The following is a 46204-nucleotide window of genomic DNA, read 5'->3' on the forward strand; positions in this document are numbered from 1 at the left end:
CCCCGGGGCCCGCGGGGGATTTTGGGATGGGGGCGCCCCTGCGCCCGCCGCGGCTTTTCTGGAGTGGGGCGGCCCTCGGGCCGCCGCGACCTCTTTCCCGAGTGGGCGGCGCCCGGCCGCCCGCAGTCAGCCCTTCAGGCCCAGCCCAAGCCGCGCCACGGCAGCCTCCGCGTCCGGCAGCAGGTCGGCCAGGCGCACCACCCCGCCCCATTCCTGCACCAGGAGCCCGCCCGGGATCTCGTCCGCCCGGTGGTCCGCGCCCTTCACCAGAACATCCGGCCGCAGCGCCTCGATGAGGGCGAGGGGCGTGTCCTCCTCGAAGAAGGTCACGAGGTCCACGGCGGGGAGGGAGGCGAGAATGGCGGCCCGCGCCGCCTCGGCCTGCACAGGGCGGGTTGGACCCTTCAGGCGGCGCACCGCGTCGTCCACGTGTACCCCGACGATCAGCCGGTCGCACCAGCGCCGGGCCTGCTCCAGCAGGTGCAGGTGGCCGGGATGCAGCAGGTCGAAATGCCCGTCCGTGAAGCCCACGCGCCAGCCGCGGCGGCGCCAGCGCTCCGCCTGCTCCGCGGCCCGCCCGCGGGAGACGATCTTCCGCAACGCGCCGTGCTGGCCGCCCAGCGCCTCCAGCAGCTCCGTGTCCTGCGCCACCGCCGTGCCGAGCTTGCCGACGACGAGGCCGGCGGCGATGTTGGAGAGCCGCGCCGCGACCGGCACCGGCAGGCCGGCGGCCATGGCCGCCGCGACCACCGCCACCACCGTGTCCCCGGCGCCGGAGATGTCCGCCACCTCCGCCGCCTCGGCCGGGAAGTGGTGCAGCCCGTCCCCGTCCAGCAGCGTCATGCCGTGCTGGCCGCGCGTGACGAGGACGGCGCCGAAGCCGTGACGCTCCCGCAGGCTGCGGGCGGCGGCGACCACCGCGGCCTCTCCGTCCACCTCCATGCCGGTGGCCCGGTGCAGCTCCGCCCGGTTGGGCACGATGAGGTCGGCACCGGCGTAGAGGGAGAAGTCCTCCCCCTTCGGATCCACCACCACGCGCCGGCCAGCGGCGTGGGCGGCGACGATCAGCCGGGGCGTGACATCCCCCGCCAGCACGCCCTTCCGGTAGTCTGAGAGGACCATGACCTTCGTGGCGGCCACCGTGTCCTGCGCGATCCGGATCAGCCGGTCCGCCAGGCGCGGGTGGACCGGCTGCGCCACCTCGTGGTCCGTGCGGAGGAGCTGCTGGCCGGAAGCCATGAACCGGGTCTTGGTGGTGGTGGCGCGGCCGCCCTGCACCAGCAGCCAGGGCTCCACCCCCGGCTGCCCGCCGATGAGGCCGGTGAGGTCGGACCCCGCCTGGTCGTCCCCCACCACGGAGAGGAAGGCGACGGAGGTGCCGAGTGCGGTGAGGTTCCGCACCACGTTCCCGGCGCCGCCGGGCATGGCCACCTCCCGCTCCACCGCCAGCACGGGCACGGGGGCCTCCGGCGAGATGCGGGTGACGCGGCCGTAGACGGTGCGGTCCAGCATGGCGTCGCCGACCACGAGCACGGAGGCGCGCCGCAGGGACCGCACGGCCTCCGCAAGGTCGGCGGGGCCCATCGGGGGAGAGGGTGTTTCGGGCACGGGGCCAGTCATCCCTCCCGGCGTAGCCCCTGAACGGTACGGGTGGCAACCGGGCGTGCCCCACGGTGACGGAGGGTTAACCCCCTGCCGGCAGATTCGGGGGCGCGATGATCGCTCTCACGCATCCGGCCCAGGACGGGCCCGCCCTTCCGCTCCCCGGCCTCGTGCCGGGGGCCCTGCTCTTCCGCCCCGGCCCCGGCCTGGCGCCGGAGGCGCACCGGGTGGCCCGCGCGCTGCTGGAGGATGCGGCGCGCAACCGCGGCGGCCGCGTCTCCTCCGCCGAGGACGGGACCTGGCGCCTGGTGGCGGCCCCGCCCGCGCTGGAGATGGCGCGGCGGGCGCTCTCGGCGGTGCTGAACGGGCGGGATGCCGTGCTGGTGACAGAAGCCCTGGCCGCGCCGCCGCCCGCCATGCCCGCGCCGGCCGCGACGGGGCCGGAGGCGATCCTTTCCGCCCTGCCGCTGGAAGGCCTGCTGGAACGGCGGGCGATCCTGGGCTTCGGCCCCGGTGGGGTGCCGCGCCCGGCGGGGATGCGGGTTCTGCCCTCCGCTTCCGCCATCGCGGCGGCGCTCGGGCCACGCTGGGAGGGAGCGCCGTGGCTCGCGCACGGGTGGGCGGTGGTGGCGCGCCGCGCCCTTTCCCTGCCGGCCCCCACGGAAGGGGTTCTGCACATCGATGTCCCGCCGGAGGTCCTGCCGGGCGAGGCCGCGCTCTGGCGCCTGCCGGTCCTGCCCGCTTCCGCCCTGGCCGCCCCACCTCCCTGTTGCTTCGGGGTTGGCGGGCTTACCCACGCGGCGCTGGCGCTGGTAGAACCGGCCGCGGTGCCGGGCAGCGCGCTGCACATCGCCCACGACCCGGCGCTGGACGAGCTGTCGCGCGGCTTCTGGGATGGGCTCGGGCCCGGCCGCGTGGTGCTGGAAGGGGTGGCGGACTCCGCCGGGCTGGAATGGGGCCTGGCGCGCGGGATCGCGCGCTTCTCCGGCCCCCAGGCGGACCGGCTGCTGACCGCGCTGCGCCGAAGGGCGGGCGGATGAGAGCCTTGCCCGATCCTGGCGGCGGGGTGCGGACGTTCCTGCGCGCCGGCCGGCCCGAAGGGGCGCGCGACGCGGCCGGTCTGGTCGATCCGCCGCCGCTGACCGGGCCGGATGGGAACGTGGCGGAACTGGCGGCGCTGGTCCGGCTCTGCCTGGCCTCCGGCTCCGTGCGGGACATCCTGTGGTTGCGCCTCTCCCGCCTGCCGAAAGGGCTGGACCGACCCCACCACCGGCGCCTGCTGCGGGAGGCGCTGGCCCTGCCGCAGCACGCCCGCCGCGCGCGGGTGTTCAATCTGCCCGATGGCGACATGGCCGTGGTCACCGCCCCGCCCGACACGCTGCGCCCCGCCGTGCTGCGCGTGCTGGATGGCGCGGTGGAGGAGGCCGCGATCGCGGAGGTGGTGCGCGGCCTGCGCCTGCCGGAGGAGGCGGGCGCGCTGCTGGCCGGGCTGGAGGAGAGCCTCGGCCTCGCCCCGCCCAGCCCCACCGCCGCCCCTGCTCTGCCACCGCTGGAGGCGGAGGCGCTCGCCGCCGTGCTGCCCGCCCTGAAGCGGGCTGATCCAGCCCCCTACCTGCGCCGCCAGCCCGTGCTGCGCCTGGCGCCGGAGGGGGAATCCTGGGTGGCAGCGGAGTCGATCTCCCCCATGCCCGGCGCCCTGCGGGACCGGCTTCTGCCCGGCCAGGGGCTGGAGAGCGTGCCGGCCCTGGCGGCGCAGCTGCGGGTCTCTCTGGAATTGCGGATGCTGGCGGGCATCGCCCGGCCGGAATGGCTGGCCTCGCCCTGGCCGCTGCACCTTTCCCTCTCCGTCGCCTCGCTCACCTCAGACGCCTTCCTGGCGCTGGACGGGCGGCTACCGGGGGCGGTGCGGCCGATGCTGACGCTCGGGGTGCCGGCGGCGGAGATCCTGGCGGATCCCGTGGGCTTCGCGCTGGGGCGGGACCTGGCGGCCAGCCGCGGCTACACCCTGGCGCTCGAGGCGTCGTGCGGCCCGGCGCTCGCGCTGCTGCCGCCGGCGCGGGTCGGGGCGGGGATGGTGCGCCTCCTCTGGTCCGACTCCCTGCCGGCAGAATCGGGACCGGTGCCATCGCTGGTCCGCGCCGGGGTGGAGGTGGTGCTGACGGGGGCGGATCGCAGCGCCGCCATCGCCTGGGGGTGGGAGAACGGCATCACGCTCTTCCAGGGCCGTGCGACGGACCGGCACCTCCGGCATTAACCCGTGCCCTGGCGGCGCGGCGCCGGGGCCTATATCCCCCTGGCATGCGCTCCACCCCGGATCCCGACGCCCCCGCCATCGCGGCCGAGGGCCTGACCAAGCGCTACGGGGAGGTGGTGGCGGTGGATTCCCTCAGCTTCACCCTGCCGCGCGGGGCCACCTTTGGGCTGCTGGGCGGCAACGGCGCGGGGAAGAGCACGACCATCGCCATGCTGCTGGGCCTGCTGATCCCCAGCGCGGGCCGGGCGCGCGTGCTGGGGCACGACATGGCGCGGGACCGCTTCGCGGCGCTGGCGCGGGCCAATTTCTCCTCCCCCTACATCGCCCTGCCGCACCGGCTCAGCGTGGGGGAGAACCTGCGGGTCTACGCCCATTTGTACGACGTGCCGGACGGGGAGGCGCGGATCGCGGAACTGGCGGCGCAGCTGAACCTCGGGGACCTGCTGGACCGGCCGGCGGGCGATCTCTCGGCCGGGCAGAAGACGCGGGTGGCGCTTGCCAAGTCCCTGATCAACCGCCCGGACGTGCTGCTGCTGGACGAGCCGACGGCGAGCCTGGACCCGGACACGGCGGATTTCGTGCGGGGCTGGTTGGAGCGATACCGGGAGGACAGCGGCTGCGCCATCCTCCTCGCCTCTCACAACATGGCGGAGGTGGAGCGCCTCTGCGGCCACGTGCTGATGCTGAAGAAGGGGCGGCTCGTCGATAGCGGCTCGCCGGCCGAGTTGCTGGAGCGCTACGGTCGGGACGACCTGGAGGAGGTGTTCCTGGACATCGCGCGCGACCGATCCAATCCGGGGCGGGCCCCGTGAGCGAGGGGGTGCGGCCCGGGCGGTCCTCCGGCGCCGGAGCCTATGAGCTGCTGCTGGAGGCCATGGAGGCCGGCACCCTCCCGGCCGGCACGCGGCTGCGCGAGGCGGAGTTGGCGGAGCGGTTCGGCATCAGCCGGACCCCGGTGCGGGAGGCGCTGAAGCGGCTGGAGGCCCAGGGGCTGGTGCTGCACGAGCCCCACCACGGCGCCGTGGTGGCGAGCCTGGACTACGGGCAGATGACGGAACTCTACCACATGCGGGAGGTGCTGGAGGGCACCGCCGCCGGTCTGGCCGCGACCCACGCCACGACGACCGAGATTGAGATCCTGCGGGAGATGGTGGAGCGGGACCGGGGCCTGTTGAAGGACCCGGCGGCGCTGGCGGCGACCAACCGCTCCTTCCACCGGCAGATCCGGCTTTCCGCCCGCAACCGTTTCCTGAACACCTCGCTCGAGAACATGCGGATCTCGCTCGCGCTGCTGGCGCGGACGACCCTGGCGACGCCGGAGCGGGGGGCGGAATCCGTCGAGGAGCACGCGGCGATCGTGGCCGCGATCGAGGCGCGGGACGCCGCGCGGGCCGAGGAGGCCGCGCGGCGCCATATGCGGAACGCCTTCAAGGCGCGCATCCGGCTGGAACATGCCGACGGCCAGGGCTAGGCCTGGCCGGGCCGGTCAGGCCTCCAGGAAGGTCTGGAATCCGCCGAAGATCATGCGCTTTCCGTCGAAGGGTGCGTTCGTCATCGCGCCCTTCATGCGGGGATCGGCCATGACCTTCGCCATGACGGCGTCCCGGGCCTCGCGGCTCTCATAGGTGATCCAGGAGAAGACCACCGTCTCCTCATCCGTCGCCATCACGGCGCGGGGGAAGGAGGTGAGGGTTCCATAGGGAACGTCGTCCGCCACGCACTCCACGTAGGAGAGCGCGCCGTGATCCTTCCAGACCTCAGCGCCGAGGCGCGCCATGGCCTTGTAGTCGTCCATCCCTGCCTTCGGCACGGCAAGCACGAAGCCGTCCACATAGGGCATGAGCCGTTCCTCCGCTGACCAACCCTCGATGATGAAAGCCCCGTCATCTTTCAACGGAAACTTCGGCATCGCTTCCCTTGTGTGGAACGGCGGAAGATCGTATCCCGCCGTATACAGTTCTGGAGGGTAGCAGGGGCGATGCCGGACTTCTCGCGGGTATGGGACGTGCTGGTGATAGGGGGCGGCAATGCAGCCCTCTGCGCCGCCGTGACCGCGCGGCAGGCCGGCTGCTCCGTGCTGCTGATCGAGAGCGCGCCCAAGGCCTTCCGCGGCGGCAATTCCCGCCACACCCGCAACATGCGGACCATGCACACGGAGCCGACCTCCGTGCTGACCGAGGCGTACCTCGAGGACGAGTACTGGGACGACCTGCTGCGCGTGACGGGCGGGCAGACGGACGAGCACCTGGCGCGGATGACCATCCGGCTGACGACGGACGCGCTGCGCTTCATGGAGGCGAGCGGGGTGCGGTTCCAGCCCTCGCTCTCCGGCACGCTCAGCCTTTCCCGCACCAACGCCTTCTTCCTCGGCGGAGGCAAGGCGCTGGTGAATGCCTACTACGCGCTGGCGGAGCGGCTGGGGATCGACATCCTCTATGACACCGAGGCCGTGGACCTGAAGATGGACGACGGCTTCGTCCGCGAGGTGGCGATCACCCATCGCGGCTTCCCCGAAACGGTGCGCGCCAAGGCGGTGGTGGCCTCCTCCGGCGGCTTCCAGGCGGATCTGGAGTGGCTGGAGAAGGGCTGGGGCCCGGCCGCGCGCAACTTCCTCATCCGCGGCACGCCCTATGCCAAGGGCGTGGTGCTGCGGAACCTGCTGGACCAGGGCGTGGCGTCCGTGGGCGATCCCACCCAGTGCCACGCGGTGGCGATCGACGGGCGCGCGCCGAAGTATGACGGCGGCATCGCGACCCGGCTGGACTGCGTGCCCTTTTCCATCGTGGTGAACAAGGACGGCGAGCGCTTCTACGACGAGGGCGAGGATGTCTGGCCCAAGCGCTACGCCATCTGGGGCCGGCTGGTGGCGCAGCAGCCGGACCAGGTGGGCTACGCTATCATCGATGCAAAATCCGAGAAGCTGTTCATGCCGAGCGTCTTCCCCGCCATCAAGGCGGACACGGTGGGCGAGCTGGCGGTGAAGCTGGGGCTGGACCCCGCGAAGGTCGAGGCGACGGTGGCCGAGTTCAACAAGGCCTGCGTGCCCGGCGAGTTTAATTCCAACCGGCTGGACGGCTGCCGCACGGAAGGGCTGGTTCCACCGAAGACCCATTGGGCGCGCCCGATCACGGAGGCGCCCTTCATCGGGTACCCGCTGCGGCCGGGGATCACCTTCACCTATCTCGGCGTGAAGGTGGACGAGAATGCCCGCGTCCGCATGGACGATGGGCGGCCGAGCGCGAACCTTTTCGCCTCGGGCGAGATCATGGCCGGCTCCATCCTCGGCAAGGGCTATCTTGCCGGCTTCGGGATGGCGATCGGCTCCGTCTTCGGGCGGATCGCGGGCAGGGAGGCCGCGAAGAATGCGCGAAACTGAGGCCACCGCCGACGCCCGTCGCGCGCTCGAGGTCTGCAACGCCTGCCGCTACTGCGAGGGCTTCTGCGCCGTGTTTCCGGCGATGACGCTGCGGCGTGAGTTCACCTCCGGCGACCTGAGCTACATCGCCAACCTCTGCCACAACTGCCGGGGCTGTTACTACGCTTGCCAGTACGCGCCGCCGCACCCCTGGAACATCAACGTGCCGCAGGTGCTGGCCCAGGTACGGGCCGAGACCTACGAGGAATATGCCTGGCCGGGCCCGCTGGCCGGGCTGTTCAAGCGCAACGGCACCATCGTCTCGCTCGCCATGATCGCGGGGATCGCGCTGGCGCTGATCCTGACCATGGCCCTGGTGGATCCCTCCATCCTCTACACGCCGCAGCAGGGGCCGGGCGCCTTCTACCGCGTCATCCCCTGGTGGCTGATGGTGACGCTGGCGGGCGGCACCTCGCTCTTCGCCGTGCTGGCGCTGATCATGGGGTTCCGCAACTTCTGGAAGGACACGGGCGGGCGATCCGACGAGCTGCGGCCCGGGCGGCCGCTGGCGGTGGCGCTGCATGACATCCTGACGCTGAAGAACCTTGGCGGCGGGGGCGGCGGCTGCAACGACGTGGACGAGGGCTTCTCCCAGGTCCGGCGGCGCTTCCACCACTTCATGTTCTACGGCTTCATGCTCTGCTTCGCCTCCACCACCACGGCGACCTTCTACGACCACTTCCTCGGCCACGAGGCGCCCTATCCCTTCTGGAGCCTGCCGGTTCAGCTCGGCACCTGGGGCGGGGTGGGGATGGTGATCGGCACGGCCGGGCTGATCTGGACCAAGATCGTCTCCGATCCCGCGCCCGCCGCGCGGAACCTGCTGGGCTCCGACTACGCCCTGCTGGTCCTGCTCTTCCTGGCGGCAGCCACGGGGCTGCTGCTGCTGGCGCTGCGGGACACGGGCGCTATGGGCGTGCTGCTGGCGGTTCACCTGGGCGTGATCTTCACCTTCTTTGCGGTGATCCCCTACTCGAAGATGGTGCACGCCGTTTACCGCTCGGCCGCACTGTTCCGGCACGCGCTGGAGCGGCGGCCCTCGCCTCCGCCGCCGGGGAACAAGCCTTCCGACCGGGCGCTGGGCTCGGCCGCGTAAAAGCGCTGGCCCGGCGGGGCAGACGGGCCGAACATGCCGGAGGCGGCGCATAAGCCGCCCCGGCGAGAGGAGGATCGGTGATGCTGGAAAAGTCGGGAAAAACGCTGCGGATCAGTTCCATGCGGGACAAGGTCTCGCCGGCCGAGTGGCAGGCGCGGATCGACTGCGCGGCCTGCTACCGGCTGGTCGCGCGTTACGAGATGGCCGACATGATGGCCAACCACATCTCCGTCCGCGTGCCGGGTGAGGAGAGCTTCCTCATCAACCCCTACGGCATGATGTACGAGGAGATGACGGCCTCCGCCCTCATCAAGGTGGATATCGAGGGCAACATTCTGGGCAAGCCGGATTACGGCGACTTCGATTTCGGCATCAACCGCGCGGGCTACGTGATCCACTCCGCGGTGCATCACGCCAAGCCCGAGATCGAGTGCGTGATCCACACCCATACCTGGCCGGGCATGGCGGTCTCCTCGCTGGAGTGCGGGCTGCTGCCGATGACGCAGACCTCCATGCGCTTCACCCGGATCAGCTACCACGAGTACGAGGGCGTGGTGCTGAAGATGGACGAGCAGGAGCGGCTCGTCGCCAATCTCGGCGACAACAACGCGATGATCCTGCGCAACCACGGGCTGCTGACGGTGGGCCGCACGGTGGGCGAGGCCTTCAACGCGATGCACCGGCTGGAACTCTCCTGCAAGGCGCAGATCGCGGCCATGTCCTGCAACACGCCGCTGCACCCCGTGCCGCAGACGGTGCTGGACGAGACCTTCCAGAACTATCAGCCGAACGTGCGCCGCCCCTATGGCGTGATGGAGTGGCCGGCCCTGCTGCGGATGCTGGACCGGCTGGACCCCACCTACGCCGAGTAGGCGCGTGCTATTCCGGCACCGCGCCGGAGCGGCGGACGACCTCCGACCAGCGGTCGATCTCCGCGCTGATGAAGGCGGCGAACTCGGCGGGGCTGTTGCCCACCGGGTCCGCTCCCTGGTCAACCATTTGCTTCTCGATATCCGGCCGCTTCAGGATGGAGGCGGCATCGGAGGAGATCTTCCGCACCAGCTCCGGCGGCGTGCCGGCCGGGGCCACCATGCCGAACCAGGAGGAGGCGTCGAAGCCGGGGAAGCCCAGCTCCGCCATGGCCGGCACGTCGGGCGCCGAGCGGGAGCGGTGCAGGCTGGAAACCGCCATGGCCCGCAGCTTGCCCGCGCGGATCTGCTCGATGACGCTGGGGATGGTGGCGAACATGAAGTCCACGCGCCGCGAGAGCAGGTCGTTCAGTGCCACGGCGCCGCGATAGGGCACGTGCGTGGTCTGCACCCCCGCCATCTGGTCCATCAGCGCGCCCGAGAGGTGGGACGACGTGCCGACGCCGGTGGAGCCGTAGGAGAGGCCGCCGGGCTTCGCCTTTGCCAGCGCGACGAGCTCCGCCACGCTGCGGGCCGGGAAGTCCGGCGCGACGACGAGGATATTGGGCACGCCCGCCAGCAGCGTGATGGCCGCCAGGTCCTTGCGCGAGTCATAGGGCATGGACTTGTAGAGCGACATGTTGACCGCGAGCGGGCCCACGGAGGCGACGAGCAGCGTGTAGCCATCGGGCGCGGAGCGCGCGACGTATTCCGTGCCGATGTTGCCGCCCGCGCCCGGCCGGTTCTCGATCACCACGGGCTGGCCCCAGAGATCGGAGAGATGCGCGCCGACGAGGCGCGCGATGATGTCCGTGGTGCCGCCCGCCGTGAAGGAGACGACGATGCGGACGGGGCGGTCCGGCCATCCCGCCGCGCGGGCCGGGCGCAGCGCGGGAACGGCAAGCATGGGCGCGGCCAGAAGGCTGCGGCGTGTCGCTTTCATGGTGTCCTCCGTCCGGCCGCTTCGTGGCGGCGTCTTGCGGGCATCGTGGCAAGTACGGAACGGGCGGCGCAAGCCCGGATCGTCTGGCGGGAACAGGCGGATCGAAGAAGATGCTGTGGAGAGAAGGGATGAGAGAGATCACGCGCCGCGGCCTGATGGCCGGATCGGCCGCCGCGCTGGCACGGCCTGCGCTCGCGCAGCGCGGCTGGCCGGACCGGCCGGTGACGCTGCTGGTGCCCTATGCCGCAGGCGGTTCCAACGACGTGGTGGCGCGTCTGCTGGCGCCGAGGCTGCAGGCGGTGCTCGGGCAGTCCTTCGTGGTGGAGAACCGCACGGGGGCGGGCGGCTCCATCGGCATGGCGGCGGTGGCGCGCGGGGCCTCGGACGGCACGCTGTTCCTCGTCTCCTCGGCCAGCAATCACGTCATGTACCCGATCGTCGCGCCGGGCACGGTGCAGGACCCGCGCGAGGCCTTCTCCGGCGTCTCCATGCTCGTGGACGTGCCGCTGGCGCTGACGGTGGCGAACCGGCTGGGCGTGAGCGACCTGCAGGGTCTGCTGGCGCTGCTGAAGCGGGAGCCGGGCAAGCACTCCTTCGCCTCCTCCGGCGTCGGCGGCTCGCAGCACCTGGCGGGGGAGCTGTTCAAGATGAAGGCGGGCGTGGACATCGACCACGTGCCCTATCGCGGCGGCGGCCCGGCTCTGAACGATCTTGTGGCCGGGCAGGTCTCCATGGCCTTCCTGAACCTGCCCACGGCGCTGCCGCAGGGCGAGGCGGGAACGGTGAAGATCCTGGCCGTGGCGGGAGAGAAGCGGTCTGCCCTGAAGCCGGACATTCCCACCGTGGCGGAATCCGGCGTGCCGGGTTTCGGCGTGCGGTCCTGGACCGCAGCCTTTGCCCCGCGCGCGACGGCGCCCGAGATCGTGGCGCGCTTCAACGCGGCGCTGCGCGAGATCCTGGGCGATGCCACGGTGAAAGCAAGGCTGGCGGAACTGGGGACGGAGGCCGAGCCTTCCACGCCCGAGGAGCTGGACCGCTTCGTGCGCGCGGAGTTCGACCTGTGGACGCCCGTCATCAAGGCGGCGAAGGTGACCGCGCAGTGATAGCGCGGCCTTGATGGCGGCGCGCCGCGGGGGTCGTGCTATGGCTCCAGCCATGCACGATTCCCGCCTTTCCCGCCGCCTCATCCTCGGTGCCCTGGCCGCAGCCGCGCCGGGCATCGCCCTCGCCCAGGCGGCCGACCCCCGGGCGGTGGTGGAGCGGTTCCATGCCACGCTGATCGAGATGATGCGCAACGCCACCCAACTCGGCGTGCGCGGGCGCTACCAGCGGCTGCGCCCGGCGATGGAGGCCAGCTTCGACCTGCCGGCGATGACGCGCATCGCCGTGGGCCCGGCCTGGACGGGGATCGCGCCGGATGGGCAGGCGCGGCTGGTGCAGGCCTTCTCCGACTGGATCACGGCCAACTACGCCAGCCAGTTCAAGGGCTTCTCCGGCGAGAGCTTCACCACCCAGGGCGAGCAGACGCTGCAGAACGGCGACCGGCTGGTGCGGACGACGCTGAACCGGGTGAACGACGCGCCGGTGCAGCTGAACTACCTGATGCGGCAGGGCAGCGCGGGCTACCGCATCGTGGACGTGTACCTGACGGGCACGATCAGCGAGCTGGCGTCCCGCCGCTCCGAGTTCACGGCGCTGTTGCGGGACGGCGGGGCGGAGCGGCTGGTGTCCGACCTGCATCGCCGCACCGCGGCGATGCTGCAGGGCTAGCGATGGCTTCCGGGGGCGTTACCGCGGCGCCCCCGGATCCTCCAGCACGTCCAGCTTGTCGCCCACGTCGCCGCTGCGGCCCAGCTCCACGTCGCGGCGCTGCTGCCATACGCTGCGGAGGCGCGCGTAGAAGTCCAGCGATCCGCTCTGGAGCGCGTCCAGGTTCTCGATGTTCTGCTCGCGCAGGTCCACGCCGCCCACCACGCTGCGGGCCACATTGCCCTCGAAGGGGATGAGGTAGGTGAGGGGGTTGGTGAAGCTGTCCGCCACCAGCCCCACCGTGTCCCGCACGTTGGAAGGGCCGGCGAGGGGCAGCATCACGAAGGGCCCGTCCTCCAGGCCCCAGGAGTAGAGGGTCTGGCCGAAGTCGCCGGTGCGGCGGGCGATGCCGAAATCCGTCGCCACATCGAAGATGCCGCCCAGGCCGACGGTGGAGTTGAAGAAGAAGCGCATCGTCGTGTGCCCGGCATCCAGGAAGCGCCCCTGGAGCACGTTGTTCACGAAGATCCGCGGCTCCTGGATGTTGTCCAGCACGTTGCGGACGCCGGTGCGGATCGGCGCCGGCACCACCTCGCGGTAGCCCTGGGCCACGGGCTTCAGCACCGCGCCGTCCACGGCGAGGTTGGCGTCCAGCACGTCGCGGTTCGTCGCCTCCCAGGGGTCGCCCGGGGTGGCCGAGGCCTCGCCGTCGGCGTTCCGGGTGGCGCAGGCACCGAGGGAGAGGACGCCCAGGCAGAGAAGGACACGAATCGAGGACTGGAACATCTTTAAAGCATAGGCGGCCCCGGGCGCCGCCGCCCAGCGCCGTTTCCAGCACGAGCCTGTGAAATCAGGCCGCTTCCTCGGGCGGCCGGGCCAGCAGGGCGGGGCGGATGAGGAGGGTGACGAACAGCTCCCACCCCAGCGAGATCATCAGCAGCCGCCCCATGCTCGCCGTGCCGGGATGGGTGGAGAGCCAGAGGGCGCCGAAGGCGGTGGCCGTGGTCAGCGCGCTGAAGATCACCGCCCGCATGAGGCTGGACTGCAGCAGGTGGTGCTCCCCCGCCCGCCAGGCGACGACGAAGTAGACGTTGAAGGCCACGCCGATCCCGAAGAGGAGGGGCAGGGCGATGATGTTGGCGAAGTTCAGCGGCAGGTCCAGCACGGCACAGGTGGCAAGGGTGAGAAGGCCGCTCAGCAGCACCGGCAGCATCGTCAGCACCACGTCCCGCACGCGGCGCAGCACCAGGGCCAGCAGCGCCGTGACCGCGACGAAGGAGAGCAGCCCGGCCTGGATGAAGGCGGAAACCACCATCCCGCCGGCCGCCCGGATGGAGATGGGCGGGCCCACCGCCTCCGGTGCCACGGCCAGCACGGCCTCGGAGAAGCGGACGAGGTTGTCGTTGTCGTTCGGGTTGCCACGCGGATAGGCCTCCACCCGCCAGCGGCCATCGGCGGTGCGCCAGTCCGCCACGAGGTCGGGCGGCAGGTCCGCCTCCGTCACCGGGCCGGCGGAAAGCAGGGCGCGGACCTGGCCGAGCAGCACGCGCAGCGGCGCGGACACCGCCTCGTCCGCCGCCGCGCGCTGCGCCGGGGTTCCGGCGGCCAGGCGGGCCAGGGCATCCGCCAGCCGGCGGGCAGCCTCGGCGGCGGGGTCGCGCGCTTCTGCGGCCACGCGGCGCAGGGCCTCGGCGGTGCTCTGCAGGGCGCGGGCGCGCTCCGCGTCGTCCGGCGGGGGCAGGGGCTGCACCCCTTCCAGCACGGGGCCGAGGAGGCCGGCGGCGTCCTGCACGAAGGCCAGCTTCTCCTCCTGCCGGGTGGGGATGAAGCTGGCGAGGCTGACGGTCCGCAGCACCTCCGGCAGCGCCTCCAGCCGACGGCCCATGGCCTGCGCCTCGGCCAGGGAGGGGAGGAGGACGCTGATCGTGTTCGGCGTGCGGTCCGCATCGGCCGAGAGGTCGCGCAGGGTGGACATGGATTCCACCTTCGGGCTGCGGAGGTGCAGCGGGTTGAAGTCGAACCGTACGAAGGGCAGCAGGGCGAGGCAGCCCAGCGCCACGAGGGCGGCCCCGATCAGCACCGGGCGGCGCTCCCGCTCCAGCAGCCGCTCCACCGGCGCGAGCCCGGCGTAGCCGAACTCCGCCCGCCCGCCGGCCGAGGGGCGCATCAGGACCAGCAGCGCCGGCAGCAGGGTGACGGTGAGCAGGAGGGCGATGCCCATGCCCAGCCCGGCGATCGCGCCCAGTTCCGCCACCCCGACATAGGAGGTGGGGAGGAAGGCGAAGAAGCCCGCGGCGATGGCGGCCGCGGCCAGGGCCAGCCCCCGCCCGACGCCGCGCCCGGCCTCGGCCAGGGCGTCGCGCAGGTCCGGGTGCTCCAGCCGCTCCGCCAGGGCGCGCATGGAGAGCTGGATGCTGAAATCCACCCCCAGGCCCACGAAAAGGGGAATGAAGGCGACGGAGATGAGGTTGAACCGCCCGATCGCCAGCAGGCCCACCCCTGCCGTGATGATCAGCCCGATGAGGGTGGTGAGCAGGATGGCCACCATGAAACGTGCGGAGCGCACGGCGAACCAGACGATGCCCACCAGCGCCAGCACCATGGCGGCCGCCACCACGTCCATGTCCTCGGCGAGGCTGGCGAACTCCTCGTCGGCCAGGGGCACGGGGCCGGTGAGGCGGATGGTCGCGCCGTGGGCGGCATCCAGGTTCAGGCGCCGCGCCGTCTCCCGCAGGGCGTCGCTGCCGGCTTGGCCGGGCTGGAGGGCGGTGAAGTCCATCACCGGCTGCACCAGCACGAAGCGCCGCAGCTCCCGCGGGCCCGGCGGGGCACCGGAGAAGAGGGCGCGCCAGGAGAAGAAGGCGGGGCGGCCGGCGAGAACCGCCTCGAAGGTCCCGGCCAGGGCCGTGGCGGCCGGCTGAATGTCCGCCAGCCGCGCCTGCCCGCGCGCCACCCCTTCCAGCACGGTGGAGAGGGCGCCCATGACGCCGCGCAGGCTGGGATCGGCGGCGAGCGGCCCGAGGAAGGGCTGGGCGCGGACCAAGCCCTCGGTATTCGCCTGCACCTCCTCCAGTGGCAGGAGGAGGAGGCCGTTCCGGTCGAAGAAGGGGCCGCCATCGGGGCGGCGGACGCTGCGGAAGCGGTCCGGCTGGGCGGCCAGGGCCTCGGCCAGCCGGGCGGCGGCGCCCTCGGCGATCTCAGGCGTGGCGCCGTCCACCACGGCCACGATCAGGTCTTCCTGCTGCGGGAAGGCCTTGTCGTAGGCGATCTCGCGCTGGCGCCAGACGAGGTCGGTCGAGATCAGCTCGGCCGTGTCCGTCGTCATCGCGAAGTGCCGGGCGGCGTAGTGCATGGCGCCTGCCGCCAACAACAGCCCGATGAGGAGAACCGCCCAGGGGCGCGCGGCGCTGAGGGCGACGAGGCGTCCGGTAAGGGAGGGGCGCCCGGTGGGGGAGGATCGGGGGGTCACGCCTTCGCCTTAGCGGGGTTGGCCGCCCCGGGGAATCAGGCGGCGTCGAGCTGGGGCAGGATATCGCGCCGGGCGCGCAGGATGTCTTCCTCGAAATCGATCTCCACCCAGGGCAGGGCGGTGATGTCCTGGGCGCGGAAGCGGGCGGGCTCGGCCAGGATCAGGTCCCGGATCGCTTCCTCGTACTCCAGCTTCGTGCGCCCGGCATCGACGTGGAGGCGGCACCGGTCGGCCAGGGCCGCGGCGGTCTCGGGGGAGAAGCGGAAGAAGCCCACGGACTCGCCGTGGCTGTCGTGCGCGTGCTCCGGCACCTTGCGGAAGTCCACGATGGTGCCGTTCCGGAAGCAGATCTTCACGGGCTCGTCGCCCGGCTCGATCTCCCGGTCCAGCAGGAGGATGTTCTCCCCCGGCGCGCCGAGCAGGGCGCCGATCATGCGGGAGTCATAAAGGACGTCTCCGTCCATTAGCAGCACGGGGTTCCCGGCCCGCAGCACCGCGTCCTGCACGGCGAGGGATACGAGGCTGCCCTCCCGGAAGTTCGGATTCTCGATGAAGGAAACGCGGTCCGCCCAGCCGATCCGGGCCACCTCCGCCTCGATCAGCCCGTGCTCGTATCCCACGGTCATGCTCACCTGGCGGATGCCGTGCGCCGCCAGCGCGTCCAGGTGGCGGTGGAGTAGGGTGCGGCCGCCGAACTCCAGCAGGATCTTCGGGCCGTCATGCGAGGTTCCGAGCCGCCGTCCCACCCCCGCGGCCAGGATGATCGCGGTGGGGGTGGTGGCATGGACGTGCAAGACAGGATCCCGGATAGGCGGCTCTCCTGTGTGAAGGTAAAGTTACTAGGGAAGCCGGACAAGGGCGGCCATCTTGCCGGGCTTTCCGGCCATCCGCCCGAAGGGATACGCCTTGAGTCACGCCAGCCTGCCGGGCACCCGCCCCCTGGATGCCCCCGCCACCCGCTTCGCTGCCCTGCGGCGGGAGATCACCTCGCCCAGCCTCTCCTTCCTGATGGAGGCGCATGACGGGCTCTCCGCCAAGATCGTGCAGGAGGCGGGGTTCCGCGGCGTCTGGGCCTCGGGCCTCACCACCTCCGCAGCCCTCGGCCTGCGCGACAGCAACGAGGCGTCCTGGACGCAGGTGCTGGAGGTGCTGGAGTACATGGCGGATGCCACCACCCTGCCCATCCTGGTGGATGGCGATACGGGGCACGGCAACTTCAACAATGTCCGCCGCTTCGTCCGCAAGCTCTGCGAGCGCGGCATCGCCGGCGTCTGCATCGAGGACAAGCTCTTCCCCAAGACCAACTCCTTCATCGGGGAGGCGCAGCCGCTGGCGGACGTGGACGAGTTCTGCGGCCGCATCAAGGCGGGCAAGGACAGCCAGACGGACGACGATTTCGTGCTGGTGGCCCGCGTGGAGGCGCTGATCTCCGGCCATTCCATGGAGGAGGCGCTGCGGCGCGCGGAGGCCTATCACGCGGCCGGCGCGGACGCGATCCTCATCCATTCCAAGAAGTCGAACGCGGACGAGATCTTTACCTTCGCGCAGCGCTGGGGCAACCGCGCGCCGCTGGTGATCGTGCCGACCATGTACTACGCGACGCCCACGGACCTGTACCGGCAGGCCGGCATCTCCACCATCATCTGGGCGAACCACCTGCTGCGCGCCTCCATGGCCGCGATGCGGGAGACGGCTTCGCGCATCCACGAGGATGAGTCCCTGATGCGCGTGGAGGGCAGCGTCGCCACCGTGAAGGACATCTTCCGGCTGATGGGCAATGCCGAGCTGGAGGAGGCGGAGCGCCGCTACCTGCCGAGCAAGCCCGCGCCTTCCGCCGTCGTCCTCGCGGCCGGTGGCGGCGGGCTGGAAGGGGTCGCCAGCGACGTGCCGAAGTGCATGGTGGACATCCGCGGCCAGTCCCTGCTGCAGCGGCTGGTCGGTACGCTGCGCGAGAGCGGCGTGCGCGACGTCTCCGTGGTGCGCGGCGAGCGCAAGGAGGCGGTGACGCTGCAAGGCGTGCGGATGGTGGACAACGACCGCCATGCCACGACGGGCGAGGCCATGTCGCTCGCCTGCGCGCGGGACGCGATCAAGGGCGAGACGGTGGTGGCCTATGGCGACGTGCTGTTCCGCCGCTACATCCTGGACAGCCTGCTGACGAGCCGCGCCGACGTGGTGGTGGCGGTGGACACGCTGGGCGCGCAGCCCCGGCCCGGGCACCGCGACCTCGTCACCGCCGACCGCCGCTTCTCCGGCGACTACCTGGACGACCGGCCCGCGCATCTCGTGCGGCTGGCCGCGGACGTCCCGGCGGCGGAGTGCCATGGCGAGTGGATGGGCCTGGCCCGCTTCACCGCGCGCGGCGCCGAGTGGCTGCGCGAGGAGATCGCGGCGATGGAGGCCGAGGGCGTGCTGGAGGGTGCGGACATGCCGCTTCTGCTCACCCGCCTCGCGGCGAAGCACCCGGTGCGCGTGAAGTACTTCAGCGGCCACTGGCTGGACGTGGACACCCTGACGGACCTGGCGGAAGCCCGTAACTTCACATGATCAAGGCTGACGACTTCATCGAGGAAGCGGGGCGCGCCGGCTTCGACTTCTACACGGGCGTGCCCTGCAGCTTCCTGACGCCGCTCATCAACGGCGTGCTCTCCACGCCCGCGCTGAACTACGTGGGCGCGGCGAGCGAGGGGGAGGCGGTGGCCATCGCCTCCGGCGCCTGGCTGGCCGGGCGGCGGACGGTGGTGATGTGCCAAAATTCCGGACTGGGGAACGCGGTGAACCCGCTGACCTCGCTCAACCATCCCTTCCGCATCCCCACCTTGTTCCTGACGACCTGGCGCGGCGAGCCGGGCATCCCCGACGAGCCGCAGCACGAGATCATGGGCCAGATCACCCAGGACCTGATTTCCCTGATGCGGCTGGAGCAGGCGCCCTTCCCGCAGGCCCGGCAGGCGCTGGGCCCGGCGCTGGACCACGCCGCCGCGCGCATGGAGGAAACGGGGCTGCCCTACGCCTTCGTCGTGCGAAAGGACGATGTGGAGGAGCGCGACCTGAATCAGACCCCGCGCGCCCTGCCGGTGCCCGGGCGACGCGAGGATTGCCCGGCCTCCGGTGAGCGGCCCGCCCGCGCGGCGGTGCTGGAGCGGTTCCTCTCGCTCGTGCCGGAGGACGCGGCGGTGATCGCCACCACCGGCAAGTGCGGGCGGGAGCTGTTCACGCTCGCCGACCGGAGGCAGCACCTTTATCAGGTCGGCTCCATGGGCGGGGCCAGCGGCATGGGCCTCGGCGTGGCGCTGAACACGGACAAGCCCGTGGTGGTGCTGGACGGCGACGGCGCGGCGCTGATGAAGCTTGGCACCTTCGCCACCATCGGTGCTTACGCGCCGAAGAAGCTGGTGCATTTGCTGCTCGACAATGGCGTGCATGACTCCACGGGCGGGCAGGCCACCGTCTCGCCTTCCGTGGACTTCGCGGCCATCGCGCTGGCCTGCGGCTACCGCTACGCGGCTTCCGCCTCCTCGCTGGACGGGTTTGAGGCCGCCTTCCGCGCGGCGCTGGCCGCTGGCGGGCCGGCGATGATCCATCTGCGGATCGCGCCGGGGTCCATGACCAAGCTGGGGCGCCCCACGGTGAAGCCGGCCGACGTGGCGCGGCGGTTCCGGGACTTCGTCACCGCGTGATCCTTTCCACCGTCGTCAGCCTGCTCGTCGGCCTGTCCATCGCCGTCGCGCTGGTCGCCACCAATGATCCGCACGCAATCCTGCACCTGATCCTGCAGACGGGCTGGTGGATGGCGGCGGTGCTGGCGCTGAACGTCGGGCAGATCTTCGCCTCCGGCCTCGGCTGGGGGCCGCTGATCGAGGATCCCCGCCGCCCCGGCGTGATGGGGCTGGCCTTCCTGCGCTGGATCCGCGTTTCCACCAACGCCCTGCTGCCGATCGTGCAGGCGATGGGGGAGCTGATCCGGGCGCAGCTTCTGGTGCGGATGGGCGTGGCGAAGGTGAAAGTGATCGCCAGCCTCGCCATCGACCTTGGCACGGAGATGGCGTCGCAGATCGTCTTCTCCCTCATGGGGCTGGCGGCGCTGCTGTTGATCCCGCACGCGGCCGGCACCTCCGCCACCTTCTGGGCGGTGGCCGGCACGGCGATGGGCGCGGGAGTGACGGGCTTTTTCATCGCCGCCCAGCGCTGGGGCCTGTTCAAGGTGGTGGAGAGCATGCTGCCGAAGCTGGCGGCGCGGGTGGGCTGGACGTCGCTCGGCGAGCTCTCCGGGCTGAACGACACGGTGCAGCACCTCTACGCCCAACCCGGGCGGCTCTGGCGCAGCGGGGGGTGGCACATGGTCTCCTGGCTGATCGGCGTGGTGGAGACCTGGGCGGCGATGCGGGCCGTGGGCATCGAGGCCGGGCTGGCGGAGGCGCTGGTGATCGAGAGCCTTGGCCAGGCGGTCCGCAGCGCCGGCTTCTTCATCCCCGGCGCGCTGGGCGTGCAGGAGGGCGGCTACGTGCTGATCTGCGCCCTCTTCGGCATCCCGCCGGATAAGGCGATCGCGCTGGTGCTGATCCGGCGGATCCGCGACATCATCCTCGGCGTGCCGGGCGTGATCGCCTGGCGCTGGAGCGTGGCGGGCGCGCGGCCCGCGGCCGAAGCAAGAGGCGCGACATGAGCGACAGCCCCATCCTCCTGACCCCTGGGCCGCTGACCACCGCCATCGGCACCCGCCGCGCCATGCTGCGGGACTGGGGATCGCGCGATCCGGCCTTCATCGCCCTCACGGCTGAACTGCGTGCCGGGCTTCTGCGCGTGGCGAAGGGGGAGGGGACGCATGTGGCCGTGCCGCTCCAGGGTTCCGGCACTTTCATCGTGGAGGCGGCGATCGCCACCCTGGTCGGGCCGCAGGACAAGCTTCTGGTGCTGATCAACGGCGCCTATGGCAAGCGGATGGTGACCATCGCCAAGCGGATGGGCCGCGCGGTGGAGGCGCTGCGCTGGCCGGAGGATCGCCCAGTGGAGGCGGCCCGCGTGGCGGAGGCGCTGCGGGCCGATCCCGCCATCACCCATGTCGCGCTGGTGCATTGCGAGACGACGACGGGGCTTCTGAACCCGGTGGAGGAGGTGGCGGCCGCCGTCGCCGGGGCCGGTCGCGCTTTCCTGCTGGATGCGATGAGCAGCTTTGGCGCTCTGCCACTGGATCTCTCGGCCACGCCCGTCACGGCCGTTCTCGCATCCTCCAACAAGTGCCTGGAGGGAGTGCCGGGGATCGGCTTCGCCCTCGTCACGCCCACGGCGCTGGAAGCGGCGGCTGGCCAGAGCCCCTCCCTCTCCTTCGACCTGCACGCCCAGTGGAAGGGCTTCGAGAAGGACGGCCAGTGGCGCTTCACCCCGCCCGTGCAGGTGGTGGCGGCGCTGGTGGAGGCGCTGCGGGCCTTCGAGGCGGAGGGCGGGCAGCCCGCGCGTCTGGCGCGCTACGCGGACAACCTGCGGATCATGCTGGCGGGGATGCGCCGCCTGGGCTTCGATCTGTTCCTGGACGAGGCCCTGCAAGCCCCGATCATCGCCACCTTCCGCCTGCCGGAGAGCCTGGCCTTCCGCCCCTTCTACGACGCGCTGGCCGAGCGCGGCTTCCTCATCTACCCGGGCAAGCTGACGCAGGCCGAGACCTTCCGGATCGGCTGCATCGGCGCCCTCGCCCGCGCGGATTTCGAGCGGCTTCTGGCGGCGGTGGAAGAGGTGCTGGCCCCCGCCTGATCAGGCCCGCTGCTGCCGCGTGCCCGCCACGGCGAGGTAGAGGGCGGCGAGCGGTGTGATGATCGCCGCTGCCCAGAGCATCGGCACCGCAACCCCGACCCAGATGAAAACCGGTACGAGCGCGAGCATGTCGTCCGGGTCGATAACGATGCCGGGTACGGGTTCCCAGCCCCGCAGCGTTCCGATCCGCAGGATGTGGAGTTGCCAGAAGATGGCGCCGATCGCGATCCCGGCCACCGTGCCCAGCACCGGCCCCGTGTTGCCGATGGCCTCCATCTGCCCCACCCCGATGCCGATGAAGGCGATGACGTTGGAGAGGCAGTCGCTGAGCAGGTCGTAGCGGTGCCCGGCCGGGCTGGTCTGGCCGGTGGAGCGGGCCAGTTCGCCGTCCGCCCGGTCCAGCAGCATGGAGAACAGGAAGATCCCCGCCCCGATCGCCTGCCAGGTGCCGGCGTCCAGCCCCAGCGCGACTGCGGCGGCAATGCCGCTGAACAGGCGCATGGTGGTGATGGCGTTCGGCGTGATCCCCGTGGGCGCGATCACCCGCACGGCCGGGCGGACGATCCGGTGGATGACGGTGTTGCTGCTCACGTCACGCCGCGGCTGGCTTGGGGGTCTTCATGAAGCGTAGGGCGAGGCGCACGAAGAAGGGCACGGTGTTCGGCCGCAGTAGGCGCTTGTCGTAGCCCGAGAGGCGCCGGTCGTTCTCCGCCAGGCAGATGCCCATCAGCTCCGCCGGGCTCATGGAAATGCCGATGGAGTCCGAGTTCGCGGTGAAGTTCGTCTGGGAGGAGGAGCCTCCGAGGTCGCGCGCCAGCACGAAGCGGTCCCAGAGCAGCACGGCCCAAACGGCCGCGGTCTTCGCCAGGAAATAGGGCTTGCGCCACAGGGGCTGCTGCGCCCGCTTCCAGGCGGCCCAGTTCTGGAAGAAGAGGATGTGGCGGCTCTCCTCCTGGATCACCGGCTCGAAGGTGTCCACGAGATCGGGGGGGAAGAAGCCGGAGCGGCGGGCAGCCTCGAAAAGGCCGAAGGCGAAGAAGCTGTCGATGCACTCGGAATAGCCGGTGCGCATCCAGCCCCATTCCACGTCCTTGAAGCCCGTGTACTCGGGCTCCGGCTCCAGGACCACGCCATAGGCCTCGACGAGGTTGGACAGCACCTTCTTGTGGCGCGCCTCCTCGTCCGCATCCATCACCATCGCCCGGTTCAGCAGCGGGTCGGCGATGGTGCGGGCGTAGTCGTGCACGCGGAGAGAGGCGCGGCCCTCTGTCTGCACGGCGATATCCCAGATCGGCAGGCTGGTGAGGCGGGCATGGGCCTCGGCGTCCAGCTTCGGCCAGTCCAGCACGCGCGGCTTATAGGGGTTATGCGTCTCCAGCAGCATCCGCGCGAACATCCGCATGTGCGCGTCGCTGCCGATCCGCACCGGGCCGGGCTCGTCGAAGGTCCAGTGGCGGGCGGTGTGGTCGGCGGCGGCCACGGTGGGGCTGTCGAGAGGAACGGTCTCGGCAGGACTCGACGACATCGGAAAACCCCAGAAAAGACCCGGCGATCCTCAACCGGGACCGGGAATAATGGGCGCCTGGCCCAGGAACGCAACCCGCCCGGGGCGGGAAGCTGCCATGGCCGGGGGAAAGCCGTGCCGCCCCGCGCAACCCATGCGGGTGCTGCAGGGGCGGCGGAGCTTCCGTCCGTTCTGGAGGAGCTCCTCGATGGAACCGCATTCCCGGATGGTCCTACGCTCGCCGTACCGGGTAGCCGGAGGCGCAGCCCCTCGCGGCTTGATGGGCCGCTCTTTCTCACCTTCCGTTCGGAGGACCGGCCGCCAACACTCCTCCCTGAAGCGGATCTCCCGCGCGTGGCGGAATGTCGCAGCCGCTCCAATTCGATCGGCCCACGGGGGATTGGCCTTGAACAAGGCCTGCCGAGGCACCTGATCGCGAATGCGGCGAGCTGGATCAGGTCCTGGCATCAGGGCCGGGACGGCGTGGCTGACCGTCGGCGCCTCCGCGCCGGGGGAGATGGTGCTGGACGTGCTGCCCGCGCTGCGCGGCCATGCGGGCGGCGCGGGAGCGGTGGAGGTTGCGGCGATGGACGGAATCCGGGAAAACATGGGGTTCCGCTTACCCCGTGAACTCCGGGCACCGTCCGACGCGACGATCGCCCAGCCAGCCGAATAAGAGGAGCGCCGTTTTGGGCATCCCCATGCTGCAGGCCGCCCGGATCGGGGCGTATCTGATGAAGCAGCAACTCTCCGGGCGGAAACGCTACCCGCTGGTGCTGATGCTGGAGCCGCTGTTCCGCTGCAACCTGGCCTGCGCCGGCTGCGGCAAGATCGACTACCCGAACGAGATCCTGAACCAGCGCCTGTCCTACGAGCAGTGCATGGAAGCGATCGACGAGTGCGGCGCGCCCGTCGTCTCGATCGCGGGCGGCGAGCCGCTGCTGCACAAGGACATGCCGAGAATCGTCCAGGGCTATCTGGAGCGGAAGAAGTTCGTCATCCTCTGCACCAACGCCCTGCTGCTGGCGAAGAAGATCGACGACTACAAGCCGAGCCCGGCCTTCACCTGGTCCATCCACCTGGATGGCGACCAGATCATGCACGACAAGTCCGTGTGCCAGGACGGCGTGTACGAGAAGGCGGTCGAGGCCATCAAGCTGGCGAAGTCCAAGGGCTTCCAGGTCTCCATCAACTGCACCCTGTTCAACGACGCCGACCCCGAGCGCACCGCCCGCTTCTTCGACGAGGTGACGGCGATGGGGCTGAACGGCATCACCGTCTCCCCGGGCTATGCCTATGAGCGGGCGCCGGACCAGCAGCACTTCCTGAACCGCACCAAGACGAAGGAGCTGTTCCGCGGCATCCTCTCCCGCGGGCGGGGCGGCAAGGCCTGGCCCTTCACGCAGAGCCGGATGTTCCTGAACTTCCTGGCGGGGAACGAGGCCTACAAGTGCACGCCCTGGGGCAACCCGACGCGCACGGTCTTCGGCTGGCAGAAGCCCTGCTACCTGCTCGGCGAGGGTTACGCGAAGACCTTCAAGGAGCTGATGGACGACACGGAGTGGGACAAGTACGGCGTCGGCAACTACGAGAAGTGCGCCGACTGCATGGTCCATTCCGGCTTCGAGGCCTCGGCCGTGAAGCACATGATCACCAACCCCATCAAGGCGCTGAAGGTGCAGGTGGGCGGCATCCGCACCACGGGCGCGATGGCGAAGGACATCTCCCTCGATAACCAGCGGCCCGCCGACTACGTCTTCTCCGGCCATGTGGAGAAGAAGCTGGCGGAGATCCGCGCCACTGCGCCGGCGAAGGGCGCCAAGCACGGCCCGCGGGTGAAGATCACCCGTTCACCCGGTGGGGCCGGCGAGGCCGGGCCCGAGAGCATCGTGGCCGCGGAGTAGCGCCCGGAAGGCCCGCTCCGCCTCCCACCCCGTCCGGATCAGGGCGGGGAGCTGGAGGGGGTTGCGGGCCAGGGAGAGCAGCACGGCCGGCAGGTTCATCCCGCCATCGGGCCGCATGCCTACCCGCGCGGCGGGCGGCAGGCTGCGGTCCGCGCCGTCCGAGATGACGCGGGCGGCGGCGAAGGGTAGTCCGTGACGGTAGGCGACGCGGGCGGCGATGTGGGACTCCATGTCCACGGCCAGGGCACCGGTTTCCCGGTGCAGGGCTGCCTTATCGGCCGCTTCGGCCACCATGTGGTCCTGCCCAAGCACCCCGCCACGCCGGGCGCCGGGCAGGGTGGCCGCCAGGCGGGCCGACCAGGCGGCCTCGCCATCGACCACCCAGTCACCCGGCCGCAATCCTGGTTCCAGCGCGCCGGCAATGCCGATGCTGAGAATGCCGGCCATCCCGGGGACCAGCCGGTCGAGGTCCGCTTCCAGCCGCCCGGAAGCCCCGCCGCCCACGACGACCCTGGTTCCGGAGCCGGCCAGGATGCGAGCTTCCCGCATCAGTCCCGTCGCGATGAGGATCGTCATGCCGGCAGCCCCGAAAACGCGCTGCGTAGCGCGGAAGGTCTAAAGGCGGAACGGCGGGACATCTGTAGGCCGCAAAAATTCAACCAATGCGAGAAAAGAAGTTCGGCGGATCGCGTAACGGATTTCGGAATTGGGTAATTGTTAATCTCTGGTTGTTAGGCTGTTTGCGCGGTTCGAAGATCAGGGCGCGCCATATAAAAGGACATTGCGGGATAGATACTTGCCCCGCCATGATGCCGCTCATATCGAGAACTGAAACAGCATTCGCGCGGGCCACATGCAGCAGGACGAGTTCGGTTTTCTGGCGCTTGCCATCGCGGAAAGCCTGGCCATGCTGGCCAGTTCCCGGGACCTTACGGCGCAGGGCGAGGTGCTTACGGCGCTGAGCGACCTGTCCGAACGGCTCCGCGCCACGAGCCCGCAGATGCTCCCGCGTCTCGAGGCCTTGATGTCCGCGGTCAGGCACGCCCCCCTTCCGGAGGCGCGGGACTTCATCGGGTAATCGCGCGGGCAGCGCTCGGCGTGGCGTCGGGAGTTTGGCGGAGGAGAGGGGCGCCCCACTCCTGCTCACATCCCGTGCAATGGCCGCGCCGCGTTGCCTTGCTTCAGGTTTCGGAACCGCGCCATGGCCCAGAGGGGGAAGAACTTCGGGTAGCCGTGGTAGCGCAGGTAGAACACGCGCGGGAAGCCGCCGCCCGTGTAGTGGTCCTGTGCCCATAGCCCGTCCTCGCCCTGGCTGCGGCGCAGGTACTCGATCCCGCGCGCCACGGCCGGATGGTCCACCTCGCCAGCCGCCATCAGGCCCAGCAGGGCCCAGGCCGTCTGGGACGCGGTGGAGGGGGCGGGCTCGTAGCCCCGGTAGTCCAGCTTGTAGCTCTGGCAGTCCTCGCCCCAGCCGCCATCGGGATTCTGGATGCCGATCAGCCAGTCGGCCGCGCGGCGGACGGAGGGCGCGGTGCCGTCCAGCCCGGCGGCGTTGAGGGCGCAGAGGGCGGACCAGGTACCGTAGATGTAGTTCACGCCCCAGCGGCCGAACCAGCTTCCGTCCGGCTCCTGCTCGCGCTCCAGATAGTCCAGGGCGGCGCGCATGCGCGGGTTCTCCCGCGTCTCGCCGAGCTGGGCGAGCATGGAGACGCAGCGGGCGGAGACGTCTGCGGTGGGTGGGTCCAGCAGGGCGCCGTGGTCGGCGAAGGGGATGTTGTTCAGATAGAAATGCGTGTTGTCGGCGTCGAAGGCGCCCCAGCCGCCATCGCCGCTCTGCAGCCCCACCGTCCACTCGGTGCCGCGCGCGATCGCCTCGTCGTAGCGCGAGTCCAGGCTCATCTGGCCGCGGGCGCGGTCCATGGCCATCACCACTACGGCGGTGTCGTCCAGGTCGGGGTAGTGGGCGTTGCGGTACTGGAAAGCCCAGCCACCCGGGCGGACATGCGGGCGCACCTCGGCCCAGTCGCCCTTCACCTCCAGCTCCTGCAGGGGCTTCAGCCATTCCAGGCCGCGCGCGGCGGCCGCCTCGGCGGCCTCGCCGCCCACCTCCAGCATGGCGTGCGCCGTCAGCGCCGTATCCCAGACCGGGGAGACGCAGGGCTGGCAATAGGCCTCGTCCTCACGGATGACGAGGAGCTTCTCCACGGACTGCCGGGCGATGGCGCGGTCCGGGTGGTCCTCCGGGTAGCCCAGCGCGTCGTACATCATCACGGCATTCGCCATGGCCGGGTAGATGGCGCCCAGGCCATCCTCGCCGTTCAGCCGCTCGGTCACGAAGGCCACGCAGCGGTCGATGGCCTGACGGCGCAGGGTTCGCGGCCAGAAGGGCTCGGCCACCTTCAGCCCGCCGTCCAGCCCGTTGAAGAACAGGGCCCAGCCCGGGTGCTTGTGGCTGCGCGCCCGCTTCCAGGAGAGGCGGCGGGAGGCAAAAAGCTCCTGGATGCGTACGCCGCGCGGGTTGCGCGCCCGCACGCGCATCGCCTGCAGCACCAGCAGCGGCACCAGCACCGTGCGCGCCCAGTAGGACATGCGGCCGATATGCACGGGGAACCAGCGCGGCAGCAGGATCATCTCCACCGGGATGGTGGGGACGCGGCGCCAGGAGAGCTCGCCGTACATGGCCAGCAGGATACGGGTGAAGACGTTGGCGCGCCCTGCGCCCCCGTGCGCGAGGATGGTGGTGCGGGCGCGGGCCATGTGCGGGGCGTCCGGGCTGTCCCCGATCATCTTCAGGGCGAAGTAGGCCTTCACGGAGGCGCTGATGTCGAAGGCGCCGCCGTGGAACAGGGGCCAGCCGCCGTGGTCGCCCTGGATGCGGCGGAGATAGTTGCCGATCCTGCGCTCCAGCTCGAGGTCGTCCGGCTCGGCCAGGTGCTGGCGCAGCAGGATGTACTCGGCGGGAATGGTGGCGTCCGCCTCCAGCTCGAAGACCCAGTGGCCGTCCTCCCGCTGCTGCCGCAGCAGCGCGTCGGAGGCGCGGGAGATCCCGGCCTGGACGGCGTTCAGGTCGATCTCGGTGTCGGAGAGGAGGTCGTTCGGCAAATCCGTCATGCGCGGCCCGCCATGGCCTGGGCCCGCCCTTTCCACATCCCGCCCTTGCCGCGCCAGACCTGCAGGGCGGATTGCAGGGTGAACCATGTATAGGCCGCCCCGATGACCGGCAGTGCCGGCCCCCAGAGCGGAGAGACGCGGTAGAAGCGGAGCATGGGCTGGAAGGCAAGCGCCATCATCGCCCAGGCTACCAGCCCCGCGATCCGCGCAGGGCCATCCCCGAAGAGGGCCAGGGCGGGCGGAAGCAGGTAGGTGAGGGCCATGCCCAGCACCGTTCCCGCCAGCAGAAGGGGTGAGTAGCCGAGCTGGGCATAGGCGGAGCGGGAAACCATCCGGCCGATCTCGGCCACCCCGCCATAGGGGCGCAGGCTGCGGGCGCGCCGGGTCAGGTCCAGCCGGATGGGGCCGGTCCCCTTCAGGCGGCGGGCCAGGTTGCAGTCGTCGATGATGGCGGTGCGGATGGCGGCGATCCCGCCGATGCGCTCCAGCGCCTCGCGCCGGACCAGCATGCAGCCGCCGGCACCGGCGGCCGTGCGGGCCCGCGCATCCGCCACCCAACGGAAGGGGTAGAGCGTCTGGAAGAAGAACACGAAGGCCGGGATCAGGAAACGCTCCGCCGCCGTGGCGCAGGAGAGCTCGGCCATGAGGGAAACGAGGGAGAGCCGCCCCGCCTCCGCCCGCGCCACCAGGGCGCGCAGATTGTCGGGCGCGTGGCCGATATCGGCATCGGTCAGCAGCAAGTAGTCCGGGGCATCCCCGGCATGGCGCACGCCCTGGGAGAGTGCCCAGAGCTTGCCCGTCCAGCCCCCGGGCAGGGGCTCGCCCCGCAGCACCTCCAGTGGGGCGCGGTCGGCGGTGGCCCCGAGGGCTGACATCGCTGCCTCGGCGGTGCCGTCCGTGCTGCCGTCATCCACGAGGATCACGGAGAAGGGGCCGGGATAGTCCTGCGCGCGCAGGCTGCCGATGGAGCGGGCGATCACGTCCGCCTCGTCCCGCGCGGGCACCACGGCGACCACGCGGGGCCAGGCCGCTGGCTCCGGCGCCGGGTCGCGGCTGTCACGCTCCCGGCACAGCCAGAAGCCGCCGCGGGCGAGGAGCAGGACGAGCCAGATCGCGACCGGTACCAGGCCGAGGAGGAGGGACATGCCCTATAGATAGCCCGCGCCGCGGAACCACGCGATGGCATCGGCGACGCCCTGCTGCCAGGGCCGGGCGGTATAGCCCAGCTCCCGCTCCGCCTTGGCCGAGGTGAAGAACATCCGGTAGCGGGACATGTTCAGCCCATCCACCGTCAGCATCGGCTCCTTCCCCGTGATCCGTGCCACCGCCTCCGCGCCCCAGGCCAGGGGGTAGAGGGGGCCGCGCGGCAGCTTCACGCGGGGGGCGGGACGGTTGGAGAGCCGCGCCACCTCCGCCAGGAAATCTTGCAGGGAGACGTTCTGGCCGCCGAGGATGTAGCGCTCGCCGGCCCGCCCCCGCTCAAAGGCCAGCAGGTGGCCCTCCGCGATGTCGTCCACATGGGCGAAGTTCAGCCCTGTCTCGACGAAAGCGGGGATCTTGCCGCGCGCGCCGTCCAGGATGATGCGGCCGGTGGGGGTGGGTCGGATGTCGCGCGGGCCGATGGGGGTGGAGGGGTTCACGACCACCGCGGGCAGGCCGTCCCCGGCCACCATCGCTTCCACCACACGCTCGGCCGCGGTCTTGCTTTGCTTATAGGCGCCGATGGCGGCTGCGGGGTCCTGCGGGGCGGTTTCGTCCACCGGGCCGGCGGCGCCGGCCAGCTTCAGGGTGGCGACGCTGCTCGTGTAGACGATCCGCTCCACCCCGGCTGCCTGCGCCGCCCGCATCAGGTCGCGCGTGCCCTCCACGTTCACCCGGTGGATCACCGAGGGATCGGGGGCCCAGAGCCGGTAATCCGCCGCGACATGGAAAAGGTACCGCACCCCCGCGAGCGCGGCGCGGAGGGAGGCGGGGTCGGTCAGGTCGCCGGCCACGGGTTCCCAACCCATCCCCTCCAGATTGCCGCGCGGGCTGGAGGGACGGATGAGGACCCGTACGCGCAGGCCGCGCGCCGTGAGGGCCCGGGCGACGGCCGATCCCAGGAAGCCGGACGCACCGGTGACGAGCGCGGTCTCGCCTGGGTGGAGTGAAAAGGGGGCGGGGCCGGGAAGGGGCCCCACTACGGGGGCGATCGGCCGGTCAGCGTCAGGAATGGCCTGCGTTCCCTTTTATGGCGGTGCCCGGCATGCCCGGAGGTCTGTTGAACGTCAAACCCGGCCCGGAGGGAATAGCTTTCGGATCAGATCCAGAACGGAAATAAAGCGTTCCGGCGATGAACACTGGTTCTCCTCGGGAAGGGGCTGCTCCGGGATGAAACCCTTTCGGCGCGACCAGATCGGAAGAGCAGGGCTCGACAAGCCCGCATCAAGACGGATCTGTTGTTCGAATTTGAGAGGCATTCTCAAATTCAGGGTTGCCAATAGTTACCCCCGATCTCGTCGCCTTGCTCGATATTGCGGGAACCGGGTACTACTCCAAGTGTTATCTCGTAATGCGGCACTAGGTCTGGGAGGGCCACATGAACATGGAACTCTCGCGGCGCGGCCTGCTGAAGGTCGCCGGCGCGGGCGTTGCTGGTACGTCACTCGGGGCAATGGGTTTCAGTGAGGCGGAGGCCGCGGTCGCGGCCCATGTCAGGCCCCTGAAGCTCGCGAACCTGAACGAGACGCGCAGCATCTGCACCTACTGCTCGGTGGCATGCGGCATCATCGCCTATTCGAAGGGTGACCGCCGCAAGGGCGAGCGCGCCGAGCTGATCCACATCGAGGGCGACGTCGACCATCCCACGAATCTCGGCACGCTCTGCCCCAAGGGTGCGGCGCTGAAGGATTTCGTGAAGTCGGCCTCCCGCCTGCAGTACCCGATGATCCGCAAGCCCGGCTCGGACCGGTTCGAGCGGGTGAGCTGGGATTTCGCCCTGGACCGCATCGCGCGCCTGATGAAGGACGACCGCGACGCGAACTTCGTGGCGAAGAACCACGACGGGCTGGCGGTGAACCGGTGGACCACCACCGGCATGCTCGCCGCCTCCGCCACCACCAACGAGACGGCCTGGGCGACCTTCAAGGTCGCCAAGGCCCTCGGGATCGTCGGATTCGATAACCAGGCGCGCGTCTGACACGGCCCCACGGTGTCCAGTTTGGGCCCGACATTTGGCCGTGGAGCGATGACGAACTCCTGGACCGACATCAAGAACGCCGACCTCGTTGTCGTCATGGGCGGCAATGCGGCGGAAGCGCACCCGTGCGGCTTCAAGTGGGTGACGGAGGCGAAGGCGCATCGCGGCGCCAAGCTGATCGTCGTCGACCCGCGCTATACCCGCACGGCCTCCGTCTCCGACTTCTACGCCCCGATCCGGCAGGGATCGGACATCGCCTTCCTGAACGGGCTGATCAATTACTGCATCACCAACGACAAGGTGCAGTGGGAGTACACGAAGGCCTACACGAACGCCGCCTTCATCGTGAAGGAGGGCTTCGGGTACCAGGACGGCCTGTTCACGGGCTATGACGAGGAGAAGCGGGACTACGACCGCAGCACCTGGGACTATGAGATCGGGGAGGACGGCTTCGCCAAGGTCGACCCGACGCTCCAGCACCCGCGCTGCGTCTGGAACCTGCTGAAGCAGCACGTCTCGGTTTATACGCCGGAGATGGTGTCGAACATCTGTGGCACGCCGAAGGACAAGTTCCTGCGGGTGGCTCAGATGGTCGCGGAGACGTCCGCGCCGAACAAGGTCATGACGTCGATGTACGCCCTGGGCTGGACCCAGCACTCCCACGGCGCGCAGAACATCCGCGCCATGGCGATGCTGCAGCTCATCCTCGGCAACATCGGGCTGCGCGGTGGCGGCATGAACGCGCTGCGCGGGCACTCCAACATCCAGGGGCTGACGGATCTGGGGCTGATGTCCCACCTCCTCACCGGCTACCTGAACATGCCTTCGGAGGCGGAACCCGACTACGCCACCTACATGAAGTCGCGGCAGTTCAAGCCGCTGCGCCCGGGCCAGACGAGCTACTGGCAGAACTACTCGAAGTTCATGGTCTCCTTCCAGAAGGCCATGTGGGGCGACGTGGCGCAGGCCTCGAACGACTGGTGCTACGACTACCTCTCCAAGCTGGATGTCCCGGCCTACGACATCCTGCGGATGTTCGAGCTGATGAATCAGGGGCGGGTGAACGGCTACATCTGCCAGGGCTTCAACCCGCTGATGGCCGTTCCCGACCGGGCGAAGGTCACCTCGGCCCTCTCCAAGCTGAAGTTCCTCATCACGATGGACCCGCTGGAGACGGAGACGGCGCGCTTCTGGGAGAACCACGGTGAGTTCAACGCCGTGGACACCAAGAGCATCCAGACCGAGGTGATCCAGCTTCCCACCGTCTGCTTCGCGGAGGATGAGGGGTCCCTCACCAATTCCGGGCGCTGGCTGCAGTGGTTCTGGCCCTCCGCCACGCCTCCGGGCGAGGCGAAGCCGGACACGGCCATCATGGCGGAGATCCTTCTCCGCATGCGGGAGCTGTACAAGAAGGAAGGGGGCGCCTTCCCCGACCCTGTCCTGAACCTCTCCTGGGACTACCATAACCCGCGTGAGCCGGAGCCGGAGGAGCTGGCCCGCGAGATCAACGGGCGCGCGCTCGTCGATCTCAAGGACCCGGCCGATCCGTCCAAGGTGCTGGTGCCGGCGGGCAAGCAGGTGGTGAACTTCTCCCAGCTGCGGGACGACGGCTCCACCATGTGCGGCTGCTGGATCTACTCCGGCTGCTTCAACGAGGCGGGCAACAACATGGCCCGGCGGGACAACCGTGACCCCTCGGGCCTGGGCACGCACCCGAACTGGACCTTCGCCTGGCCGCTGAACCGCCGCACCCTCTACAACGGGGCCTCGGCGGACACGCAGGGCCGGCCGTGGGATCCCAGCCGCAAGCTGCTGGAGTGGGACGGCACGAAATGGGTGAGCGACGACGTTCCGGATATCGGGCCGACGTCCAAGCCCGGCGAGGTGCAGCCCTTCATCATGAACCAGGAGGGGGTCTCGCGCCTCTTCGCCCGGGGCATGATGCGGGACGGGCCCTTCCCCGCGCATCTCGAGCCGTTCGAGAGCCCGGTGCAGAACGTGTTCAACCGCCGCATGCGGGGCAACCCGGTCGGCCGCGTCTTCGAGAGCGATGTCGGCCGCTTCGGCAACGCGGACGAGTTCCCGTTCTTCGCGACCTCGTACCGGCTGACGGAGCACTTCCACTACTGGACGAAGCACAACGTGGTGAATGCCACGCTGCAGCCCGAGTTCTTCGTGGAGATCTCCGAGCAGCTCGCGGCGCTGCGCGGAGTGGAGAACGGGAGCTGGGTGCGCGTGTGGTCCAAGCGCGGATCGGTGAAGGCGCGCGCCGTCGTCACTAAGCGCATCCGCCCGCTGATCTGCGATGGCAAGGAGGTGCATGTGGTGGGCGTGCCCATTCACTGGGGCTTCATGGGCGCTGCGAAGAAGGGCCACAGCGTGAACACGCTGACCATGCCCGTGGGCGAGGCGAACATCGAGACGCCGGCGGTGAAGGCGTTCCTCGTCAACCTGGAGCCGACCACGGCTCCCGGCGTTCAGTCGTGAAGGGGGTGCAGTCATGAGCGGCAGCACGACCTACCAGAGCCCGCGCACCGCGGTCTCCAACCCGCCGGTCACGCCCGTGGCCGCAGGCTTCGGAGAGGCGGACCTCATCCGCCGCTCCGCCACCAGTGACCTGCCGCCCCCGCAGCGGCAGCTCACCCCCGTGGCGAAGCTGATCGACGTCTCCAAGTGCATCGGCTGCAAGGCCTGCCAGTCGGCCTGCATCGAGTGGAACGACACGAAGCCGGACATCGGATCGAATCACGGGATCTACGACAATCCCCGTGACCTCACCGAGAACATGTTCACCCTCATGCGGTTCACGGAGTGGGTGAACCCGGAGACGGACAACCTGGAGTGGCTCATCCGCAAGGATGGCTGCATGCACTGCTCCGACCCGGGCTGCCTGCGGGCCTGCCCGGCGCCGGGCGCGATCGTGCAGTACACGAACGGGATCGTGGACTTCATCCACGAGAACTGCATCGGCTGCGGCTACTGCGTGAAGGGCTGCCCCTTCAACATCCCCCGCATCTCGAAGGCGGATCACCGCTCCTACAAGTGCACCCTCTGCTCGGACCGCGTGGCCGTCGGCCAGGGCCCGGCCTGCGCGAAGGCCTGCCCGACCCAGGCGATCGTGTTCGGCACGAAGGAGGACATGAAGCGGCATGCCGAGGGGCGGATCGCGGACCTGAAGTCCCGTGGCTACGCCAATGCGGGGCTCTACGATCCGCCGGGCGTGGGCGGCACGCATGTGATGTACGTGCTGCACCACAACGACAAGCCGAACATCTATGCCGGCCTGCCGGAGAACCCGCGCATCTCCCCGATCGTGCAGACCTGGAAGGGCGTGACGAAGTATGTCGGCCTGGCCGCCATGGGCTTCCTGGCGGCCGGCAGCCTCATCCACGGCGTCTTCGCCCGGCCCAACCGGGTGACGGAGGAGGATGACGAGCACGGCGAGCGACTGGTGGAGGGCAAGCCCGTGCCGCCGCCGAAGCCGGAGACCTATCCGGACGGCGGGGAGCGCGCCTGATGGTGGAGCGTATCCAGCCCGGGGATGTCATCCACCCCGGCAAGCCGAGCACGGTGGGCCGCTACGGCCCGCTGGCGCGGCTGAACCACTGGGTCACGGCGGCCAGCCTGATCCTGCTGGCGCTCTCCGGCCTCGCGCTGTTCACGCCCTCCCTCTACTGGCTCACGGGCCTGTTCGGAGGCGGGCAGAACACGCGGGCGCTGCACCCCTGGATCGGGGTACTGCTCTTCGTGAGCTTCTTCATCTTCTTCTTCCAGCTCTGGCGGGCCAACCTGCCGCAGCGGGTGGACTGGGTGTGGCTGTCGAAGATCAAGGACGTGGTCGGCGGGCATGAGGAGCGGCTGCCGGAGCTCGGCAAGTACAATGCCGGCCAGAAGTTCATCTTCTGGTCCATGGCCGGGCTGATCCTGGTACTGATCGTCAGCGGCGTCCTGATCTGGGAGCAGTACTTCGCCGACTACGTGGACATCCCGGTCCGCCGGATCGCGGTGATCACCCACTCCATCGCGGCGGTTCTGGCGATCTGCGTGTTCATCCTGCACGTCTATGCGGGCATCTGGACGCGCGGCACGCTTCGGGCCATGACCCGGGGCGACGTGACGGCGGGCTGGGCCTGGCGCCACCACCGCAAGTGGCTGCGGGACATCGCCGCGCAAAAGCGGGTTGATCCGGCCGAGTAAGATAGAAGGGGCGTGGCCGGTCCGGCCCGCCGAAGGTGACATGTCCGGTTTCGAGAGCATCCAGCCCGATCCTTCCACGATCGGGCGCCTTCTCCCGCCCCCCTTCGCCGTGTTGCCCGACCCGCGCCGCCTGTTCCGGGCGCGGGCGGAACGCTTCGCGGCGCTGGGGCAGGCGGGGGATCTTTCCCCCTATCTGCGCTTCCTGGCAGGGCTGTGCGAGGCGCAGGCGGCGGTGGCCGACACCTTGCCCCCGCCCGAGCCCATCCCCGCCGCCCAGGTGGAGCGGGCGAGGGAAGGCAAGATGCCGCCGCTGGACCGCAACGCCTTCCGGGACTCCCCCGGGCTGCGCGCGGTGATCGGGCCTTTCCTGGACGCCATGGTGCCCGTGCCGAAGCCCCAGCCGGCGCAGGATGCGCTGGAATGGCTGCGCCGGGCGCCTGAGGAGTCCATGAGGGAGATGCTGGGCAACGTGGTGGCGGATGCCATCCCGCTGGAGGCAATCCCGCAGCACCTCTTCCTCTCCGCCGCCGCGCAGATCGAGGCGGCGCGGCTCGCTTCCGGGCTGGATGCCGCGAAGCTGGTTCCGGTGGAGATGGGGGTCTGCCCGGTCTGCGGCGGGCCGCCCGCCGCATCGCTGGTGGTGGAGCGGCCGGGGGCGGAGGGCGCGCGCTACGCCGCCTGCGCCTTCTGCGGAACACAGTGGAACGAGGTGCGGATCAAGTGCCTGGCCTGCGGCTCCACCAAGGGCGTGGGCTACAAGGCGCCCGATGAGGGCGGGGCGGAGCCGGCCATTAAGGCCGAGACCTGCGATTCCTGCCGGAGCTGGGTGAAGATCCTCTACCACAGGCACAATCCCTCGCTGGAGCCGGTGGCGGATGACGTGGCGAGCCTGGGGCTGGACCTGCTCATGCAGGGCACCGAGTACCGGCGGGCCGGCTTCGATCCCTTCCTGATCGGCTACTAGGCGCCGTGCCGGACAAGGCGGCCCTCCGGGCCCTTCCTTCCGTGGACCGCGTGCTGGGCGCGGCGGAGTGCGCGCCCCTGGTCACGCGCTTCGGCCGTGCGGAGGTGACGGCGGCCGTGCGCGCGGCGCTGGCCGAGGCGCGGGCGGCGGGGGCGCTGCCGGACGCCGCCGCCATCGTCACCACCGCCGGGAAGGGGCTGGCGGCGCGGCATCGGTCTAACCTGCGGCCCCTGTTCAACCTCACCGGCACGGTGCTGCACACCAATCTCGGCCGCGCGCTACTTGCCGAGGAGGCGGTGGAGGCCGCTGCCGCCGCGATGCGCGATGCCGTCGCGCTGGAGTTCAGCCTGGAGACCGGCCGGCGCGGCGAGCGCGACGACCACCTGCGCGACGTGCTGCGGGAGCTGACGGGGGCGGAGGACGCCACCCTGGTGAACAACAACGCTGCCGCCGTGCTGATCGCGCTGAACACGCTGGGCGCGGGGCGGGAGGCGATCGTCTCCCGCGGGGAGCTGATCGAGATTGGCGGCGCCTTCCGCATGCCGGACATCATGGCACAGGCAGGCGTCCGGCTGGTGGAGGTGGGCACGACGAACCGCACCCACCCCAAGGACTACCGCGGCGCGATCCGGCCGGAGACGGCGCTGATCGCGAAGGTGCATCCCTCCAACTACCGGATCGAGGGCTTCACGGCCGAGGTGGGCGGGGCGGAGCTGGCCGCCATCGCGCGGGAGGCCGGGGTGCCCCTGATGAACGACCTCGGCTCCGGCACGCTCGTTGATCTGTCGCGCTGGGGGCTGGCGAAGGAGCAGACGGTGCGGGAGGCGGTGGCGGAGGGGGCGGACATCGTCACCTTCTCCGGCGACAAGCTGCTGGGCGGGCCGCAGGCGGGCTTCATCGTCGGGCGGCGGGACCTGATCGCCGCCATCAACCGCAACCCGATGAAGCGGGCACTGCGGATGGACAAGATCCGCATCGCCGCGCTGGAGGCGACGCTGAAGCTGTACCGCGACCCGGACCGTCTGGCGGAGCGGATCCCCGCATTGCGCCTGCTGGCGCGCAAGGGGCCGGAGATCGAGGCCCAGGCGCGGCGGCTGCTCCCGCTGGTGGCGCAGCACCTGCCGGCGGGGATCGACGTGGAGGTCTGCGCCTGCCGCAGCCAGATCGGCTCCGGCGCCCTGCCCGTGGACACGCTGCCGAGCGCCGGCCTTCGCCTGACAGCGCCGCGCGGGCGGGACCTGGAGGCGCTGGCGGCCGCGCTGCGGGATCTGCCGCGCCCGGTGATCGGCCATGTGAGGGACGGCGCGCTGGTGCTGGACCTGCGCTGCCTGACGGATGAGCGCGCCTTCCTGGAGAGCCTCTCCGCCTTGCCGGGGACACATGGGCTGGCTTGACCGCTTCCGGCGTGCCGCGCCGCTTCCAGACCCGATGGAGGACGCGCTCGCGGCCTTCCGCGCCGGGGATTGCGCGACCGCCCTGGCCTTGTGGGAGCCCCTGGCGCGGGCCGGGGATGCGCGGGCGCAGGCGAATATCGGCGCCTGCTTCGCTGAGGGCATGGGCGTGCCGCAGGATCCTCCCCTGGCGCTGAAGTGGCTCAGCCTCTCGGCCGAGGCCGGGCATCCTCCGGGCCAGCGCAATCTTGCGGCGCTGCTCCTGCGCGGCGGCCGCGGGGTGGAGGCGGACTTCACCCGTGCCGCCGATCTCTATCGGAGCGCCGCCGAGGCGGGCGATGGGCTCGCCCAGGACATGCTGAGCTGGATGTTGCTGGAGGGCGAGGTGATGCCCGCCGATCCGGCGCAGGCACGCGAATGGGCGGAAAAGGCCGCGGCGCAGGGCGTGGCGTCCTCGATGACGCGGATCGGCATGCTGTACCATCACGCCATGGGCGTGGAGCGGGACGTGGCGGAGGCGGCGCGCTGGTGGACCAGGGCCGCCGCGCTGGGCGATGCGGATGGCCAGGCCATGCTCGGTGCGGCGCATCATCTCGGCGCCGGCGTGGAGAAGGATGGGGTGGCGGCCCTCGCTTGGCTGCTGCGCGCCGAGGCCGGGGGCAGTGCCCTGGCCCGCCCCTTTGTTCCCGCCGTGCGCGCCGCGCTGGACCCGGCCGGCGTCGCTGCGGCGGAGCGCCGGGCGAAGGAGCCCCTGCCATGATCGTCGGCACCGCCGGGCATATCGACCACGGCAAGACCGCCCTCGTCCGCGCCCTGACGGGAGTGGAGACAGACCGGCTGAAGGAGGAGAAGGCCCGCGGCATCACCATCGAGCTCGGCTTCGCCTATGCGGGGGAAGGTGATCATGTCACCGGCTTCGTGGACGTGCCGGGGCATGAGCGCTTCGTGCACACCATGCTGGCGGGCGCCAGCGGCATCGACTTCGCCCTGCTGGTGGTGGCCGCCGATGACGGGGTGATGCTGCAGACGCGCGAGCACCTGGCGATCTTGGACCTGCTGGGCATCGCGCGCGGCGCGGTGGCGATGAGCAAGGCGGACCTGGCCGATGCGACGCGGCGTGCGGAGGTGGAGGCGGAGATCCGCGATCTTCTGGCGCCGACCGCCCTGCGCGACGCCCCGATCATCCCCGTCTCGGCCATCACCGGCGAAGGCATCGGCGAGCTGAAGGGCTTGCTGGCGCGGGCCGAGGCGGAGACGCGCGCGCGGGACGATGGCGGGCGCTTCCGCCTCTCCGTGGACCGCAGCTTCGTGCTGCAGGGCGCGGGCACGGTGGCGACGGGCACGGTGCTGTCCGGCGCCGTCTCGGTGGGGGATGCGGTGGTGATCAGCCCGCTCGGCCTCGCCGCGCGCGTGCGGTCCATCCACGCCCAGAACCGGCCCGCCGCGCGCGGGGTTGCCGGGCAGCGCTGCGCGCTGAACCTGGCGGGGGAGGGTGTGTCGAAGGACGCCGTCTCGCGCGGAGACATGGTCCTCGACCCTGCCCTGCACGCGCCCACCGACCGCATCGACGCCGAGTTCCACGCCCTGGAAGGCGAGCCGAAGCCGATCGGCCAGTGGTTCCCCGCGCGCCTGCACCATGCGGGGGAGGAGGTGGGCGCGCGCCTGGTTCCGCTGGAAGGGCCGGTGGCGTCGGGCGGGCGTGGGGCCGTGCAACTGGTGCTGGATCGCCCGATCGCGGCGGCGGTGGGGGACCGCTTCATCCTGCGCGACGTCTCCGCCCAGCGCACGGTCGGCGGCGGCCGTTTCCTCGACCTGCGGGCGCCCGCGCGCAAGCGGCGCACGCCGGAGCGGATGGCGGTGCTCGAGGCGCTTTCCGCCCCCGCGCCGGAGGCTTTCGCGCGGTTGCTGGACCTGCCGCCCTTCTCCGTGGAGCTGGATGCTTTCGCGCGCGACCACGCGCTGGGGCCGGCGCAGGAAGCCGCGCTGGCTGGAATGGCCGTGATGCTGGAGGCGGGGGGGCGGCGCACCGCGCTCTCCGCAGGCCAGTGGGCGGCGTTCCGCGCCAGCCTGGTGGAGGAGGCGGGCCGCTACCACGAGGAGAACCCGGACATCCAGGGCATCGGGCGGGAGCGCCTGCGGATGCTCGCCCGCCCCCGCCTGCCGCAGCCCGCCTTCCTGGCCGCGCTGGAGCGCCTGGCCGCGGAGCGCGCGGTGGTGCTGGAGGGCGCCTTCGTGCGCCTGCCCGGGCACGAGGTGCGACTGAACCCGGCGGACGAGGCGCTCTACGAGGCCGCCGTGCCGCATCTCGGCGGCGAGGCGCGCTTCCGCCCGCCCCGCGTGCGCGACCTCGTGCCGGTTCTGGGCGCGGCGGAGCCGGAGATCCGGCGTGTGATGAAGCTCTGCGCGCGCCTGGGCCGCGTGGACCAGGTGGCGCATGACCACTTCTTCCTCCGCGCCACCACGGCGGAGATGGTGGAGATCGCGCGCGACGTGGCCGCGGCCGCGCCCGATGGCTGGATCACCGCCGCCGCCTTCCGCGACAGGATGGACAACGGTCGCAAGGTCGCGATCCAGATCCTCGACTTCCTGGACCGCCACGGCGTCACCTTGCGCCGGGGGGACCTGCGCCGCATAAATCCGCACCGTGCGGACGAGTTCCGCATGTCCACCGATGCTGGAGGAGAATCGTCCCCGGTGGGGCGTCCGGACTTCAAATCCGGGTGGGGCAGCGAGACTGTCCCGGGTGGGTTCGACTCCCATTCTCTTCCGCCATCCGGTGCACTCGCATGACCGCGCCCGCCGAAACCGACTTCGACGACTGGATCACCGCCACGCACCGCGCGGCCGGGGATTTCACCGTGCTCTTCGTGCTGCTGCGGATCACGGACCGCACAGTGGAGCCGCTGCGCTCCGCCTGGCTGCACGTGATGGGCGACGAGACGCGGTGGCCGGAGATGGTGCAGCTCTTCGCCGGCGCGAAGGTGCCCTGGGACGCGGCCGTGTTCTTCCGCGCCGGGCGCGAAGGGCTGGTGCCGGACGCGGAGGCGAGGGCGCGGCTGCAATCCCTGACGCGCAAGCTGCACGAGGACCGCTCCCTGATCCGGGAGGGCGAGTTCTTCAACGCCGACGGTCTGCGGCTCCGGCTCGACGAGCAGAAGCCGCACTGAGCGGATCGCCCCAGGAAGCAGACCAGGGCATGAAGCCGCTCAGCCGATAGGACGTCCTCAGGCCGGACGGGGCACGGCCTGCCGCGCCAGCAGCTTCCAGCCGCCCGCCTGCTTCTGGAACACCAGCAGCACGCCGATCCGTACCGTCGCGGGGCGGCCGCCATCCGCGGTCTCGGCGGAGAGGATGTGGCGCACCATCGCGACGTCGCCGGACGTGGCGACCGTCTGCTCCGTCAGGTTGATGCTGCGGAACACGCTCCGCCCCTCCACGATGGCGGAGACGAACTGCTCCTTGTTCTCCACGCGGCCGGAGGAGTGCCCGTAGGTCAGCGCATCGGCGGCGATCGCTTCCAGCTTCGCGCGGTCGGCCGCGAGCATGGCCTGGCGGAGCGCCTCCACGGCCTCGGCGACGCCGGCTTGGTCGTTCGTCTGGGCCGCGAGGGGCGCGGCAGCCATCAGGGCGGCGCCGAGTGCGGCGCTGAACCCGATCTGGCGGCGGGACTGGGACATGGGACGTTCTCCTCGTGTGCTCTCCGGCACCGGCCGGAGGCTAGGAGGAAGTCGCCTGCGGCGCTACCGGGAAGGACTCAGCAGGCGGCGCGCGGGCGCAGCGGCGCGCCGATCGGGTCCAGCCCGCGCGAGGTCGGCGGCTGCCAGGTGGCAGAACGCTGCGAGGCGCCCTGGGGATTGTTGCCGATGTAGGAACCGCCCGTGCCGCCGCTCCAGCCCGTGGAGCCGGCGTTGCCGGGGGCGGTGCCGTCGCGCGCGGCGGGGGCAGGCCCTGTGGCCTCCTCGGCCTTGCCGCCCGCGTTGCACTCCGCCCCCGCGGTGCTCTGGGCGGAGGGTGGCTGGCCCGGCCGGTTCTGGGCCGCGCCTTGGGCCATAGCGGGGGCCGCCAGGGCCAGCCCGGCTAGCACTGCGATCATCCCTGCCCCAAGGCGCATCGTCCTGCTCCCGTCCTTCATGCCCGTTGGAACGCGCGAGGCGGCCTCAGGTCACCACCACGCGCGGCGCACCGGCCTCGGCGGTGCCGATGCGGCGGGCCAGAGGGTATCCCGCAGCCCTGATGCGCTCCAGCACTCCCTCCGCCGCCTCCGGCGCGCAGGCGGCAAGGAGGCCACCGGAGGTCTGGGGGTCGGTCAGAAGGGCGCGGCGCCAGTCCGGCAGGCCGGGGGGCAGTTCCACGCCCGCGCCATAGCTGTCCCAGTTGCGGTAGGAGGCGCCGGTGATGTGCCCCGCCTCCGCCAGTTCGGCGGCGTGGGCGAGGAAGGGCAGGGCATCCGCCTCAATCCGCAGCGCGACGCCCGATCCGCACGCCATCTCCAGCCCGTGGCCGAGCACGCCGAAGCCCGTGACATCCGTGATGCCGTGCACCGCCGGGTCCTCCGCCAGCTCCGCCCCGATGCGGTTCAGCAGGGTGGTGGAGGCGATCATCTCGTCATAGGCGCCGTCCGGCAGCGCGCCCTTCTTGATGGCGGCGGAGTAGATGCCGACGCCCAGGCCCTTGGTGAGGATCAGCGCGTCGCCTGCCCGTGCGCCCGTGTTCCGGCGCACCTTGGAAGGGTGGATGAGGCCGATGACCGCGAGGCCGTAGACCGGTTCCGGGCAGTCGATGGAGTGCCCGCCCGCGACGGGGATCCCTGCCTCGGCGCAGACGGAGGTGCCGCCCGCCAGGATCTCCCGCACCACGGCGGGCTCCAGCTTGTTCACGGGGATGCCGAGGATGGCCAGTGCCATCACCGGCTTCCCGCCCATGGCGTAGATGTCCGAGATGGCGTTGGTGGCGGCGATGCGGCCGAAGTCGCGCGCATCGTCCACCATCGGCATGAAGAAGTCGGTGGTGGCGATGATGGCCAGCTCGTCGTTCACCTGCCACACCGCCGCGTCGTCGGAGCTTTCCGTGCCGACGAGGAGCTGGCTGAAGGGCGCGGCCATGGCCTGCCCCGCCAGCAGGTTCTGCAGTACCGAGGGCGCCAGCTTGCAGCCGCAGCCGCCCCCGTGCGCGAGTTCCGTGAGGCGGATTTGCGGATAGGCGTCCATCGTGTCCTCCAGTCCTGGCATGACGGAGGGGTTCTACGCCGCCGGGCGAGCCTCCTCCAAATCGGCCGACTTCGCCTTCTTGCGGCGCTTCGAGAGGCGGTCCAGCAGCTCCGTCGCGGCGGCCAGCTGGCCGGCGGCGTCCTTGCTCTCGCGCGGCAGCACGATCCGCTCGCCCCTTCGCTCCAGGGGCGGCTCGACCGGGGGCGGCTCGCCACGGAAGGCCGCGGCGGCGGCGCTCGGGCCCACCTTCAGCTCCGCGATCCCCAGGCGGCGGCAGCGCAGGCGCAGCCAGGCCAGGGCGAGGAGGTTGGCCAGCGGCTCGGGCGGCGTGCCGAAGCGGTCCTCCACCTCCTCCGCGAAGTCGCCCAGCGCCACCGCGTCGCCACGGCGGAGGATGGAGGCCAGGCGAGCGTGCAGCTCCACCCGCACTGCCTCCTCCTCCACGTGCTCGCGCGGGATGCCGGCGTGGACGCCGATGGAGATCTGGGGTGTCCAGCCCTCCGCCACCGTCTCCCCCCGCGCCTCGCGCAGGGCGTGGTCCAGCAGGTGCTGGTAGAGGTCCAGCCCGATCAGCTTGACGTGGCCCGCCTGCTCCTCGCCCAGCAGGTCGCCCGCGCCGCGCAGGTCCATGTCGCGCGCGCTGATGGCGAAGCCCGCGCCCACGCGGTCATGCGCCTCCAGCGCCTTCAGCCGCTTGAGGGTGAGGGGAGAGGGCGGATCGGCCGGGTCGGTCATCAGCACGATGCTGCCCCGCACCCGCCCGCGCCCCACGCGGCCGCGAAGCTGGTGCAGCTGCGCGATGCCGAAGCGGTCCGCGCGGTGGACCAGCATTGTGTTGGCACGCGGCACGTCCAGCCCGGTCTCCACGATGTTGGTGGAGAGCAGCACGTCGCCATCGCCCTCGGCGAAGCGCACCAGGGCGGTGTCCACCTCCTCCGCCGGCAGCTCGCCATGGGCTTCGATGATCGAGAGCTCGGGGAGCAGCTCCTCCACGCGCTTGCGCATGTCCGGCAGGTCCTCGATGCGGGAGAGGACGACGAAGCTTTGCCCGCCGCGCCGCTTCTCCCGCATCAGGGCCTGGCGCAGCACGGCGTCGTCCATCGGCACGTGCACGGTGTGGATGGGCTGGCGGCGGCCCGGGGGCGTGGCGATGACGGAAAGCTCCTGCAGCCCCACCAAAGCGGACTGCAGCGTGCGCGGGATGGGCGTTGCCGTCATGGACAGGAGGTGGGTATCCGCCCCCAGCTTCCGCGCCGCTTCCTTCTGCTTCGCGCCGAAGCGCTGCTCCTCGTCGATGACGAGCAGGCCGAGATCGGCGAAGGCGACGCCCTTCGCGGTCAGCGCCTGCGTGCCGATCACGATGTGCACGCTTCCATCCTTCAGCCCGGCCTTCACCGCCTTCGCCTCGGCGGGCTTGGAGAGGCGGGATAGCTGCTCGATGCGGATTGTCCTTCCGTTCACCTTCATCCCCGCGAAGCGCCGGCGGAAGGTGGTCAGGTGCTGGCGCACCAGAACGGTGGTGGGCGCCATGACGGCCACCTGCTTGCCGGCCAGCGCGGCCACGGCGGCGGCGCGCAGCGCCACCTCCGTCTTGCCGAAGCCCACGTCGCCACAGACCAGCCGGTCCATCGGCTGGCCGGAGGCGAGGTCGGCCAGCACGGCGTTGATGCCCTCCTCCTGGTCGGGCGTCAGCGCGTGGGGGAAGCGCGCGGCGAAACGAGCATAGGCGCCGCCGCGCGGGCGCAGCACGGGGGCGGTGCGGGCGCCGCGCTCCCGCGTCATCTCCTCCAGCGCGCGGGCGGTGGCGGCGACCTGCCCCTCTACCTGCGCCCGGCGCTTCGGCCAGGACTCGCTACCCAGGTGATCCAGGGAGACGCCCTCCGCCTCCGCGCCGTAGCGCCAGATCCGGTCCATCTCGTCCAGCGGCACGAGTTGCCTCGCGCCGCCGGCATATTCCAGCACCAGCGTGTCCAGCGCGGCCTCGCCCGCCTCCACCGTCTCCACCCCGCGCAGGGCGCCCAGGCCGTGGTCCATGTGGATCACCGCGTCGCCGGGCTGCAGGGCCGTGCCCATCAGGCCCAGCGCGGCCTGCTGCTCCGCCTCCCGCTTGCGGGTGGCGGCGGGGCGCACGTCGCCGGGGGCGATGACGGTGATGTCGCCGGCGGCGAAGCCGGCGTCCAGCATCCCGTCCATCAGGCCGAAGCGGCCGGGGGCTGCGGCGCGCAGCGCGGCCCAGTCAGCGTACCGCTCCGGTTCCCAGCCCAGGCGCTGCCGGACCAGGCGGGACAGGGCGCGGCCGCGGCGGCTCTCCCGCCCCGCCAGGGCCACGCGGCCGCCCTCCGCCACGCGCTCCTCCAGGAAGGAGAGGAAGGCCTCCTCCGGCTCCTCTGCCTCGATGAAGCGAGGCGTGGTGCCCTCGGGCTCCTCCGGCGGTTCCTCCAGGGCCGTCACTTCGCGGCCCCCCATCGCCTCCGCCCAGGCCGCGTCATCCAAGTGCAGGCGGGCCGGGTCGGACGGGCGGCGCGCGCCCTCCTCCAGCGGCGCGAGGGTGATGCGGGCGCGGTGGGCATCCGTCACCTCGGCCCAGCGCTGGGGCCGCAACTCCTCCACCTCCGGGTCGAGGGAGACGGGGGCGCCGGGCAGCAGGGCAAAGGGGGTGACGAGATCGGGGTAGATCTCCGCCAGAGAGTGCTCCAGCCCTGGCGCGTGCCGCTCCTCCGATCCCTCGGGCCAGACCACCTCGGAAGCGGGGCCGAGGGTGACGGACTCTGCCGCGTCCTCCAGGCTGCGCTGGGTCAGCGGGTCGTAGTGGCGGATGGAGGTGATCCGCCCCTCCTCGTGCTCCACGCGGCAGGGCAGGGCCTCCCCGCCGGGCGGGTAGACGTCGAGCACGCTGCCGTGCAGCGCCGCCTCGCCGGGCTCGTCCACCCGCTCGTCCAGCACGTAGCCCAGTCGCTCCAGCGCGGCTTCCAGGGCGGGGATGTCCAGCGGATCGCCCTGCCGAAGGGTGATCGCGGCGTAGGTCTCGGGCGGGGGTAGGCGCAGCGTGGCCGCTTCGATGCCGGCGATCAGCAGCACGGGGCGCTCGTCCCGCGCCGCCAGGGCCTTCAGCACGGCCATGCGCTGGCCCATCGCCTGGCGGGAGGGTGAGGCGCGGTCATAGGGCAGGCAATCCCAACCCGGCAGGTGCAGCACCGCCATGCCGGGCGCCAGCGCGGCGGCGGCGCGGGCCAGGCGGGCGGCGCGGGCCTCGCTGCGCGCGACATGGATCGCGGCGCCCGCGCTCTCGGCGCGCTCCACCAGCCCGGCGGCCAGAAGGCCCTCCGGTTCCGCTGCCAGCGCTGCCATGCGTGTTCCCCCTGGTCGTCCTGAAGTGGCTTCAGAACGCGGGAGGGGCGGGAAGGGTGTCAGCCCTCCGTGCGGCCCGCGGCGAGGGAGACCAGTTCGGCTCCGTCGTCCACCAGTTCGCCTGGGGAGCAGAGGATGGTGGCGACGGCGCCTTCTGCCGGGGCGGTGATGCGCATCTGGACCTTCATTGCCTCCATCACCAGCAGCACTGCCCCG

At 71.1% G+C, this 46204-nt stretch carries 40 protein-coding genes, 1 tRNA gene and 1 pseudogene; 25 read left to right on the plus strand and 17 right to left on the minus strand.

All coding sequences use genetic code 11. From position 1 onward, the window contains the following. Window positions 1-126 precede the first annotated feature (126 nt). On the minus strand, window positions 127-1584 hold the full coding sequence (locus NRP21_RS22360; RefSeq protein WP_257718499.1) for a bifunctional heptose 7-phosphate kinase/heptose 1-phosphate adenyltransferase: 1458 nt from the start codon (window positions 1582-1584) through the stop codon (window positions 127-129). A gap of 131 nt (window positions 1585-1715) precedes the next feature. Between NRP21_RS22360 and NRP21_RS22365 the strand changes: the two genes are divergently transcribed. The 4 genes from NRP21_RS22365 to NRP21_RS22380 are packed head-to-tail and all read left to right on the plus strand — an operon-like array spanning window position 1716 to window position 5327. Then, window positions 1716-2642 carry a hypothetical protein gene (locus NRP21_RS22365; RefSeq protein ID WP_257718461.1) on the plus strand — a complete coding sequence of 309 codons (927 nt, stop codon included), beginning with the start codon at window positions 1716-1718 and terminating at the stop codon, window positions 2640-2642. Between the two features lie 5 nt (window positions 2643-2647). Then, window positions 2648-3856, plus strand: coding sequence for a hypothetical protein (locus NRP21_RS22370; protein WP_257718462.1), 1209 nt, complete (start codon window positions 2648-2650; stop codon window positions 3854-3856). Between the two features lie 44 nt (window positions 3857-3900). Then, window positions 3901-4668, plus strand: coding sequence for an ABC transporter ATP-binding protein (locus NRP21_RS22375; protein WP_257718463.1), 768 nt, complete (start codon window positions 3901-3903; stop codon window positions 4666-4668). Further along, window positions 4665-5327 (plus strand): GntR family transcriptional regulator, encoded by a 663-nt coding sequence (locus NRP21_RS22380; RefSeq protein ID WP_257718464.1) that lies wholly within the window; start codon window positions 4665-4667, stop codon window positions 5325-5327. The genes NRP21_RS22375 and NRP21_RS22380 overlap by 4 nt, the downstream gene beginning before the upstream one ends. Window positions 5328-5342: 15 nt before the next feature. On the opposite strand, the gene NRP21_RS22385 is transcribed toward NRP21_RS22380, so the two are convergent. Further along, complete coding sequence (locus tag NRP21_RS22385; protein WP_257718465.1) at window positions 5343-5696, minus strand: DUF1428 domain-containing protein; 354 nt, start codon at window positions 5694-5696, stop codon at window positions 5343-5345. Between the two features lie 138 nt (window positions 5697-5834). On the opposite strand from NRP21_RS22385, the gene tcuA reads away from it, so the two are divergent. The 3 genes from tcuA to NRP21_RS22400 all read left to right on the plus strand — a co-directional run bounded on the left by tcuA (window position 5835) and on the right by NRP21_RS22400 (window position 9239). Continuing rightward, on the plus strand, window positions 5835-7232 hold the full coding sequence (gene tcuA, locus NRP21_RS22390; protein ID WP_257718466.1) for an FAD-dependent tricarballylate dehydrogenase TcuA: 1398 nt from the start codon (window positions 5835-5837) through the stop codon (window positions 7230-7232). Continuing rightward, on the plus strand, window positions 7219-8367 hold the full coding sequence (tcuB, locus tag NRP21_RS22395) for a tricarballylate utilization 4Fe-4S protein TcuB (protein WP_257718467.1): 1149 nt from the start codon (window positions 7219-7221) through the stop codon (window positions 8365-8367). The genes tcuA and tcuB overlap by 14 nt, the downstream gene beginning before the upstream one ends. 80 nt (window positions 8368-8447) lie before the next feature. Further along, window positions 8448-9239: a class II aldolase/adducin family protein gene (locus tag NRP21_RS22400; protein ID WP_257718468.1), complete on the plus strand. Its 792-nt coding sequence runs from the start codon at window positions 8448-8450 to the stop codon at window positions 9237-9239. A 7-nt stretch (window positions 9240-9246) separates the two neighbouring features. On the opposite strand, the gene NRP21_RS22405 is transcribed toward NRP21_RS22400, so the two are convergent. Next, complete coding sequence (locus NRP21_RS22405; protein ID WP_257718469.1) at window positions 9247-10218, minus strand: Bug family tripartite tricarboxylate transporter substrate binding protein; 972 nt, start codon at window positions 10216-10218, stop codon at window positions 9247-9249. A 128-nt stretch (window positions 10219-10346) separates the two neighbouring features. On the opposite strand from NRP21_RS22405, the gene NRP21_RS22410 reads away from it, so the two are divergent. Both NRP21_RS22410 and NRP21_RS22415 read left to right on the plus strand, forming a co-directional pair. Then, on the plus strand, window positions 10347-11321 hold the full coding sequence (locus tag NRP21_RS22410) for a Bug family tripartite tricarboxylate transporter substrate binding protein (protein WP_257718470.1): 975 nt from the start codon (window positions 10347-10349) through the stop codon (window positions 11319-11321). A 52-nt stretch (window positions 11322-11373) separates the two neighbouring features. Continuing rightward, window positions 11374-11988 (plus strand): ABC transporter substrate-binding protein, encoded by a 615-nt coding sequence (locus tag NRP21_RS22415; RefSeq protein WP_257718471.1) that lies wholly within the window; start codon window positions 11374-11376, stop codon window positions 11986-11988. An 18-nt stretch (window positions 11989-12006) separates the two neighbouring features. On the opposite strand, the gene NRP21_RS22420 is transcribed toward NRP21_RS22415, so the two are convergent. The 3 genes from NRP21_RS22420 to NRP21_RS22430 form a co-directional block, all read right to left on the minus strand. After that, the gene (locus NRP21_RS22420; RefSeq protein WP_257718472.1) at window positions 12007-12753 is read right to left on the minus strand and encodes an MlaA family lipoprotein; all 747 of its coding nucleotides are present in this window, start codon (window positions 12751-12753) and stop codon (window positions 12007-12009) included. Between the two features lie 64 nt (window positions 12754-12817). Next, complete coding sequence (hpnN, locus tag NRP21_RS22425) at window positions 12818-15436, minus strand: hopanoid transporter HpnN (RefSeq protein ID WP_257718473.1); 2619 nt, start codon at window positions 15434-15436, stop codon at window positions 12818-12820. A gap of 35 nt (window positions 15437-15471) precedes the next feature. Next, complete coding sequence (locus NRP21_RS22430; RefSeq protein WP_257718474.1) at window positions 15472-16230, minus strand: phosphocholine cytidylyltransferase family protein; 759 nt, start codon at window positions 16228-16230, stop codon at window positions 15472-15474. 112 nt (window positions 16231-16342) lie between these two features. On the opposite strand from NRP21_RS22430, the gene aepX reads away from it, so the two are divergent. Genes aepX through NRP21_RS22450 form a run of 4 tightly spaced genes read left to right on the plus strand, consistent with a single transcriptional unit; the run spans window position 16343 to window position 21184 of the window. Then, the gene (gene aepX / locus NRP21_RS22435; RefSeq protein ID WP_257718475.1) at window positions 16343-17983 is read left to right on the plus strand and encodes a phosphoenolpyruvate mutase; all 1641 of its coding nucleotides are present in this window, start codon (window positions 16343-16345) and stop codon (window positions 17981-17983) included. Then, complete coding sequence (gene aepY, locus NRP21_RS22440; protein WP_257718476.1) at window positions 17980-19116, plus strand: phosphonopyruvate decarboxylase; 1137 nt, start codon at window positions 17980-17982, stop codon at window positions 19114-19116. Before aepX ends, aepY begins: the two co-directional genes overlap by 4 nt. Further along, entirely contained in the window at window positions 19113-20102 is a 990-nt protein-coding gene (locus NRP21_RS22445; protein ID WP_257718477.1) for a lysylphosphatidylglycerol synthase domain-containing protein, read from the plus strand. Before aepY ends, NRP21_RS22445 begins: the two co-directional genes overlap by 4 nt. Beyond that, window positions 20099-21184: a 2-aminoethylphosphonate--pyruvate transaminase gene (locus tag NRP21_RS22450; RefSeq protein WP_257718478.1), complete on the plus strand. Its 1086-nt coding sequence runs from the start codon at window positions 20099-20101 to the stop codon at window positions 21182-21184. The genes NRP21_RS22445 and NRP21_RS22450 overlap by 4 nt, the downstream gene beginning before the upstream one ends. On the opposite strand, the gene NRP21_RS22455 is transcribed toward NRP21_RS22450, so the two are convergent. Both NRP21_RS22455 and NRP21_RS22460 read right to left on the minus strand, forming a co-directional pair. Next, window positions 21185-21775, minus strand: a complete 591-nt coding sequence (locus tag NRP21_RS22455; RefSeq protein WP_257718479.1) for a CDP-alcohol phosphatidyltransferase family protein — start codon at window positions 21773-21775, stop codon at window positions 21185-21187. A 1-nt stretch (window position 21776) separates the two neighbouring features. Then, complete coding sequence (locus tag NRP21_RS22460) at window positions 21777-22709, minus strand: ferritin-like domain-containing protein (RefSeq protein ID WP_257718480.1); 933 nt, start codon at window positions 22707-22709, stop codon at window positions 21777-21779. A gap of 496 nt (window positions 22710-23205) precedes the next feature. Here NRP21_RS22460 and NRP21_RS22465 point away from each other — a divergent pair, with 496 nt between their 5' ends. Next, window positions 23206-23364: a hypothetical protein gene (locus NRP21_RS22465; protein ID WP_257718481.1), complete on the plus strand. Its 159-nt coding sequence runs from the start codon at window positions 23206-23208 to the stop codon at window positions 23362-23364. 13 nt (window positions 23365-23377) lie between these two features. Further along, window positions 23378-24592 carry an adenosyl-hopene transferase HpnH gene (gene hpnH / locus NRP21_RS22470; RefSeq protein WP_257718482.1) on the plus strand — a complete coding sequence of 405 codons (1215 nt, stop codon included), beginning with the start codon at window positions 23378-23380 and terminating at the stop codon, window positions 24590-24592. Here hpnH and NRP21_RS22475 read toward each other — a convergent pair. Beyond that, window positions 24539-25168 (minus strand): phosphorylase family protein, encoded by a 630-nt coding sequence (locus tag NRP21_RS22475; RefSeq protein WP_257718483.1) that lies wholly within the window; start codon window positions 25166-25168, stop codon window positions 24539-24541. The two genes, hpnH and NRP21_RS22475, sit on opposite strands and share 54 nt — an antisense overlap. 277 nt (window positions 25169-25445) lie before the next feature. Between NRP21_RS22475 and NRP21_RS22480 the strand changes: the two genes are divergently transcribed. Next, window positions 25446-25670, plus strand: a complete 225-nt coding sequence (locus NRP21_RS22480) for a hypothetical protein (RefSeq protein ID WP_257718484.1) — start codon at window positions 25446-25448, stop codon at window positions 25668-25670. A gap of 65 nt (window positions 25671-25735) precedes the next feature. Here the strand turns inward: NRP21_RS22480 and shc are convergent, their stop codons facing one another. The 3 genes from shc to hpnA are packed head-to-tail and all read right to left on the minus strand — an operon-like array spanning window position 25736 to window position 29883. Further along, window positions 25736-27703, minus strand: coding sequence for a squalene--hopene cyclase (gene shc / locus NRP21_RS22485; protein ID WP_257718485.1), 1968 nt, complete (start codon window positions 27701-27703; stop codon window positions 25736-25738). Further along, window positions 27700-28848: a glycosyltransferase gene (locus NRP21_RS22490; protein ID WP_257718486.1), complete on the minus strand. Its 1149-nt coding sequence runs from the start codon at window positions 28846-28848 to the stop codon at window positions 27700-27702. Before NRP21_RS22490 ends, shc begins: the two co-directional genes overlap by 4 nt. A gap of 3 nt (window positions 28849-28851) precedes the next feature. After that, window positions 28852-29883, minus strand: a complete 1032-nt coding sequence (hpnA, locus tag NRP21_RS22495; protein WP_257718487.1) for a hopanoid-associated sugar epimerase — start codon at window positions 29881-29883, stop codon at window positions 28852-28854. A 398-nt stretch (window positions 29884-30281) separates the two neighbouring features. On the opposite strand from hpnA, the gene fdnG reads away from it, so the two are divergent. The 9 genes and pseudogenes from fdnG to NRP21_RS22540 all read left to right on the plus strand — a co-directional run bounded on the left by fdnG (window position 30282) and on the right by NRP21_RS22540 (window position 40600). Continuing rightward, window positions 30282-33368 carry a formate dehydrogenase-N subunit alpha gene (gene fdnG, locus NRP21_RS22500; RefSeq protein ID WP_257718488.1) on the plus strand — a complete coding sequence of 1029 codons (3087 nt, stop codon included), beginning with the start codon at window positions 30282-30284 and terminating at the stop codon, window positions 33366-33368. Between the two features lie 13 nt (window positions 33369-33381). Further along, window positions 33382-34398 carry a formate dehydrogenase subunit beta gene (gene fdxH, locus NRP21_RS22505; RefSeq protein ID WP_257718489.1) on the plus strand — a complete coding sequence of 339 codons (1017 nt, stop codon included), beginning with the start codon at window positions 33382-33384 and terminating at the stop codon, window positions 34396-34398. Further along, the gene (locus tag NRP21_RS22510) at window positions 34398-35078 is read left to right on the plus strand and encodes a formate dehydrogenase subunit gamma (RefSeq protein WP_257718490.1); all 681 of its coding nucleotides are present in this window, start codon (window positions 34398-34400) and stop codon (window positions 35076-35078) included. The genes fdxH and NRP21_RS22510 overlap by 1 nt, the downstream gene beginning before the upstream one ends. A gap of 40 nt (window positions 35079-35118) precedes the next feature. Further along, window positions 35119-36042, plus strand: coding sequence for a formate dehydrogenase accessory protein FdhE (gene fdhE, locus NRP21_RS22515; RefSeq protein ID WP_257718491.1), 924 nt, complete (start codon window positions 35119-35121; stop codon window positions 36040-36042). Between the two features lie 5 nt (window positions 36043-36047). Continuing rightward, window positions 36048-37436, plus strand: a complete 1389-nt coding sequence (selA, locus tag NRP21_RS22520) for an L-seryl-tRNA(Sec) selenium transferase (protein WP_257718492.1) — start codon at window positions 36048-36050, stop codon at window positions 37434-37436. Then, the gene (locus tag NRP21_RS22525; protein WP_257718493.1) at window positions 37423-38193 is read left to right on the plus strand and encodes a tetratricopeptide repeat protein; all 771 of its coding nucleotides are present in this window, start codon (window positions 37423-37425) and stop codon (window positions 38191-38193) included. The genes selA and NRP21_RS22525 overlap by 14 nt, the downstream gene beginning before the upstream one ends. Continuing rightward, window positions 38190-40007: pseudogene (gene selB, locus NRP21_RS22530) on the plus strand (selenocysteine-specific translation elongation factor); the annotation flags it as partial. The gene NRP21_RS22525 and the pseudogene selB, both read left to right, overlap by 4 nt. Before the next feature lie 102 nt (window positions 40008-40109). Then, window positions 40110-40205 (plus strand) — tRNA-Sec (locus NRP21_RS22535). Window positions 40206-40219: 14 nt separating this feature from the next. Continuing rightward, a complete protein-coding gene (locus tag NRP21_RS22540) occupies window positions 40220-40600 on the plus strand; it encodes a hypothetical protein (protein ID WP_257718494.1) in 381 nt (126 codons plus the stop codon). 57 nt (window positions 40601-40657) lie between these two features. Here NRP21_RS22540 and NRP21_RS22545 read toward each other — a convergent pair whose 3' ends face one another. The 5 genes from NRP21_RS22545 to NRP21_RS28070 form a co-directional block, all read right to left on the minus strand. After that, a complete protein-coding gene (locus NRP21_RS22545) occupies window positions 40658-41110 on the minus strand; it encodes a nuclear transport factor 2 family protein (RefSeq protein ID WP_257718495.1) in 453 nt (150 codons plus the stop codon). A gap of 77 nt (window positions 41111-41187) precedes the next feature. Continuing rightward, window positions 41188-41544 (minus strand): hypothetical protein, encoded by a 357-nt coding sequence (locus tag NRP21_RS22550; RefSeq protein WP_257718496.1) that lies wholly within the window; start codon window positions 41542-41544, stop codon window positions 41188-41190. Window positions 41545-41590: 46 nt separating this feature from the next. Then, on the minus strand, window positions 41591-42661 hold the full coding sequence (selD, locus tag NRP21_RS22555; protein WP_257718497.1) for a selenide, water dikinase SelD: 1071 nt from the start codon (window positions 42659-42661) through the stop codon (window positions 41591-41593). 12 nt (window positions 42662-42673) lie between these two features. Beyond that, window positions 42674-45988: a DEAD/DEAH box helicase gene (locus tag NRP21_RS22560; RefSeq protein WP_257718498.1), complete on the minus strand. Its 3315-nt coding sequence runs from the start codon at window positions 45986-45988 to the stop codon at window positions 42674-42676. A 59-nt stretch (window positions 45989-46047) separates the two neighbouring features. After that, the gene (locus NRP21_RS28070) at window positions 46048-46197 is read right to left on the minus strand and encodes a biotin/lipoyl-containing protein (RefSeq protein WP_408639651.1); all 150 of its coding nucleotides are present in this window, start codon (window positions 46195-46197) and stop codon (window positions 46048-46050) included. Between the last annotated feature and the right edge of the window lie 7 nt (window positions 46198-46204).

It is taken from the genome of Roseomonas populi (assembly GCF_024594815.1).
In the GTDB taxonomy this organism is placed as follows: Bacteria; Pseudomonadota; Alphaproteobacteria; order Acetobacterales; family Acetobacteraceae; genus Roseomonas; species Roseomonas populi.

Bases quoted from the DNA above. Each gene is read 5' to 3' on its own strand.
- NRP21_RS22545 (WP_257718495.1), bottom strand. From the start codon at position 41,110: ATGTCCCAGTCCCGCCGCCAGATCGGGTTCAGCGCCGCACTCGGCGCC.
- NRP21_RS22540 (WP_257718494.1), top strand. From the start codon at position 40,220: ATGACCGCGCCCGCCGAAACCGACTTCGACGACTGGATCACCGCCACG.
- tcuB (WP_257718467.1), top strand. From the start codon at position 7,219: ATGCGCGAAACTGAGGCCACCGCCGACGCCCGTCGCGCGCTCGAGGTC.
- NRP21_RS22405 (WP_257718469.1), bottom strand. From the start codon at position 10,218: ATGAAAGCGACACGCCGCAGCCTTCTGGCCGCGCCCATGCTTGCCGTT.
- fdxH (WP_257718489.1), top strand. From the start codon at position 33,382: ATGAGCGGCAGCACGACCTACCAGAGCCCGCGCACCGCGGTCTCCAAC.
- NRP21_RS22460 (WP_257718480.1), bottom strand. From the start codon at position 22,709: ATGTCGTCGAGTCCTGCCGAGACCGTTCCTCTCGACAGCCCCACCGTG.
- NRP21_RS22475 (WP_257718483.1), bottom strand. From the start codon at position 25,168: ATGACGATCCTCATCGCGACGGGACTGATGCGGGAAGCTCGCATCCTG.
- selD (WP_257718497.1), bottom strand. From the start codon at position 42,661: ATGCCAGGACTGGAGGACACGATGGACGCCTATCCGCAAATCCGCCTC.
- NRP21_RS22415 (WP_257718471.1), top strand. From the start codon at position 11,374: ATGCACGATTCCCGCCTTTCCCGCCGCCTCATCCTCGGTGCCCTGGCC.
- NRP21_RS22550 (WP_257718496.1), bottom strand. From the start codon at position 41,544: ATGCGCCTTGGGGCAGGGATGATCGCAGTGCTAGCCGGGCTGGCCCTG.
- NRP21_RS22385 (WP_257718465.1), bottom strand. From the start codon at position 5,696: ATGCCCTATGTGGACGGCTTCGTGCTTGCCGTGCCGAAGGCAGGGATG.
- NRP21_RS22365 (WP_257718461.1), top strand. From the start codon at position 1,716: ATGATCGCTCTCACGCATCCGGCCCAGGACGGGCCCGCCCTTCCGCTC.
- NRP21_RS22465 (WP_257718481.1), top strand. From the start codon at position 23,206: ATGGTGCTGGACGTGCTGCCCGCGCTGCGCGGCCATGCGGGCGGCGCG.
- NRP21_RS22450 (WP_257718478.1), top strand. From the start codon at position 20,099: ATGAGCGACAGCCCCATCCTCCTGACCCCTGGGCCGCTGACCACCGCC.
- shc (WP_257718485.1), bottom strand. From the start codon at position 27,703: ATGACGGATTTGCCGAACGACCTCCTCTCCGACACCGAGATCGACCTG.
- NRP21_RS22510 (WP_257718490.1), top strand. From the start codon at position 34,398: ATGGTGGAGCGTATCCAGCCCGGGGATGTCATCCACCCCGGCAAGCCG.
- aepY (WP_257718476.1), top strand. From the start codon at position 17,980: ATGATCAAGGCTGACGACTTCATCGAGGAAGCGGGGCGCGCCGGCTTC.
- NRP21_RS22560 (WP_257718498.1), bottom strand. From the start codon at position 45,988: ATGGCAGCGCTGGCAGCGGAACCGGAGGGCCTTCTGGCCGCCGGGCTG.
- fdhE (WP_257718491.1), top strand. From the start codon at position 35,119: ATGTCCGGTTTCGAGAGCATCCAGCCCGATCCTTCCACGATCGGGCGC.
- tcuA (WP_257718466.1), top strand. From the start codon at position 5,835: ATGCCGGACTTCTCGCGGGTATGGGACGTGCTGGTGATAGGGGGCGGC.
- NRP21_RS22420 (WP_257718472.1), bottom strand. From the start codon at position 12,753: ATGTTCCAGTCCTCGATTCGTGTCCTTCTCTGCCTGGGCGTCCTCTCC.
- NRP21_RS22400 (WP_257718468.1), top strand. From the start codon at position 8,448: ATGCTGGAAAAGTCGGGAAAAACGCTGCGGATCAGTTCCATGCGGGAC.
- NRP21_RS22360 (WP_257718499.1), bottom strand. From the start codon at position 1,584: ATGGGCCCCGCCGACCTTGCGGAGGCCGTGCGGTCCCTGCGGCGCGCC.
- NRP21_RS22525 (WP_257718493.1), top strand. From the start codon at position 37,423: ATGGGCTGGCTTGACCGCTTCCGGCGTGCCGCGCCGCTTCCAGACCCG.
- NRP21_RS22375 (WP_257718463.1), top strand. From the start codon at position 3,901: ATGCGCTCCACCCCGGATCCCGACGCCCCCGCCATCGCGGCCGAGGGC.
- NRP21_RS22410 (WP_257718470.1), top strand. From the start codon at position 10,347: ATGAGAGAGATCACGCGCCGCGGCCTGATGGCCGGATCGGCCGCCGCG.
- NRP21_RS22490 (WP_257718486.1), bottom strand. From the start codon at position 28,848: ATGTCCCTCCTCCTCGGCCTGGTACCGGTCGCGATCTGGCTCGTCCTG.
- NRP21_RS22480 (WP_257718484.1), top strand. From the start codon at position 25,446: ATGCAGCAGGACGAGTTCGGTTTTCTGGCGCTTGCCATCGCGGAAAGC.